Origin of the sequence: Onishia taeanensis, assembly GCF_013349955.1 — a bacterium.
GTDB lineage: Bacteria > Pseudomonadota > Gammaproteobacteria > Pseudomonadales > Halomonadaceae > Onishia > Onishia taeanensis_B.
This window is the reverse complement of sequence record NZ_JABVXC010000014.1, coordinates 63,472-118,428: the sequence shown is the minus strand read 5'-3', so window position 1 is coordinate 118,428 and position 54,957 is coordinate 63,472. Positions and strand designations below refer to the sequence as shown.

General features: G+C 64.1%; 56 protein-coding genes and 1 pseudogene (1 of these 57 only partly in view). 20 read left to right on the top strand and 37 right to left on the bottom strand.

Translation table 11 applies throughout. The features are described 5' to 3' along the window. Positions 1–26 carry the end of a methyl-accepting chemotaxis protein gene (locus tag HUS66_RS15240; RefSeq protein ID WP_175072026.1) on the top strand. 2,074 nt of this gene lie to the left of the window's left edge, so 26 of the gene's 2,100 nt are visible here — the last part of the coding sequence; the start codon falls outside the window, past its left edge; the stop codon is at positions 24–26. Positions 27–98: 72 nt separating this feature from the next. Here HUS66_RS15240 and HUS66_RS15235 read toward each other — a convergent pair whose 3' ends face one another. Then, positions 99–1,025 (bottom strand): LysR family transcriptional regulator, encoded by a 927-nt coding sequence (locus HUS66_RS15235; protein ID WP_175072024.1) that lies wholly within the window; start codon positions 1,023–1,025, stop codon positions 99–101. Between the two features lie 159 nt (positions 1,026–1,184). Here HUS66_RS15235 and HUS66_RS15230 point away from each other — a divergent pair, with 159 nt between their 5' ends. Next, positions 1,185–1,961, top strand: coding sequence for a ferredoxin--NADP reductase (locus HUS66_RS15230; RefSeq protein ID WP_112055988.1), 777 nt, complete (start codon positions 1,185–1,187; stop codon positions 1,959–1,961). Positions 1,962–2,121: 160 nt separating this feature from the next. Here HUS66_RS15230 and glnK read toward each other — a convergent pair whose 3' ends face one another. From glnK to HUS66_RS15215, 3 genes are all read right to left on the bottom strand, one after another. Further along, a complete protein-coding gene (gene glnK / locus HUS66_RS15225) occupies positions 2,122–2,460 on the bottom strand; it encodes a P-II family nitrogen regulator (protein ID WP_092526629.1) in 339 nt (112 codons plus the stop codon). A 168-nt stretch (positions 2,461–2,628) separates the two neighbouring features. Beyond that, on the bottom strand, positions 2,629–3,879 hold the full coding sequence (locus HUS66_RS15220) for an ammonium transporter (protein ID WP_175072022.1): 1,251 nt from the start codon (positions 3,877–3,879) through the stop codon (positions 2,629–2,631). 111 nt (positions 3,880–3,990) lie between these two features. Further along, on the bottom strand, positions 3,991–4,329 hold the full coding sequence (locus tag HUS66_RS15215) for a P-II family nitrogen regulator (protein ID WP_092526622.1): 339 nt from the start codon (positions 4,327–4,329) through the stop codon (positions 3,991–3,993). 348 nt (positions 4,330–4,677) lie between these two features. Here HUS66_RS15215 and HUS66_RS15210 point away from each other — a divergent pair, with 348 nt between their 5' ends. Both HUS66_RS15210 and HUS66_RS15205 read left to right on the top strand, forming a co-directional pair. Continuing rightward, on the top strand, positions 4,678–5,073 hold the full coding sequence (locus tag HUS66_RS15210) for an accessory factor UbiK family protein (RefSeq protein WP_175072020.1): 396 nt from the start codon (positions 4,678–4,680) through the stop codon (positions 5,071–5,073). Between the two features lie 89 nt (positions 5,074–5,162). After that, positions 5,163–6,671, top strand: a complete 1,509-nt coding sequence (locus HUS66_RS15205; protein ID WP_175072018.1) for a YifB family Mg chelatase-like AAA ATPase — start codon at positions 5,163–5,165, stop codon at positions 6,669–6,671. 60 nt (positions 6,672–6,731) lie between these two features. On the opposite strand, the gene HUS66_RS15200 is transcribed toward HUS66_RS15205, so the two are convergent. The 3 genes from HUS66_RS15200 to HUS66_RS15190 form a co-directional block, all read right to left on the bottom strand. Next, positions 6,732–7,829 carry an aminotransferase class I/II-fold pyridoxal phosphate-dependent enzyme gene (locus tag HUS66_RS15200; RefSeq protein WP_175072016.1) on the bottom strand — a complete coding sequence of 366 codons (1,098 nt, stop codon included), beginning with the start codon at positions 7,827–7,829 and terminating at the stop codon, positions 6,732–6,734. 121 nt (positions 7,830–7,950) lie between these two features. Then, entirely contained in the window at positions 7,951–8,487 is a 537-nt protein-coding gene (locus HUS66_RS15195; protein WP_175072015.1) for a hypothetical protein, read from the bottom strand. Further along, on the bottom strand, positions 8,484–9,470 hold the full coding sequence (locus HUS66_RS15190; protein WP_175072013.1) for an alpha/beta hydrolase: 987 nt from the start codon (positions 9,468–9,470) through the stop codon (positions 8,484–8,486). Before HUS66_RS15190 ends, HUS66_RS15195 begins: the two co-directional genes overlap by 4 nt. A gap of 231 nt (positions 9,471–9,701) precedes the next feature. On the opposite strand from HUS66_RS15190, the gene HUS66_RS15185 reads away from it, so the two are divergent. Together HUS66_RS15185 and HUS66_RS15180 are read left to right on the top strand one after the other, a co-directional pair. Then, on the top strand, positions 9,702–11,894 hold the full coding sequence (locus HUS66_RS15185; protein ID WP_175072011.1) for a malate synthase G: 2,193 nt from the start codon (positions 9,702–9,704) through the stop codon (positions 11,892–11,894). Positions 11,895–12,075: 181 nt separating this feature from the next. After that, positions 12,076–12,489 carry a PaaI family thioesterase gene (locus HUS66_RS15180; RefSeq protein WP_175072009.1) on the top strand — a complete coding sequence of 138 codons (414 nt, stop codon included), beginning with the start codon at positions 12,076–12,078 and terminating at the stop codon, positions 12,487–12,489. A 24-nt stretch (positions 12,490–12,513) separates the two neighbouring features. On the opposite strand, the gene HUS66_RS15175 is transcribed toward HUS66_RS15180, so the two are convergent. Then, positions 12,514–12,885, bottom strand: coding sequence for a DUF423 domain-containing protein (locus HUS66_RS15175; protein ID WP_175072008.1), 372 nt, complete (start codon positions 12,883–12,885; stop codon positions 12,514–12,516). Positions 12,886–13,031: 146 nt separating this feature from the next. On the opposite strand from HUS66_RS15175, the gene thiS reads away from it, so the two are divergent. From thiS to trmB, 3 genes are read left to right on the top strand one after another with little or no spacing between them, the layout of a single operon-like run. Further along, positions 13,032–13,232: a sulfur carrier protein ThiS gene (gene thiS, locus HUS66_RS15170; RefSeq protein WP_175072006.1), complete on the top strand. Its 201-nt coding sequence runs from the start codon at positions 13,032–13,034 to the stop codon at positions 13,230–13,232. Between the two features lie 42 nt (positions 13,233–13,274). After that, positions 13,275–14,072, top strand: coding sequence for a thiazole synthase (locus tag HUS66_RS15165; protein WP_175072004.1), 798 nt, complete (start codon positions 13,275–13,277; stop codon positions 14,070–14,072). A 60-nt stretch (positions 14,073–14,132) separates the two neighbouring features. After that, the gene (gene trmB, locus HUS66_RS15160) at positions 14,133–14,954 is read left to right on the top strand and encodes a tRNA (guanosine(46)-N7)-methyltransferase TrmB (RefSeq protein WP_175072002.1); all 822 of its coding nucleotides are present in this window, start codon (positions 14,133–14,135) and stop codon (positions 14,952–14,954) included. Here trmB and HUS66_RS15155 read toward each other — a convergent pair. Then, positions 14,852–16,048 carry a DMT family transporter gene (locus HUS66_RS15155; protein WP_254628855.1) on the bottom strand — a complete coding sequence of 399 codons (1,197 nt, stop codon included), beginning with the start codon at positions 16,046–16,048 and terminating at the stop codon, positions 14,852–14,854. The genes trmB and HUS66_RS15155 overlap by 103 nt on opposite strands. A 121-nt stretch (positions 16,049–16,169) precedes the next feature. Between HUS66_RS15155 and HUS66_RS15150 the strand changes: the two genes are divergently transcribed. The 3 genes from HUS66_RS15150 (at position 16,170) to HUS66_RS18035 (ending at position 18,427) form a co-directional block, all read left to right on the top strand. After that, positions 16,170–17,078 carry a LysR substrate-binding domain-containing protein gene (locus HUS66_RS15150; RefSeq protein WP_175071998.1) on the top strand — a complete coding sequence of 303 codons (909 nt, stop codon included), beginning with the start codon at positions 16,170–16,172 and terminating at the stop codon, positions 17,076–17,078. Between the two features lie 348 nt (positions 17,079–17,426). Continuing rightward, entirely contained in the window at positions 17,427–17,849 is a 423-nt protein-coding gene (locus HUS66_RS18040; protein WP_340162767.1) for a hypothetical protein, read from the top strand. Then, entirely contained in the window at positions 17,846–18,427 is a 582-nt protein-coding gene (locus HUS66_RS18035; protein WP_340162766.1) for an NAD(P)-dependent oxidoreductase, read from the top strand. The genes HUS66_RS18040 and HUS66_RS18035 overlap by 4 nt, the downstream gene beginning before the upstream one ends. 33 nt (positions 18,428–18,460) lie before the next feature. Here the strand turns inward: HUS66_RS18035 and HUS66_RS15140 are convergent, their stop codons facing one another. Further along, positions 18,461–19,378, bottom strand: coding sequence for an AEC family transporter (locus tag HUS66_RS15140; RefSeq protein ID WP_175071996.1), 918 nt, complete (start codon positions 19,376–19,378; stop codon positions 18,461–18,463). Positions 19,379–19,491: 113 nt separating this feature from the next. Here HUS66_RS15140 and HUS66_RS15135 point away from each other — a divergent pair, with 113 nt between their 5' ends. Continuing rightward, positions 19,492–20,001 carry a hypothetical protein gene (locus HUS66_RS15135; RefSeq protein ID WP_175071994.1) on the top strand — a complete coding sequence of 170 codons (510 nt, stop codon included), beginning with the start codon at positions 19,492–19,494 and terminating at the stop codon, positions 19,999–20,001. A gap of 84 nt (positions 20,002–20,085) precedes the next feature. On the opposite strand, the gene HUS66_RS15130 is transcribed toward HUS66_RS15135, so the two are convergent. From HUS66_RS15130 to HUS66_RS15100, 7 genes are all read right to left on the bottom strand, one after another. Continuing rightward, positions 20,086–21,249 carry a prolyl oligopeptidase family serine peptidase gene (locus HUS66_RS15130; RefSeq protein WP_175071992.1) on the bottom strand — a complete coding sequence of 388 codons (1,164 nt, stop codon included), beginning with the start codon at positions 21,247–21,249 and terminating at the stop codon, positions 20,086–20,088. A 7-nt stretch (positions 21,250–21,256) separates the two neighbouring features. Beyond that, positions 21,257–21,967, bottom strand: a complete 711-nt coding sequence (locus tag HUS66_RS15125; protein ID WP_175071989.1) for an FKBP-type peptidyl-prolyl cis-trans isomerase — start codon at positions 21,965–21,967, stop codon at positions 21,257–21,259. Between the two features lie 174 nt (positions 21,968–22,141). Further along, entirely contained in the window at positions 22,142–22,582 is a 441-nt protein-coding gene (locus HUS66_RS15120; protein ID WP_175071988.1) for a universal stress protein, read from the bottom strand. Between the two features lie 22 nt (positions 22,583–22,604). Then, positions 22,605–23,891 (bottom strand): TRAP transporter large permease, encoded by a 1,287-nt coding sequence (locus HUS66_RS15115; RefSeq protein ID WP_175071986.1) that lies wholly within the window; start codon positions 23,889–23,891, stop codon positions 22,605–22,607. A 27-nt stretch (positions 23,892–23,918) separates the two neighbouring features. After that, complete coding sequence (locus HUS66_RS15110; RefSeq protein ID WP_175071984.1) at positions 23,919–24,494, bottom strand: TRAP transporter small permease; 576 nt, start codon at positions 24,492–24,494, stop codon at positions 23,919–23,921. A 168-nt stretch (positions 24,495–24,662) separates the two neighbouring features. Then, positions 24,663–25,679 carry a TRAP transporter substrate-binding protein DctP gene (dctP, locus tag HUS66_RS15105; protein ID WP_175071982.1) on the bottom strand — a complete coding sequence of 339 codons (1,017 nt, stop codon included), beginning with the start codon at positions 25,677–25,679 and terminating at the stop codon, positions 24,663–24,665. 106 nt (positions 25,680–25,785) lie between these two features. Further along, positions 25,786–26,361, bottom strand: a complete 576-nt coding sequence (locus HUS66_RS15100; protein ID WP_254628854.1) for a TIGR02444 family protein — start codon at positions 26,359–26,361, stop codon at positions 25,786–25,788. Between the two features lie 70 nt (positions 26,362–26,431). On the opposite strand from HUS66_RS15100, the gene HUS66_RS15095 reads away from it, so the two are divergent. Beyond that, positions 26,432–28,390: an ABC-F family ATP-binding cassette domain-containing protein gene (locus tag HUS66_RS15095; RefSeq protein WP_175071980.1), complete on the top strand. Its 1,959-nt coding sequence runs from the start codon at positions 26,432–26,434 to the stop codon at positions 28,388–28,390. Between the two features lie 31 nt (positions 28,391–28,421). Here HUS66_RS15095 and dtd read toward each other — a convergent pair whose 3' ends face one another. The 4 genes from dtd to thiD form a co-directional block, all read right to left on the bottom strand. Continuing rightward, complete coding sequence (dtd, locus tag HUS66_RS15090) at positions 28,422–28,859, bottom strand: D-aminoacyl-tRNA deacylase (RefSeq protein WP_175071977.1); 438 nt, start codon at positions 28,857–28,859, stop codon at positions 28,422–28,424. A gap of 50 nt (positions 28,860–28,909) precedes the next feature. Further along, positions 28,910–29,485, bottom strand: coding sequence for a chalcone isomerase family protein (locus tag HUS66_RS15085; protein WP_175071975.1), 576 nt, complete (start codon positions 29,483–29,485; stop codon positions 28,910–28,912). A gap of 90 nt (positions 29,486–29,575) precedes the next feature. Beyond that, positions 29,576–30,421 (bottom strand): universal stress protein, encoded by an 846-nt coding sequence (locus HUS66_RS15080; protein ID WP_175071973.1) that lies wholly within the window; start codon positions 30,419–30,421, stop codon positions 29,576–29,578. A gap of 242 nt (positions 30,422–30,663) precedes the next feature. Beyond that, positions 30,664–31,494 (bottom strand): bifunctional hydroxymethylpyrimidine kinase/phosphomethylpyrimidine kinase, encoded by an 831-nt coding sequence (gene thiD, locus HUS66_RS15075; protein WP_175071971.1) that lies wholly within the window; start codon positions 31,492–31,494, stop codon positions 30,664–30,666. Positions 31,495–31,557: 63 nt separating this feature from the next. On the opposite strand from thiD, the gene HUS66_RS15070 reads away from it, so the two are divergent. Further along, positions 31,558–31,992 carry a YqaA family protein gene (locus HUS66_RS15070; RefSeq protein WP_175071969.1) on the top strand — a complete coding sequence of 145 codons (435 nt, stop codon included), beginning with the start codon at positions 31,558–31,560 and terminating at the stop codon, positions 31,990–31,992. Positions 31,993–32,081: 89 nt separating this feature from the next. On the opposite strand, the gene HUS66_RS15065 is transcribed toward HUS66_RS15070, so the two are convergent. The 6 genes from HUS66_RS15065 to HUS66_RS15040 form a co-directional block, all read right to left on the bottom strand. After that, a complete protein-coding gene (locus HUS66_RS15065) occupies positions 32,082–33,188 on the bottom strand; it encodes a TRAP transporter substrate-binding protein (protein WP_175071967.1) in 1,107 nt (368 codons plus the stop codon). Between the two features lie 166 nt (positions 33,189–33,354). Next, positions 33,355–34,758 (bottom strand): TRAP transporter large permease, encoded by a 1,404-nt coding sequence (locus HUS66_RS15060; RefSeq protein WP_175071965.1) that lies wholly within the window; start codon positions 34,756–34,758, stop codon positions 33,355–33,357. Continuing rightward, complete coding sequence (locus HUS66_RS15055; protein ID WP_175071963.1) at positions 34,758–35,312, bottom strand: TRAP transporter small permease subunit; 555 nt, start codon at positions 35,310–35,312, stop codon at positions 34,758–34,760. Before HUS66_RS15055 ends, HUS66_RS15060 begins: the two co-directional genes overlap by 1 nt. 159 nt (positions 35,313–35,471) lie before the next feature. Further along, the gene (locus HUS66_RS15050) at positions 35,472–36,275 is read right to left on the bottom strand and encodes an endonuclease/exonuclease/phosphatase family protein (RefSeq protein ID WP_282847498.1); all 804 of its coding nucleotides are present in this window, start codon (positions 36,273–36,275) and stop codon (positions 35,472–35,474) included. A gap of 49 nt (positions 36,276–36,324) precedes the next feature. Further along, complete coding sequence (locus HUS66_RS15045; protein ID WP_175071959.1) at positions 36,325–36,963, bottom strand: thiol:disulfide interchange protein DsbA/DsbL; 639 nt, start codon at positions 36,961–36,963, stop codon at positions 36,325–36,327. Positions 36,964–37,263: 300 nt separating this feature from the next. Continuing rightward, positions 37,264–37,884: a c-type cytochrome gene (locus HUS66_RS15040; protein ID WP_175071956.1), complete on the bottom strand. Its 621-nt coding sequence runs from the start codon at positions 37,882–37,884 to the stop codon at positions 37,264–37,266. Positions 37,885–38,120: 236 nt separating this feature from the next. Here HUS66_RS15040 and yihA point away from each other — a divergent pair, with 236 nt between their 5' ends. After that, a complete protein-coding gene (yihA, locus tag HUS66_RS15035) occupies positions 38,121–38,738 on the top strand; it encodes a ribosome biogenesis GTP-binding protein YihA/YsxC (protein ID WP_175071954.1) in 618 nt (205 codons plus the stop codon). Between the two features lie 50 nt (positions 38,739–38,788). On the opposite strand, the gene HUS66_RS15030 is transcribed toward yihA, so the two are convergent. The 8 genes and pseudogenes from HUS66_RS15030 to argH all read right to left on the bottom strand — a co-directional run bounded on the left by HUS66_RS15030 (position 38,789) and on the right by argH (position 45,634). Then, complete coding sequence (locus tag HUS66_RS15030) at positions 38,789–39,199, bottom strand: hypothetical protein (RefSeq protein ID WP_175071952.1); 411 nt, start codon at positions 39,197–39,199, stop codon at positions 38,789–38,791. Positions 39,200–39,413: 214 nt separating this feature from the next. Then, entirely contained in the window at positions 39,414–40,169 is a 756-nt protein-coding gene (locus tag HUS66_RS15025; protein ID WP_175071950.1) for an HAD family hydrolase, read from the bottom strand. After that, positions 40,166–41,083 (bottom strand): tyrosine recombinase XerC, encoded by a 918-nt coding sequence (locus tag HUS66_RS15020; RefSeq protein WP_175071947.1) that lies wholly within the window; start codon positions 41,081–41,083, stop codon positions 40,166–40,168. The genes HUS66_RS15025 and HUS66_RS15020 overlap by 4 nt, the downstream gene beginning before the upstream one ends. After that, positions 41,076–41,813 (bottom strand): DUF484 family protein, encoded by a 738-nt coding sequence (locus HUS66_RS15015; RefSeq protein WP_175071945.1) that lies wholly within the window; start codon positions 41,811–41,813, stop codon positions 41,076–41,078. The genes HUS66_RS15020 and HUS66_RS15015 overlap by 8 nt, the downstream gene beginning before the upstream one ends. Before the next feature lie 69 nt (positions 41,814–41,882). After that, positions 41,883–42,716: a diaminopimelate epimerase gene (dapF, locus tag HUS66_RS15010; protein WP_175071943.1), complete on the bottom strand. Its 834-nt coding sequence runs from the start codon at positions 42,714–42,716 to the stop codon at positions 41,883–41,885. Next, positions 42,716–43,990: a diaminopimelate decarboxylase gene (gene lysA, locus HUS66_RS15005; protein ID WP_175071941.1), complete on the bottom strand. Its 1,275-nt coding sequence runs from the start codon at positions 43,988–43,990 to the stop codon at positions 42,716–42,718. The genes dapF and lysA overlap by 1 nt, the downstream gene beginning before the upstream one ends. A gap of 122 nt (positions 43,991–44,112) precedes the next feature. After that, a pseudogene (gene lptM / locus HUS66_RS18145) lies at positions 44,113–44,229 on the bottom strand (LPS translocon maturation chaperone LptM); the annotation flags it as partial. Between the two features lies 1 nt (position 44,230). Beyond that, on the bottom strand, positions 44,231–45,634 hold the full coding sequence (argH, locus tag HUS66_RS14995) for an argininosuccinate lyase (RefSeq protein ID WP_175071937.1): 1,404 nt from the start codon (positions 45,632–45,634) through the stop codon (positions 44,231–44,233). Between the two features lie 225 nt (positions 45,635–45,859). Between argH and hemC the strand changes: the two genes are divergently transcribed. Genes hemC through HUS66_RS14975 form a run of 4 tightly spaced genes read left to right on the top strand, consistent with a single transcriptional unit; the run spans position 45,860 to position 50,531 of the window. Further along, complete coding sequence (gene hemC / locus HUS66_RS14990) at positions 45,860–46,801, top strand: hydroxymethylbilane synthase (RefSeq protein ID WP_175071935.1); 942 nt, start codon at positions 45,860–45,862, stop codon at positions 46,799–46,801. A gap of 2 nt (positions 46,802–46,803) precedes the next feature. Next, positions 46,804–47,637: a uroporphyrinogen-III synthase gene (locus HUS66_RS14985; RefSeq protein ID WP_175071933.1), complete on the top strand. Its 834-nt coding sequence runs from the start codon at positions 46,804–46,806 to the stop codon at positions 47,635–47,637. A 6-nt stretch (positions 47,638–47,643) separates the two neighbouring features. After that, a complete protein-coding gene (locus tag HUS66_RS14980) occupies positions 47,644–49,311 on the top strand; it encodes a uroporphyrinogen-III C-methyltransferase (RefSeq protein WP_175071931.1) in 1,668 nt (555 codons plus the stop codon). Then, positions 49,308–50,531, top strand: a complete 1,224-nt coding sequence (locus HUS66_RS14975) for a heme biosynthesis HemY N-terminal domain-containing protein (RefSeq protein WP_175071929.1) — start codon at positions 49,308–49,310, stop codon at positions 50,529–50,531. Before HUS66_RS14980 ends, HUS66_RS14975 begins: the two co-directional genes overlap by 4 nt. A 349-nt stretch (positions 50,532–50,880) precedes the next feature. Here HUS66_RS14975 and ybiO read toward each other — a convergent pair whose 3' ends face one another. Both ybiO and HUS66_RS14965 read right to left on the bottom strand, forming a co-directional pair. After that, a complete protein-coding gene (gene ybiO / locus HUS66_RS14970; protein ID WP_175071927.1) occupies positions 50,881–53,235 on the bottom strand; it encodes a mechanosensitive channel protein in 2,355 nt (784 codons plus the stop codon). 662 nt (positions 53,236–53,897) lie between these two features. Further along, on the bottom strand, positions 53,898–54,449 hold the full coding sequence (locus tag HUS66_RS14965; protein ID WP_175071925.1) for an ATP-dependent zinc protease family protein: 552 nt from the start codon (positions 54,447–54,449) through the stop codon (positions 53,898–53,900). Positions 54,450–54,957 lie beyond the last annotated feature (508 nt).

Sequence of the window (54,957 nt, the reverse complement as noted above, 5' to 3'; positions counted from 1 at the left end):
CCCTGGCCTCTCCTCAAGAAGCCTGAGACTGAGCCCGAGGCTTGGCATGCGCTGGCCTCGGCTCTTTACAGGATGACCGGTTAAGAGCTGTGTAAACGTTAGGGCGTGAGCGGCAGGGGAATCTCATCGCTGCGCTGGATGCCGGCAGTCATCTGTCGGCACAGCTTGAGGTACTCGCGGATGCCGGTGGTCAGGTACTTGTGGCGGTGCCAAATGAAGGAGAACTGACGCCGCAGGTCGAGCTCCGGGGTGGAAAGTTCCACCAGGCTGCCCCGCCTGAAGGCATCGCGTAGCGCCAGGCGCGAGACGCAGCCGATGCCGAGCCCGGACTCCACCGCCCGCTTGATGCCCTCAGTATGCTCGAGTTCCAGCAGGATGTTGAAGCGCCCGCGACGATGGCGGGCGGCGTGCTCCAGCGTCAGGCGAGTGCCCGAGCCCCGCTCGCGCATGATCCAGTCCTCGCGCAGCAGTCGGTCCATGTCCAGCGCATCGCTTCCCGCCAGGGGGTGATGGGGCGCACAGAACACCACCAGCTCATCCTCCACCCAGGGCTGTATCACCAGCGCCTCGTGCTGGCAGTCGCCTTCGATCAGTCCCAGATCCAGCTCATGGTGCGCCACCCGCTCGATGATACTGCGGGTGTTGCCCACCTGCAGGCGCACCCGGCTGTCCGGGTGCGCCTTGAGGAAGTCGCTGATCAGAAGCGTGGCCAGGTAGTTGCCGATGGTAAGCGTAGCGCCGACATCCAGTGAGCCAATGCCGCGCTGGCCGCGCAGCAGCTCCTCGATCTCCTCGCCCCGGTCGAGCAGCGCCACCGCTTTGGGTAGCAGCTGAAAGCCCAGGGCGTTGAGCTTCAGGCGCTTGCCGACCCGGTCGAGCAGCTGGCAGTCGAACTGGCGTTCGAGCTCTGAAAGCGCGGTGCTGGCGGCCGATTGGGATAGTGCCAGCTCCCGCGCGGCCCGGGAGACGCTCTCGTGCTGGGCGACGGCGACGAAGACTTCTAGCTGGCGCAGGGTATAGCGCATGGTCACACTCCGCTGGGGGTATATCGGCATTATAGATAAGTGTTATCCATACAAACCATTTAACAGATAGGTTGCCGATGCTTAGACTTCACTCATTGATCTTTACGGCGGTGTTATTCGTTTTTGGAATACTCGCCTCGAACCCTTAAGGAGTCGGTCGTGAGCAAGTTTGCCCTGGAAGAAGTCTTGAGCGTCCACCACTGGAACGACACCCTGTTCAGCTTCAAGACCACCCGCGAGCGTAGCCTGCGCTTCAAGAATGGCCAGTTCGTGATGATCGGCCTCGAGGTCGAGGGTAAACCGCTGATGCGCGCCTATTCGATCGCCAGCCCCAACTACGAGGACCATCTCGAGTTCTTCAGCATCAAGGTGCCCGACGGTCCCTTGACCTCGCGTCTGCAGCATCTTGAGGTCGGCGACCAGATCATGGTCAGCCGCAAGCCCACTGGCACCCTGGTCACCGACGACCTGCTGCCGGGCCGCAACCTCTACCTGCTGTCCACCGGCACAGGCCTTGCGCCCTTCATGAGCCTGATCCAAGACCCGGAAGTGTACGAGCGCTTCGAAAAGATCGTGCTGATCCACGGCGTGCGCACCGTCAGCGAGCTGGCCTATGCCGACTTCATCACCAAGGAGCTGCCTGCACACGAGTATCTGGGCGAAGAGATTGCCGAGAAGCTGGTCTACTACCCGACGGTGACCCGTGAGGAGTTCCACACCCAGGGCCGCCTGACCGACCACATCCGCAGCGGCAAGCTCGCCGAGGATACCGGCCTGCCGCCGCTCGACCCCAAGCAGGACCGCGCCATGATCTGCGGCAGTCCGGCGATGCTGGACGAGTCCAGCGCCCTGCTCGACGATCTCGGCTTCAAGATTTCGCCACGGCTGGGCGAGCCCGGCGACTACGTGATCGAGCGTGCCTTCGTCGAGAAATAAACTGTAGCCCGGACTTCGCCGGGAGCTTTAAGCCATAAGCTTGAAGCTGGAAGTAAAACCGCCCCCAGGCGCATGCGCCTGGGGGCGGTGCTGTTTATGCTGGCTTCGAGCTTCGAGCTTCGAGCTTCGAGCTTCGAGCTTCGAGCTTCGAGCTTCGAGCTTAAACCGCGTCCTTGTCGGTCTCGCCGGTACGGATACGAATGACTTGCTCCAGCGGCGAGATGAAGATCTTGCCATCGCCTATCTTGCCGGTGTTGGCTACCTGGGTGATGGAATCGATCACCTGCTCGGCCATGGCGTCGTCCACGGCCACTTCGAGTTTCACCTTAGGCAGGAAGTCGACCACGTATTCAGCGCCACGGTACAGCTCGGTGTGGCCCTTCTGGCGGCCGAAGCCCTTGACCTCGGTGACGGTAATGCCCTGCACGCCGATCTCGGAAAGCGCTTCCCGTACGTCGTCGAGCTTGAACGGCTTGATGATGGCGGTCACCAGCTTCATGGTCATTCTCCTTGTATTCGTTGGTACGGGGGCGTCGTGACCCCCGTGCGGGGTGCGACGCGGCATATCCCGCGGACATGCCCTCAAGCATACACCGCACCGAGCGGGAATAAAAAAGGCCCCCGTTAGGGGGCCAGGGGAGCACGCCAGCTCACTCGGTGTGTCGCCTCACTTCTTGGCGACGGAAAACTCGGGGTAGGCTTCCAGGCCACACTCGGCCAGATCGACGCCTTCGTATTCTTCTTCTTCGCTGACTCGTACGCCCATGATGGCCTTGAGGATCAGCCACACCACCAGGCTTGCCACGAAGACCCAGGCGAAGATGCCGGCGATACCAATGATCTGAGCACCGAAGGAGGCACCGTCGTTGGACAGCGGCACGGCCAGGACGCCCCAGATGCCGACCACACCGTGCACCGAAATGGCGCCAACCGGGTCATCGAGCTTCAGTTTGTCGAGGCTGACGATGGATACCACCACGATCAGGCCGCCGATGGCGCCGATGAAGGCGGAGCCCAGGGCAGAGGGCGACAGCGGGTCGGCAGTGATGGCCACCAGGCCAGCGAGGGCGCCGTTCAGTGCCATGGTCAGGTCGGCCTTGCGGAACCACAGCTTGGCCAGGATCAGTGCCGCGATCACACCGCCAGCCGCCGCGGCGTTGGTGTTGACGAACACCTGAGCCACGTTGTTGGCGGAAGTGGCGTCGGACAGTTTCAGTTCCGAGCCGCCGTTGAAGCCAAACCAGCCCATCCACAGGATGAAGGTACCCAGGGTCGCCAGCGGCATGTTGGCGCCGGGGATAGCATAGATAGAGCCATCCTTGCCGTACTTGCCTTTACGGGGACCCAGCACGATCACACCCGCGAGTGCTGCAGCCGCACCGGCCAGGTGCACGATGCCGGAGCCGGCGTAGTCGGAGTAACCGACCTCGGCCAGCCAGCCGCCACCCCAGGTCCAGTAGCCGGACACCGGATAGATGAAGCCAGTCATGACCACGGCAAAGGCCAGGAAGGCCCACAGCTTCATGCGCTCGGCGACGGCACCCGAGACGATGGACATGGCGGTCGCCACGAACACCACCTGGAAGAAGAAGTCGGAACGCATGGAGTAGTAGGGCGCGTCGTCACCGCCTGCGGTGATCGCGTCCAGGCTGTTTTCGCTGCCGATCAGAAAGCCCAGGTTCGGCAGGAAACCACCCGCACTGCTGGAATACATAATGTAGTAGCCAATCACCAGATACATGGTGCAGGCGATCGCGAACAGAACGATGTTCTTGGTCAGGATTTCGGCGGTGTTCTTGGAACGGACCAGGCCGGCTTCAAGCATCGCGAAGCCAGCGGCCATCCACATCACCAGCACGCCGCAGATGAGGAAGTAGAAGGTATCGAGCGCGTAAGTCAGCTCTGAAAGTTCGATCATAGGGTACTCTCCTGGGCCAGCGCTGCTTTGTGTCGTTATGACGCTGACGGTGGTACTCGCGTTATAGGGTTAGGGGGTTATGTAAAGGGCCCTGCGTTGGGGCGCTGCGGATCAGACCGCGTCGGCACCACGCTCGCCGGTACGGATGCGAATCACATCCTCCAGTGGGGTGACGAACAGCTTGCCATCGCCGATCTTGCCGCTATTGGCAGCGTTGCGAATGGCTTCGAGAACGCTTTCCAGCCGTGAGTCATCGACGGCGATCTCGACCTTGACCTTGGGGAGGAAGTCGACGACGTACTCGGCGCCGCGATAGAGCTCGGTATGGCCCTTCTGGCGGCCGAAGCCCTTGACCTCGGTCACCGTGATGCCCTGGACGCCGTTGTCGGCCAGCGCCTCGCGGACATCGTCGAGCTTGAACGGCTTGATGATGGCAGTGATGAGTTTCATTCCGTGTCTCCCACTGAAAGGGGTTGTCGTTGGCGTGCTTTCGCTTGCTTGGTGGTTCGTAATCAAGGCCTTGCGTATAGCGTGCCACTCCCTGTTTAGTTCATATAAATCATATATCTATGATGTTCTTTTGAGGCGGAGGGAATGTGGTTTCGCAATGCAGCATGCGTTTGTGCACTAATTTGGTGCCAATGCATCCCGGCGGTGCGCCTGGCGGGTGCATTGAACGTTCACCGAGGCTGTGCACCAAGAGGACGAGATGCTGGGGGGCGTAGAGGGCATGCGTGATCGCCGTGCCTTGCGTATCCTGTAACCAGCCATCGACATTGACCGACAGGAGTGCGACCCATGGTGACGAATGATCGTATTAGCCGTCTGGCCCAGCAGCTCGGCGAGCGCCTGCAGGGCGCCTCCCACGCCCCCGAGGAACTGCAGCGCAGCGTTCAACAGGTGGTGCGCAGCGCCTTCGAGCGCATGGAGCTGGTGACCCGCGAGGACTTCGACATCCTGATGGATGTACTGCAGCGCACCCGCTCACGGGTCGAATCGCTGGAGAAACAGGTAGCGGCGCTGGAGGCCGCCATCGAGCGCGATTCCTCGGCGCCTACCGAAACGCCGCTGGCAGCCGAAGCCGCAGAAGTTGCCCCTGAAGCGCTGGATGAGTCGCCTAGCGGCGAAGAATCTTCCAGTGACGACAAGGCCGCTAAGCCGTCCGCCGACAAGAAGTCCTCGGACCAGCACTGAGTCCGCATTGTCATGACAGCGTCAGCGACAGGTAACCATGTCTTGCGCTAGTGTCTGGTAAAAGACACTGAGCTACGCAAGGAACGCGTATGACACTGGCGATCATCTCGAGCCGGGCGAGCCTCGGCCTCGAGGCCCCGGAAGTGCTGGTTGAAGTGCATCTGGCCAACGGCTTGCCGGGCCTGACTCTGGTCGGCCTGCCGGAGACGGCGGTCAAGGAAAGCCGCGAACGGGTGCGCAGCGCCCTGGTCAATTCCCAGCTCGAGTTTCCCACCACGCGACGCATTACCCTCAATCTGGCGCCTGCCGACCTGCCCAAGGAAGGCGGGCGCTTCGATCTACCGATCGCACTGGGCATCCTGGTAGCCTCCGGCCAGCTCCCCGCCGAATCCCTCACCGACCTGGAATGCTTAGGCGAGCTGGCGCTCGACGGCCGCTTGCGGCCGGTGCCCGGGGTGCTGCCCGTCGCGCTTGCCACGCGGGCGCGTGGCCGCAAGCTGATCGTTCCCCGCGCCAATGCCGACGAGGCAGCGCTGGTGAGCGGTCTCGAGGTATTGCCCGCCGACCATCTGCTCGAAGTCGTCGCGCATCTGGTGAAGCAAACGCCACTGACGCCCCATCGCCTATCGAGTCCACTGCCGCCTGCCGCGGTCAGTGCCGATCTCTCCGAGGTCCGCGGTCAGCATCAGGCGCGCCGAGCCCTCGAGGTGGCGGCTGCCGGCGGGCACAACCTGATGTTTGCGGGACCACCCGGCACCGGCAAGACCATGCTGGCCAGCCGCCTGCCTGGCATTCTGCCTGCGCTTTCCGAGGACGAGGCACTCGAGGTGGCGGCGATTCGCTCGGTGTGCGGGCTTGGCCTGCGCGACAACTGGGGGCAGCGGCCCTTTCGCGCGCCACATCACACGGCGAGCGCCGTGGCGCTGGTGGGCGGTGGTTCGAAACCGCGTCCCGGTGAAATCTCACTTGCCCATCACGGGGTGCTGTTTCTGGATGAACTGCCGGAGTTTTCCCGCCATGTGCTCGAAGTGATGCGCGAGCCCATGGAGTCTGGGCAGATCCATATCGCCAGGGCCAGCCAACAGCGCAGCTACCCGGCCGGATTCCAACTGGTCGCGGCCATGAATCCTTGTCCCTGCGGCTATCTCGGCGACCCGCGGCGGGCCTGCCACTGCACCGCTGCACAGATTCAGCGCTATCAGGGGCGGTTGTCCGGGCCGCTGCTCGATCGTATCGACCTGCAAGTCGAGGTGCCGGCGCTGGCGCCTGAACAACTGACCTCGAGTGAGCCCGGCGAGGACTCGGCCACGGTGCGGGCGCGGGTGATCGCCGCCCGGGCCCGACAGGCCGAGCGCGGTGCCCTCAATACTCATTTGCCGGGGCGCGAACTGGAAGCTGCCTGTGCCCTGGAAGCCGCCGACCGCGCCTGGCTTGCCAGCGTGCTCGAGCGGCTATCGCTCTCGGCGCGTGCCTATCACCGGGTGCTGCGGGTGGCGCTGACGCTTGCCGATCTTGCCGGCGAACCGCGCCCCGGACGAGCCGAGTTGATGGAGGCCATCGGCTTTCGCCAGCTCGACCGGCTGTTGAAGCGGGGCTAAAAAGAGCGGCAGCCAGCGCCACTTCAGGTGGCGGGATCGACTCGGCCGCTGGCAGACGTCTCAGCCGCTGGTCAGCGCCTCTTCCAGCGCGGCCAGACGGCCGGGTGCCAGGGCGTCCTCGACGGCGCTGATACGCAGGATATGGCCAAGTGCCGGGTGGGGCGGTCGGTGGATCAGGCTGCCGGCGGCGAGCAAGTCGCCATGTATCCGGGCGGCGAGCTCGGCATCGGGCAGGCGCACGGCGATGAAGTTGGTGGCGCTGGGCAGTACCTCGGCGCCGAGCTCGCGCAGGTGCGCGGCCAGGCGCTCGCGGCGCGCGATCACGGCGTCGATATGCTCGCGCGTCTCGTCCGGGTGGTCGAGCAGGGTCTCGGCGGCGGCCTCGGCAAGCGACGACACCGCATAGTGGATGCGGACCTTCATCAGCATCTCGAGGGTCTCGGCTTCGGCCAGGGCGTAGCCAATCCGCAGTCCGGCCAGACCGTGGGCCTTGGAGAAGGTACGCACGCGGATCACCCCAGGCAGCACGGCGTGGCGTGCCGCATCAGCGCGGAAGTCGTGATAGGCCTCGTCGAGCAGCAGGGTGCAGCCCTCAGGCAACGCATCGCACAGCGCGGCGATGGCGTCATCGTCGTGCAGGTGTCCACCGGGATTGTCGGGATTGGCCAGATACACCAGCCGTGCGTCTTCGCGGGTGGCGGCATCGGCCAGGGCGTCCAAATCAGGGGCGAGCAGGCCGGGCGCTTCCCGATAGTGGGTCTCGATGATGCGGCAGCCCTGGCCGGCGGCGAAGTAGCCGAAGGTGGGGTAGCTGCCGGCGCTGGTCACCACCGTGGTGCCGGCGGGCGCCACGGCGCGCAGCGCAAGCGCCAGCAGGCTGTCGGCGCCGGCATCGACCAGCAGGTTGTCCAGCTCGACATCGAGCGCTTCAGCGAGTCGTGTGCGCACGCCCATGGCGCCTGCGTCGCCGTAGCCGCGGGCCAGCTCGCACAGCGCCGTGCCGAAGCGGGCCTCGAGCGCCCGGTGCGGCATGTCCAGGCCCTCGTTGGAGCCCAGGCGGTGGGGGATCTCACGGCCCAGGCGGCGCTCCAGCGCCTTGATCCCCGGGAAGGGGTTGGCGGGGCCGTCGCGGTAGAGGTGGTCGGCGAAGCGGGGCATGCGGGCTCTCCTTTCAGGCGGTGTGACGATTGTGGCGCCAGAGGAGGAGCGACTCAACTGTGCAGGCCAGGGCAGTGAGGCTGGCTTCGCTAGTCCGTTTGAGCGTGTGAAAGCTCAAGGGCTAGAGCGCGGTGGTGTCGAAGGCGCCGCTTACCATCCGCTGCCAGCGGAGCTCGTCATCACCTGGGTGGCGCAGCGCCAGGGTCAGCCGGTAGGGCAGCAGGTCACGGTCCGAGAGGGTCAGCCTGGGGCCATCGGGTTCGAGTCGGCTTTCCAGCAGCCAGAGATTGGCGTTATCGCTTTCGCGTGTGCTTTCGGGCGCGGTCATGCTCGGCATCCAGTCGAGTACCTGCGGGCCCTGGGGGGCGGCCAACAGGGCGCGCGACAGGCTCTCGCCAAAACGCGCCGGGGTAATGCCGAGGCTGGCGTCGACCTCAGGCTCGCCCAGCAGCAGCACGATATCCTGCTCTGCACTGGAATCGGCCTGCGACCAGGCCGGCTGGGCCAGGACCAGTGCGGCGGCACGATCGCTAAGCCCCAGTAGCGCCTGTCGCAGAGTCGGAGGCCCCTCGGGCGTGCTGGCGCAGCCGCTTACCAGCCAGAGTATGGCCAGCATCGTCAGGCAAGCTTTCTGGGTGGGGCCGGTGAGGTAGCTCATACCGAGGGTTCCTGGGTCATGGCGGGGCGCGTCTCGAACTGACCCAGAAAGGTTTCTAGCTCGGCGAACATGCTTTGACGGATTTCCTCGGCTTCATTGACCAGATGATGACGCGCTTCGGGGTGGCGGTGGACGACGGCGCGAGGAAACTTGCCGCGCAGCACCTCGAGGTTCCACTGCCAGTCGACGGTCAGGTCCTGCTCGCCCTGCAGGATCAGCACGGGCAGCTCGCTGGGGGGCAGCGCCAGCAGGCGCGGCATCCAGCGGCGCATGGCGTTGATCCAGCTTACCGGCAGGCGATCGGGTTGCAGGGGATCGCTCTCCTTGAGGAAGGTGGTGAAGTCGCTGTCGGTGGAGTTGGGGTTGAAGCGCCTGGGCAGGCTGCGCAGGAAAGGGCCGGCAAGTAGGTGCAGCCAGCTCGACTGCGACCAGCCGAAGGGCCGGACCAGCGGCGCCAGCAGGGCAAGCCCTGCCCAGTGACTATCGGGCCCCTGGCGCAGGGCGTCGGTGGCAAGAATCGCCGCGCCGGTGCTCTGGCCGATGCCGATCCAGGGCTTGGGCGCCAGGCCGCGATGGGAGAGGTGGTCCTGCAATGCTCGCAAGCATAGCCCGTAGTCGTCGAAATCCTCGATGGTGGCCCGAGGGCCGCTGGACAGGCCATGGCCGGGCAGGTCCCACATCACGACGCGCCAGCCGCGCTCGAGCAGCAGGGCCAGCAGGTGGCGATAGAGGCCTAGATGGTCGAAGTAGCCATGCACCACGAAGGCCGTGCCCTTGGGTTCGGCGGGGCTCCATACCTGGGCCCAGAGGCGAAAGTTTCCGGCCTCGATAAAGCCCACATGCAGGCCGACCTGGTCGGCGAGCAGCGGCGACAGCTGGTAATGCTCGAGATATCGGCCGAGGGTCCCGGCATGGGGTGGTCCACCGGGCGCACCAGTGCGTTCCATCGGCCCAAGCGCCTGCAGTGATGCGAAGTCGGTCATCAATCTCTCCCTAGTGCTCACATGCTAGCGCTAGCGGGGGGCACAAGCCATATTTGTAAACGACGGTTCTCATCATTTGGTCGAGGAATTGACGACGGCCGACGAAATATGGGATAGCATCAGCTCGAGAATATTCTGGAATTAATTTCCACAAACTGCCCTGCGTGCCAACGAGAGGGCACTCGCTGTGGCGAGTCTGGCCGGTTGGTCAGCGTGCATCAGGAGATCCCCATGGTTGAACGAGTTACCCGCCACCGCCTTCAGGTGGCTCGCGAGCTGGATAGCTTCCTCACCGATCAGGCCCTGCCGGGCACCGGCATCGATGCCGAGGCCTTCTGGGCCGGCGTTGATGCCCTCTTTGCTGATTTGACACCGCGCAACCGGGAATTGCTCGCCGAGCGCGAGCGCCTGCAGCAGAAGCTGGATGCCTGGCATCGGGAACACCCCGGCCCGGTGAGTGACATGCCAGCCTACCGCGCCTTCCTTGAGGAGATCGGCTATCTGGTCGACGCGCCGAAGACCGTCAGCGCCACTACCGCCAATACCGACCGCGAGATCGCCGTTCAGGCCGGTCCGCAGCTGGTGGTGCCGGTCAGCAACGCCCGCTATGCCCTGAACGCGGCCAATGCACGCTGGGGCAGCCTGTACGACGCGCTCTACGGTACCGATGCGATCAGCGAAGACGATGGTGCCGAGAAGGGTACCAGCTACAACCCCAAGCGTGGCGCCAAGGTGGTGGCTTACGCACGTGGCGTGCTCGACCGTGCCGTGCCGCTGGCCACCGGTTCGCATCGCGATGCCGTCGGCTATTCGCTGCGCGATGGTCATCTGCTGGTGCGTCTCGAGGGCGGCCGTGAGACCGGGCTCAAGGATCCCGGCAAGTTGATCGGTTATCAGGGCGAGGCGAGTGCGCCAACCGCCATCCTGATGGCCAATCATGGTTTGCACCTGGAACTGCAGTTCGACAGCAGCCACCCGATCGGCAAGACCGACCCGGCCGGGGTCAAGGACCTGGTGGTCGAGGCTGCCCTGAGCACCATCATGGACTGCGAAGACTCCGTGGCTGCGGTGGATGCCGAGGACAAGGTCGGTGTCTATCGCAACTGGCTGGGACTGATGCGTGGCGATCTCGAAGAACAGATCGAAAAGGGCGGCAAGACCGTCACTCGTCGCCTCAACGCCGATCGCGACTATCTGACGCCTGACGGCTCCACGCTGAGCCTGCATGGCCGCTCGCTGATGCTGGTACGCAACGTCGGCCACCTGATGACCACGCCGGCAATTCTTGACGCCGATGGTAACGAGGTGCCGGAAGGCATACTCGACGCCGTGGTCACCGGCCTGCTGGCGCTGCACGACCTGAAGAAGGCCGACGGAGCGCCGCGCAACTCGCGTCGCGGCTCGGTCTACATCGTCAAGCCGAAGATGCACGGCCCGGACGAGGTGGCTTTCGCAAGCGAGCTGTTCTCCCGCGTCGAGGACCTGCTGGGCATGCAGCGGGACACCCTGAAAATGGGCATCATGGACGAGGAGCGCCGCACCTCGGCCAACCTCAAGGCCTGCATCCACGAAGCCGCGTCACGGGTCGCCTTCATCAATACCGGCTTCCTGGATCGCACCGGCGACGAGATGCACACGGCCATGGAAGCCGGGCCGATGATTCGCAAGGGTGACATGAAAGGCAGCAAGTGGATCGGCGCCTACGAGCACAACAATGTGCAGATCGGTCTGGCCTGCGGGTTGCGTGGCCGGGCTCAGATCGGCAAGGGCATGTGGGCGATGCCGGACCGCATGGCTGCCATGCTCGAGCAGAAGGTCGGTCACCCCAAGGCCGGCGCCAACACCGCCTGGGTACCGTCGCCCACCGCCGCGGTGCTGCACGCCCTGCACTATCACCAGATCGACGTGAACGCTGTCCAGCGTGAGCTGGAAGACAAGGGTGAAGCCGATCTTCTCGATGATCTGCTGACCGTGCCGGTGGCCGAGACGCCTGACTGGTCCGACGAGGACATTCAGCAGGAGCTCGATAATAACTGTCAGGGCATCCTCGGCTACGTGGTGCGCTGGGTCGAGCACGGTACCGGCTGTTCCAAGGTGCCGGATATCCACAACGTCGGCCTGATGGAGGACCGCGCCACCCTGCGGATTTCCAGCCAGCATATCGCCAACTGGCTGCACCACGGCGTGGTGAGTCCGGACCGCGTTCAGGAGACTCTCGAGCGCATGGCGCGAGTCGTCGACGAGCAGAATGCCGGCGACCCGGACTACACGGCGATGAGCGCCGACTTCGCTGCCTCCAGCGCCTTCCAGGCCGCTTGTGACCTGGTGTTCAAGGGCCGGGTACAGCCGGCGGGCTATACCGAGCCGCTGTTGCACCACTGGCGGGCAGTGCACAAGGCGGGCCGAGCTACGCCCGGAGCTTGAAGTCATAAGCTGGAAGTCGGAAGAAAAGTCAAAAGCGAAAACCGGTTATTGGGTTTTGTGGTGGTGGTTGGATCTTGGCTTCCAGCTTCCAGCTTCCAGCTCTCTGGGCTATCTTGACGGCGGCGCCATTGTTCCCGTCGATGCTGCGCCACCCGTCGAACAGCCATACAGGGAGAGCCCGATGACCGTGATGTCCGCCGCCGCCATCGAAGAATTTCTCGACGAGGCCTTTCCCCATCGCCAGGGCACCATCGAGGGCGTCGATGAGATGCGCGCCACCATGAGCCTCGCCATCGAGGACGAGCATCTGCGTCCCGGCGCCAGCGTGTCCGGGCCGAGCATCATGGGGCTCGCCGATGTCTGTCTGTATGTGGCGATTCTGGCCCAGATCGGTCCCGAAGCGATGGCCGTGACTACCGACTTCAACTGCCACTTCCTGCGCCGTGCCCGGGGCGATCGCGACCTGATCGCCAACGCGCGAATCGTCAAGCTGGGCCGGCGCCTGGCAGTCGGCGAAGTGGAGCTCTACTCCGCCGGCGACGAGCAGCCGGTAGCCATCGTCACCTCGACCTATTCACTGCCCGACGGCGACTGAGTCTTGAACGCCCCGTCGCTAAGCCTAAGCCCGCCAGGCGCTGACGCCCAGCGTCAGCCAGCCGAGGATCAGCAAGAAGCCGCCAAACGGGGTGATCAAACCGAGCAGCGTCACGCCGCTGAGTGCCAGCGCATACAGTGAGCCCGAAAACAGCAGGATGCCCAGCGCCCACAGCCGGATCACCGTCAGTTGCCCGGGGCGAGGCAGGCTTGACCGCCAGGCCAGCACGCCGAGTATCGCCAGGGTGTGCCAGGCCTGGTAGCGAACGCCGGTTTCGAAGGCTGCCAGCAGCTTGGGGGCCAGGGTGTCGCCCAGGGCATGGGCGCCGAAGGCCCCGGCCATTACCGTCAGCGCGCCGCTGCCGGCGGCCGTCATCCACCATCGCCTGTCTTGCATGCTGCTCTCCTGTTCGACTTGCTTATTCAGCTTGGGGTCATGGGGCCGCGCGGTTGCAGTTGGCGCCGATGCCGGGATTACCGTACCCGGAGCGCCGCGAACAGGCTACAATATGGGCCCTTTAACCAGCCTGTTGAGAGGATGCCATGCAGATCCAGCTCAATGGTGATGCCAAGCAATTGGCGAGCGAGACCACCGTCGGCGAGTTGATCCTGGCCCTGGACTTGGCCGGTCGCCGGATCGCCGTCGAGGTCAACGAGGAGATCGTGCCCCGCAGCCAGCATGCGGCGACCCGGCTCGGCGAGGGCGATCGCGTCGAAATCGTGCATGCCATCGGCGGCGGCTAGCCGGCGCTTTCACCGCCTGCCAGTCACATTCGAGGAGACCAGATGTCTGAACGTATCGAAGATCAACCGCTGACGATTGCCGGTCGCGAGTTCGGCTCCCGCCTGCTGGTCGGCACCGGCAAGTACCGCGACTTCGACGAAGCGTCCCGGGCGATTGCGGCCAGCGCCGCCGAGATCGTCACCTTCGCGGTGCGTCGCACCAACTTGGGGCAGGACGCCGATGCAACCAATCTGCTCGATGTGATCCCGCCGAGCCGCTATACCCTGCTGCCCAACACCGCCGGCTGCTACACGGCGCGCGATGCGGTGCGTACCTGCAAGCTCGCCCGCGAGCTGCTCGATGGCCACAATCTGGTCAAGCTCGAAGTGCTCGGCGATGACGGCACCCTCTACCCCAACGTGGTCGAGACCCTGAAGGCCGCCGAGGAACTGTTGGCCGACGGTTTCGACGTCATGGTTTATACCAGCGACGACCCCATCGTCGCCCGCGAACTCGAACGCATGGGCTGTGCGGCGATCATGCCGCTGGGCTCGCTGATCGGTTCCGGCCACGGCATCCAGAACCCGCACAATCTGCGCCTGATCGTTGAGCAGAGCCTGGTGCCGGTGCTGGTGGATGCCGGCATCGGCACCGCCTCGGACGCGGCCCTGGCCATGGAGCTTGGCTGCGACGCCGTGCTGATGAATTCGGCGATCGCCCATGCCCGTGATCCCGAGCGTATGGCCAATGCCATGCGTCAGGCTGTGGAAGCGGGTCGCGAGGCCTTTCTGGCCGGTCGCATGCCACGCCGACAGAGCGCCGAGCCGTCCTCGCCCTTCGCCGGGCGCATCAACGGCTGACCACCACCGTTGACTGACGACCGCCTTACTTATGACTAACGGATACCCGACCGCCGCCGTATGAACGACGACCGCACCCCGACGCCCGACACTGCAGCCGCCCAGGCGGATGATGCCGACCCTGTCGCCGATAACGCTGCTCGTGCAACCCAAGATGCTTCTGTGCAAGAGCCGGCAACGCAAGACGAGTCCGCGCCCCTGCATCGCCGCGGCATCAAGAGCTACGTGCTGCGAGCCGGGCGCATGACCCAGGCCCAGACTCGCGGCCTCGAAGAGGTCTGGCCGCGCCTCGGCCTGACGCTGGATGATGGCCCACAGGACCCGGCGACCCTGTTCGGGCGCCAGGCACCACTGGTGGTGGAGATCGGCTTTGGCATGGGCGGCTCCCTGATCGAGCAGGCCGAGCGCCACCCCGAGACGGACTTCATCGGTATCGAGGTTCACGCCCCGGGCGTGGGCAAGCTGCTGGATGAGGCCGACAAGCGTGGGCTCACCAACCTGCGGGTCTACCGCGAGGATGCTCTGCGGGTACTCGACGAGTGCCTGCCCGAAGCGAGCCTGGATCGCCTGCAGCTATTCTTCCCCGACCCCTGGCCGAAGAAGAAGCACCACAAGCGCCGCATCGTCCAGCCGGCCTTCGTCGAGCTGGTGCGCGGTTGCCTGAAGCCCGGCGGGACCCTGCATATGGCCACCGACTGGGAAGCCTATGCCGAGTGGATGGCGGAGGTGATGGCGCAAGCGCCCGGCTATCGCAACACCGCCCCCGCCGAGAGTGCGCCCTATGTGCCGCGACCCGACTTCCGGCCGTTGACCAAGTTCGAGGCCCGCGGCGAACGGCTTGGCCACGGCGTCTGGGACCTGATCTTCGCTCGCGAGGCCTGAGCCTCGCCCACTGGCTGGGCCTTGATTTGAGGGAGCTGAGGGATCTCTTGGCGAGCGCGTTCGCCATCGAGGTCGCCACCACCCTGGGCCCTCCAGTGGGAGGTCTCCATGCCGGCTTGATAGGGCGTCTGGTTCGCCGCCCGATCCAATGTGCGTGGGGCTTTGCCTGGGCGTGAGCCCAACGCCATCAGCACGCCCACGGTGGCCACCGCCATGCCCAGCCAGCCAAGCTGCCCTGGCAGCTCATCGAAGAGCACGGCGGTGAAGCCAAGGGTCACGGCCGGGGTCAGATAGATCAGTGTCGATAGCCGCGCCACCCCCAGGCGTCCTAGCCCCGCCACGAAGAAACCGTAGCCGCCGAAGGTGGCGAGCCCTACCAGCCACGCCATGACGGTGAGCGTCTCGGCATCCATCGTCGGCGGCGTCATTGGGCTGCCAGCGGCCAGCGCCGCGGCGAAGAACACCAGCGTTGCGGCCATGAGCTGGGCGGTCAGACGCGCCATCAGCGGCAGCTTCACTTTTGGCGTCGAGGTCATGACGCTGCCAAGCGTTACCGCCGCGACTGCCAGCACTGGCAGGGCATAGGCCCAGGCCGGAGCTCCGCCGACCCCTTGCACGTCATCCATCACACATAGCCCGGCGCCCAAAGTGGCCACGCCCATGCCGATCCAGCGGCCGCGACCGTTGACTTCCCCCAGCCACAGGCCGGCCAGGCCGGCGGCGGCCAGCGGTTGCAGTGCACCCACCAGCGAAGCCACGCCGGCACTGACACCCTGTTGGACGGCCACCAGCATGGCCAGCAGATAAAGCCCCACGGTCAGGCTGCCAATCGCCGCTTCCCGCCCAAGTGGGTACCAAGCCAGCTGCTTGCGCAGGCCCTGCGGTCCCACCTGTGCGGCCCAGATCAGGGCGGCGATCAGCGTCGCCAGAGCGAAGCGCCAGGCGTAGAGGGAAAGCACCGGGGAGTCGACGGCAACCGCGAGGCGGCTGCCAACGAAGCCACTGCTCCAGCAGAGTACGAAGCCCGCTGCAATGGACAGTGTCCCGAGTGGTAGACGGTGGGGGAATCCAGGTGTCGATGAGTGCAGTTGCATGATGTCTCCTTGCGCATCATCACATCCCAGGTGTTCAGCGGTCGTCGGCGATGATGGCGCGGCCATTCTCGGGCGACTAGGGTGTTAAGAGAATCGATTAAATTTGTAGTGAGCCTTCAATATGTCTGAAGTCATGACCAGCGCCCTGGATCTTGAGTCGCTGCGCAGTTTCATGGCCGTCGCACAGCTTGGCACCCTGGCGGCAGCTGCCGAGCAGCGGCATCGCACGGTCAGTGCGATTAGTATGCAAATCAAGCGCTTGGAAGAGCGTCTGGCAACACGGCTGCTGATCCGTAGTGCCCGGGGCATGACGCTGACGCCCGCCGGCGAGTCGCTGATGCGTGAGGCCCGCGCCCTGCTGTCTCAGCATGATCGGCTGCTGGCACGTTTTACCGGCCGAGGGCTTTCCGGCAGGGTGCGCTTCGGTATGCCGGAAGACTTTGCCCGCGAGCTGGTGGGCCAGATACTGCCCGAGTTCATGGCCCAACATCCGGACGTACTGCTCGAGGCGGTGACGGCAACCAGTGGTGAGCTGGCTAGACGGCTCGAGCGTGGCGAGCTGACCCTGGCACTGCTGCTCGATCGCTCGCATCGTTTCGAAGGCGGCCAGCCGCTGTGGCGAACGTCACCGGTCTGGGCTGCGGCGCGGGAGTACGTACTCGATCCGGCCCAGCCTCTGCCCTTGGGCCTGCATCCGGTGGATTGTCCGTACCGGGCGATCGGGGTCGAGGCGCTGGAGGCCGAGGAGCGTGCCTGGTACGCAGTTTTCACCAGCACCAGCGTTCATGCGCTGGAGACAGCGGTAGAGGCGGGGCTATCGATCAGCGTGCTCGACCGGGAGCGGCTGACGCCGGCGATGCGCGAGCTGGGGCCGGCGGATGGCCTGCCGGCGCTGACCGGAGGCGAGGCGCAGCTACATCTAGGCAAACGGATGTCGGCGGCCTCGAAGCCCGCGGTGGATGCCCTGGCCGCCCTGCTGCACGAGCGGCTTTATCAGCGCGGCCTGTGGCGGGAACGGGGCGCTCGCTGAGGTATCGAGAAAAGGCGTGGCGGTCTAGGCCGGATGAAACGGTCGGGTTTGACGGAGGACAAGGCGAGCCACATCAGTTCCCGGCACAATGCCCTTATTGTCTTGAAAGACAGGCAAAAAAAGCCGCCCGGGAGGGCGGCATTAAGACCGTGACTAGCTTGATGAGGAGAAACCATGGCAGGGAACCTGACATTCTCTGCATGGTCAGTGGCACTTGGCGAGCGCCACACGTGAAATATAAGCATTCTCATTTGAGTGGTCAAGCGAAACGAGAATATTTTTCAAAAAGGGCCTTGCCGCCAGGTCTTGTGCCAAGGTTCTTATCCGCTTCTTCACCAGGAGGTGTCCGTGCCCCGCGTTGCCGTGTTCAGTGCTCAGCCCTACGACCGTCGTTTCTTCACCGAGGCGTGCGCCGGTCGCGATATCGACCTTCAGTTTCACGAGGTGACCCTGACGCCGGAAAGTGCGGTGTTGGCTCAGGGCGCCGACGGGGTCTGCGCCTTCGTCAACGACCGGCTGGATGCCGAGGTGCTGGAAGCGCTGGCGGCGTTCGGCGTGCGTTTCATTGCCATGCGCTGCGCCGGTTTCAACAACGTGGACCTGGCGGCCGCCGAGCGTCTGGGCCTCGCGGTGGCGCGGGTACCGGCCTATTCACCGGAAGCCGTGGCCGAGCATGCCTTGGCGCTGTTGCTGACGCTCAACCGTCGCACCCACCGCGCCTTCAATCGGGTGCGCGAGGGCAACTTCATGCTCGAGGGCTGCTGGGCATGACGCTTGCCGGCAAGACGGTAGGCCTGATTGGTACCGGACGCATTGGCCTTGCCACGGCGCGTATCTTCCGCGGCTTCGGCTGTCGGCTGCTGGGCGAGGACCGTTATCCGAACGAGACCTTCCAGGCGCTGGATGGGGAGTACGTGTCTCGGGAGCGGCTATTGGCGGAAAGCGATGTGATCAGCCTGCATTGCCCGCTCAATGATGACACCCGCTATCTGATCGATGAGCAGGCGCTTTCCCGGCTCAAGCCTGGGGCGATGTTGATCAATACCTCCCGGGGTGGGCTGGTCGATACCCGGGCCGCGATCGCAGCGCTCAAGACGCGGCGTCTAGGGGGCCTGGCCATTGACGTCTACGAGCAGGAAACGTCGCTGTTCTTTCGTGACCACTCCGGCGACATCATCGATGACGATGTTTTCCAGCGCCTGACCACCTTCCCCAATGTGCTGATCACCGGCCATCAGGGTTTCTTCACTGCCGAGGCGCTCACCGAGATCGCCGAAGTGACGCTTGCCAATATCGATGCCCTGAGCCGCGGTTTGCCCTGTGCCAACCGAGTGACCCAGGAAGGATAAAACGGCGACTCGGGGCAGGGCGAGCATGGCTGGCTAGCCAATCACCAGGCCCAGCCACAGCGGCAGGGTCAGCATGGCGAGCAGGGTCTGGGCGGTGATCAGCGCCGCCATCAATTCGGCATCGCCACCCAGCTGGCGGGCGAGTATATAGGCCGAGGTGGCCGTGGGCAGTGCGGCGAACAGCAGCGCCACGTCGCGACTGATGGGGGGCAGGCTCAGCAGCAGGGCGAGGCTCAGCACCAGCGCCGGCATCAGTGCGAGCTTGATGGCCGTGGCGGCCCAGACGCCGGCCGAGAGCCGCAGCAGTACCTGAGGGCGCAGGGCGACCCCCACTGCCACCAGGCCGAGCGGCAGGGCGGCCCGGCCCAGCAGGCTGACCGCCGCTTCGCTCCAGCCTGGCAGCCCGATGCCGCTAAGGTTGAGCGCGATGCCCGCCAGGCAGGCAAGTATCAGCGGATTGCGCGCCAGGGCGGCGAAGCTCTTGCCCAGACTAGAGGGCCCGAGCGTGCCGGCGGCAACGAAGGCGGCAACGCACAGCACATTGACCACCGGCACCATCAGCGCCACCGCCACGGCGGCCACCGTGGCGCCGGCGTTGCCGTGCAGGGCGGCAGCCCCGGCCACGCCGACATAGGTGTTGAAGCGCAGTGCCCCCTGGAAGGCGGAAGTAAAGGCCGGCTGGCTCAGCGACAGCCAGCCTCGGCCCAGCCATAGCAGCAGCGCGAAGACGAGCATCGCCCCCAGCAGCACAAGCGCAAGGCGCACCACCGGCACCGAATCGACCTCAGCGGTGGCCAGGGTCGCCACCAGCATGGCGGGGAACAGCAGGTGATAGATGACGCCCTCGAGGCGCGTCCAGAAGTCGCCGCCGGGCCATCGTGCAACGCCCAGCAGCGCGCCCGTCAGAATCAGCAGGAATAACGGTCCGAGTGCCTGTTCGACGCTGGTCATGGCGTCTCCTCATCCTTGTGGCCGCCCTGCGACATTCCCGCTCAGGGCATCAACGGCAAATGCTGATAAGCTTACTCTTTTAGACATGCCTTGGGAGTGCTGCTTTCGCCGCCATGAACTCTTCCCCTCATGCTCAGGACGATGATGCGCCGCGTTCACCCCTGCTTAACCTGCTGATCATGGTCACGCTGGCCACCGTGGTGGTGGCCTGTTGGTATCTGCTGGACTACTACCTGCGAGACAGCCAGAGCGACGTGACCTGGTATCCACCGTCGGGCGCCTGCGATCTGCACGAAGGGCCTTGCGAAGCCAATCTTGGCCTTGGTGGGCGGCTGGTATTTGGCGTCGGCAACGACCTGGTTCCGATGAAGACCCTACCGCTTACCGTGGCCCTGGAAGGCCTCGACGCCAAGGCGGTTACCGTGGAATTCGTGGGACGCAACATGCCCATGGGGCTGCATCGCTTCCCGCTGAAAAAGGTCGGGCCGGGCACCTTCGTGGGAGAAGGACAGATCGGCTTTTGTACCGAGAAGGTGATGCCCTGGCGCGCCCAGGTGGTGGTCGAGAGCGATAAGGCGCGCCGCGGCAGCTGGTTCGATTTCGAGGTGGCCAGGCGACACTGACGGCATAACAGGCAAGGCATGGGCGCTTGAGTGATGTGATATTGCGTCGCTGACCGATTGGCAGCAGCAGGCGAGGGAGAAAGCTCAGCTGTCGGGTGCGGCGCTAGCGGGCTTGCCGAGAAGTTGCCGAACGATTTTTACCAACCCCGTCAATTGCTTGCCGGCCCGGCTATCGTGCTGGGGTTGCGGCTGCCAGAGACTTTCTGCATAGCCCCACCAGTCCCAGCAGCCCAGCGGGTTGGCCAGGCTGGCGCTCGCCTGAGGGTAGAGCACTACCAGGTCATGATGACTGGCCCAGTGGTTGAGGCCGGTATCGCGCACGAAGGCCTTGCCAATCTCGGCGGCATTCATGCTGCAGCCGTGCAGGGCAACGACGAGGCGGCAGGTCTTACCGGTTTCGCAGGCTTGCGGCACATAGAGATAGCCCTGTTCGGCCAGATCGTCATCGAAGGCTGTTTGGTCGAAGGTCAACAACCGCCCGGTTGATGGCGTGGGCGGGGCTGCTTCTTTACTATCTTCGCTCGTCTCACTATTTGCACCTTCTGCACCTTCTGCACCTTCTGCACCTTCTGCACCTTCTGCACCTTCTGCACCTTCTGCACCTTCCTGGCCTATCTCGGCATACAGCCAGCCAAGCGCCTCGCCGGCCCCGTCGAGGCCGCAGTCCAGCAAGTAGGGCGCGCCACCTTCCCGACAGTCGACGAGCTCGGCCGAATCAGCCAGGACGCTGCTGTCCACCGGCCAGCCGTGTCCGGCGCCGTCCTGGTACACCACCTTGAGCTGCGATTCGGGAGCGGCCAGCCAGTCGCGGTACTGCTCGGCGAGCATCTCGCCCAGAGCGGGCTCCACGGTGGTGTCGGCGCTGCCATGCCAGAGGTAAACCCGCTGATCGGCAAGCGCCTCGGCTTCGCCGACCAATCCCTGAGTGCGGTAGTCCGACAGGCGCGCTTGCAACGCATCGCGCTCAGGTAGGCCGCGGAGAATCGACATGCACTGGCCCAGGGCACGACTCAGCTCGCCCTGAGCACAGCCCCATGGGCCAGCGGCAAACACGGCGAGGCCCTGGAAAAGCTCGGGGTAGGCGACGGCAAGTTGGGTGGCCATGTAGCCACCGGAGGAGACGCCCATCACACTGATGGTGCTGGGGTCGAGGATCAGATCAGGAAGCGCGGGCGGGGTATCGTCAGACGCCAGCGCTGGGCCCGCCAGGCCCAGCGCCAGAACGGCAGTGAAGCATGCCGTCTTCATCCTGACATCAGGAGTCGTCGGCTTGGTCCGCATCCGGATTGAGGTCAAGCAGCTCGACCTTGAAGGTCAGCATTTCGTTGGGACCGATGGGGCCCTGGCCACTGCTGCCATAGGCGAGATCAGCGGGGATGTAGACCATCCAGGTATCGCCAACGCTCATCATCTTCAGGGCTTCTTGCCATCCCGGGATGACCTGACCGACCTGGAAGCTGACCGGTTCACCGCGCTCATAAGAGCTGTCGAAAACGGTGCCGTCGAGCAACTTGCCTTCGTAGTGCACCTTGACGGTGTCACCGGCACTCGGGGTGGCGCCGTCACCGGCTTCCAGCACCTTGTACTGCAGGCCGGAGTCAGTCGTAGTGACCCCTTCTTTATCCGCGTTTTCGGCGAGGAATTTCTGGCCGGCTTCGAGGTTGGCGTTAGCCTCGGCCTTGGCGGTTTCCTGACGCTTGGCCATGGCCTGCTGCTGGAACTGCTGCAGAGACTTTGCCATTGCCTCTTCGCTCATGGCGAGATCATCGCCAGCGTAGACATCTTCGAGGGCCTGAGTGAAGGACTCGAGGTCGAGATCCTCAACGTCTTGGACCAGGCTCTGACCCAGGGTCACACCCAGGCTATAGCCGAGCTTGGCTTCGTCGGTCTCGGGGGCAGCCAGCGCATAGGGCGCTGCTGCGGTCAGCAGAGCGCCAATCGTGGCGGCTTTAACCAATGTCTTCATGAAGGGTCCTTGCAATCTTTTTGGGATGGATACGCAACCCCTCGGACTCTAGCAAGCCTGATCGGGTTCCGCATCCAGTCGAATTGTCATGCAGTCGCGATCGTATCACCCGATCAGACCACCCGCGCATCCCGTCCGCTATGCCGCTTTCTCAATCACCCTCTAAACCACTCTTTAAACCACGAGGGTCGGGCAGTGGGCCTGACTGGCCACCCGCTGGGAAACGCTGCCGAGGAAGGAGGCGCTCTTTTCGCCCCCGGCGCCTTGGGAGCCAATCACGATCAGGTCGACCTGACGCTTCTTGGCGAAGCGCACGATGGTACTGGATGGGCGGCCGCCCTTGACGAAGGCGCGCACTTCGGTAGCTCCCATCTTGAGCGCCCGATTCTTGGCATCCACCGCGATCTCGGAGGCATATTCCTTGAGCGCATCGTCAGGCAGGTCCAATTTGGCCGGGCGCACCATCGACAGCGATGCCTCGATCAGACTGTGGTGCTTGAACACGCTCAGGACGTAGAGCTCGGCGTCGGTAAGCTTGGCCAACTCTACCGCTCTGAACAGTGCCTCGAGGGCGCCCCTCGAGCCGTCTACGGGGACTAGAATTTTCTTGAACATGGCGTCATTCCCTCCGTCAGGGTCAATCGGCGAAGGCAATATCGCGCAGGAACAGGGCGATCTGCGGGAACATGATCAGCAGAGCCGCCGCCAGGATCAGAATCAGGATGAACGGGGGCGTCCCCTTAATGACATCCAGATAAGGCCGTTTGAAGATGGCGATGGCCGTGAAAATGTCGCAGCCGAAGGGCGGCGTCGCCGAGCCGATGGCCACCTGCAGCGTGATCAGGATGCCTACCAGCACCGGGTCGAGGCCCGTGCTTTCGATTGCCGGGGCGAAGATCGGCGTCAGCACCAGAATCACCACGATGGGGTCGACGAACATGCAGGCCACGAAAAAGGCTACGCAGATGGCGATCAACACCCCGGTTGGACCGGCCTCGTTGATGCCGACCGACTCAAGGATCGCCTGCGGAATCTGCGCAAAGGAGATGATCCATGAGAAGCCGTTGCCGACGCCGACCAGAATGAACACCACCGCGGTGATCAGGCCGGTAGACTTGGCGATGGTGTAGATGTCGTACATCTTCAGCGAGCGGAAGATCACGAATTCCAGCAGGATGGCGTAGAGCACGCAGGCCGCCGCCGCTTCTGTGGGGCTGAAAATACCGCCATAGATGCCGCCGACGATGATCACCGGGAAGCCGAGTGGCCAAAGCGCCTGCTGAACGGCCGTCATGCGTTCGCGCCAGGTGGCGCGTGGCTCGGTGGGCACGCCCTTGATGACCGCGTAGAGCACGCAATACATCGAGAACATCAGCAGAATCAAGAGCCCTGGGCCGATACCGGCGATGAACAGCTCACCGATCGAGGTGCCCGAGATGACGCCGTAAATGATCATGCCGATGCTCGGTGGGATCAAGAAGGCAATGTCACTGGCATTGATGATCAGCGCCAGGGTAAAGGAGTCCGAGTACCCGGCCTTGAGCATCTTGGGACGCAGCGGCGAACCAACCGCCACTACCGTAGCCTGGGTCGAGCCCGAGACAGCGCCGAACAGGGTACAAGAGGCAGCGGTGCTAACCGCCAGTCCACCTTTGATATGGCCGATGAAGGACATGACCATGGCGATCAGCCGGTTCGCCGACTGTCCCCGGGTCATGATGTCGGCGGCCAGGATGAACATCGGCACGGCAATCAGCGAAGCCGGACGGATTCCCGCCAGCATCTGCTGGATGAAGGTTTCCATCTGCCCGAAACCGTTGAACATCATGAAGAAACCGATGACGGCCGCGGTAATCAGCGGAATCATCATCGGGAAGCCCAGCAATAGCAGGGCTATCATGGTCGATACCATTATTGTCGTCATCGCGCGCTCCTGCGAGTTAGCCCTGTGTCAGACTTCCGTTTCCGTATCTTTATAACCGTCCACCACCGAGGTCGAGAGGTAGACGTCTCGCGTGCGGAAGTTCTTGATGCCGGTCAGGAGATACTGGATGCCGGTAATCAGAAAGCCGATCGGGACCCAGATATAGATAATGAAGATCGGAAAGCCAAGGGCGGGCAGGATGCGCCCCTTGCTGTACAGATCCACAATATAAAGTACCGAATAGTAGAGCAGGAAAAACATCACCAGCGATGTGAAGAACGAGATACCGATCATCAGCGCCTTGCGGCCACCCACGGGCAGGGCGTCATAGATCGCCGACATGCGGATATGCCGACCATGGCGCGCGGCATAACCGATGCCCGCGAAGGTGATCATGATGATCAGGATTCGATTGATTTCGCCGGAGAAGAAAATACTTTCACCGAACACGAAGCGACCAACGACGTTGGCCACGGTGTTGATTGCCATCAACAGCACGCCGATGGCCAGAATCACGGCCTCCAAACGGCTGATGGCGGTATCGATCAGCCCCAGTACCCCGGGAAGCCCGGAGGTATAGGCTCTTTCTTCCTCGTCGGACATGCACACACTCCCTTGAACGGGTTCCCCGAATCTAGGCTCCCTCGCTGTCAGGCTACAAGAAACCCGACAACCAATGGCGGCCCGATCTCAACGCTGGGTGTACGTTGGGGAATCGGCAACGAAAAAGGGGGCAGCCGTGGCCGCCCCCTGGCGTAGTAGCGAGAGCCGTTACTCTCCGGTCACGGCTTTCAGGTCGGCATTGAACTGATCCAGCAGTTTCTTACCGCTGTCGCCGGTCATGTCGATGAAGGCTTTCTCGACTTGCGGAGCACGCTCCTTGAAGGCCTGCATTTCTTCCTCGGTGAGGCGGGTCACGGTCACGTCATCGGAGGCTGCCTGAATCTTCTCGAGAGATTCCTCGGCGAGGCCCTGGATGTGCTCCATGGTCTTGGCGTAGGCCGCATCGGTAGCGTCCTGCACCAGTGCCTTGTCTTCCTCGGATAGGCCCTCGTAGAAGTCCTGGTTGGCCATCATGGCGGTCGTGAACCAGCCGTGACGGGTGAAGGTCAGGTTCGGGGAAACCTCATACAGGCCGCCGGACTCGATCCAGAAGATCGGGTTTTCCTGGCCGTCGATGATGCCGGTTTGCAGCGCGCCATAGACTTCGCCCCAGGGCAGCGGGGTCGGCGTGGCGCCGAAGGCGTTGTAGGTTTCCGACAGCAGCGGGTTGGTCATCACGCGGATCTTCTTGTTGTCGAAGTCCGCCGGCGTGTGAATCGGCTCGTTGGCGGTGACCACCATCTCGCCTTCCGGGTACATTTGTAGAAGCTCGAGACCCTGCTCGGCATAGAGCTTGGGGAACATCTCGTTGATGGCCTTGCTCTCGTCGAAGAACTCGAGCACGTCCTGCATGTCGGTCGGCATCAGATATGGGATGAAGAAGATCTGTGCTTCGGGGATCAGTGAGCCGGTGAAACCGGGCGACTGATTGACGAATTGCAGGATGCCGTTCTGCGTCTGCTCCATGATGTCGTCGGATTCGCCGAGTTCACCGAAGCGATAGATTTGCAGGGTGTTATCGGAGTTGGCCTCGATGTAATCCTTGAAGGCTACGGCGAAAACGTCCTGAACGTCGCCCTCATATTCCTCATGCGCATAGCGCCAGTTGTCGGCGAAGGACGCCGTGGACAGCCCCATCATCAGAGCACCCACACTGGCAGTGGTCAGCAGTTTTTGCACCTTCATTATTGTCATCCCCTTAGCCACATTGGGCATTGGATTGGCCGCGAGACTCGACCGCAAACTTTTACCCGTAAAACGGCGAATTTAATAAGGTCTTTCTACTCAAACACTAGTCCGACGGACTTGGGGGGTCAAGACGCGCCTGCAGGATATGCAGGGCACGGAGATCAGAAAATGTCGGCGTTGCCAGCCAGATACTCAGGCGTCTGGCCAGATGAGGATCCTCATTGCCCAGGGGACGAATGCCTTGCCCTGTGCTGGCCAGTGCTTGCAGTCGTGTCAGCGCCTCGCGCTCGGCGAGCAGTTCGGCATGCTTGATCGTTTCCCGCAGCTCGGCGATGGCCGGGTTGGCGAGTGCTTGCTCCTTGAGCGCCCGGCGCTGGCGCCTCAAGGGAGCAGTGATCTGCTCTTGCCAGGCGCTCACCTCGGCCCAGAGCGGATGGGCGGCGTCGGCGAGCGCTTCCTCGGGCGTTAGGCCATGAGTGTCGAGCCAGCAGGCCCACAGCAGGGCGTTGACGTCCAGGCCCGCGCCGTCCTGAAGGCGCAGACAGGCGGCCTCGATACCGGGGCGGGCGTAGAAGGTCAGCGCGAAGTCCCATAGCGAGCGCCGCCAGGCTGGCGGTGTCTGATCATCGCCAATTGGGCCCCGCAAGTGTCGGCGCAATTCGGTAGAATCCATGTTCATCGTGTCGTCGCCGCCTGAGGGGGTTGACCGGAGGGTGGGGCGCGAACTTTTTGATACTCCGGAGTCAGGCATGATTGCACTGCGTCAACTCAGTCTGCAACGCGGGACCCAGACGCTGGTCGAGGATGCCGACCTGACCCTGCACGACGGCCACAAGGCCGGCATCGTGGGCGCCAACGGCGCCGGCAAGTCGAGCCTGTTCAAGCTGCTGCTCGGCGAGTTGGCCCCCGACAAGGGGCAGCTCGAGATGTCCGGCGGTCAGCGCATCGCCCACATGGATCAGGAAATCGAGGCACTGGACGGGGCCATCGTCGATTACGTGTTGGATGGCGATCAGGAACTGCGTGCCACCGAGCAGGCCCTGGCCGCCGCTCAGGCAAATGGCGATAGCCACCGCGAGGCTGAACTGCATGGCGCCATCGAGGCGCTGGATGGCTACAGCGCTCGGGCGCGGGCCTCGCAGCTACTGGTCGGCCTGGGGTTCGATCAGGGCGATCTCGAGCGTCCGCTGTCGGACTTTTCGGGTGGCTGGCGGATGCGCGTGAATCTGGCGCGCACCCTGTTCATGCCCTCTGACCTGCTGCTGCTCGATGAGCCGACCAACCACCTGGACCTCGATGCCCTGTTGTGGCTCGAACAGTGGCTCAGCCGCTACCCCGGCACGCTGCTGCTGATTTCTCACGACCGGGACTTCCTGGATGCGGTCTGCGATCACATCGTGCACTTCTACCAGCAGCGACTGACCCTGTATCGCGGCAACTACTCGACCTTCGAGCGCACCCGCGCCGAAAAGCTCGCCCAGCAGCAGGCCGAGGCCGCCAAGCTGCAGGCCCGGCGCGCGGAGATCGAGCGCTTCGTGGCGCGTTTTCGTGCCCAGGCCACCAAGGCTCGTCAGGCGCAGAGCCGCCTGAAGATGCTCGAGCGCATGGGCACCGTCGCCCAGGCGCATGTGGATTCGCCCTTTCACTTCACGCTGCCCTCGGCCGACAAGACCTCGCATCCGCTGCTGGTGCTCGATGAGGCCAGGCTCGGCTATGCGAGCGAGGAGGGTGAGCGGGTCCAGCTCGATGACGTCAAGCTGACCCTGCTGCCCGGGCAGCGCATCGGCTTGCTGGGCCCCAACGGCGCCGGCAAGTCGACCCTGATCAAGTCGCTGACCGGCGAGCTTGCGCCCCTGGCGGGCAAGCGGGTCGCCGGCGAGCACCTGGCCATTGGCTACTTCGCCCAGCATCAGCTCGAAGGGCTTGATCTGGGGGCCACGCCCTTCCTGCACGTGCAGCGGCTTTCGCCGACCGCCAGCGACCAAGCGATTCGCAACTTTCTCGGCGGTTTCGGTTTTCGCGGCGATGATATCTTCGCCCAGGTCGGCAGCTTCTCCGGGGGGGAGAAAGCGCGCCTGGCGCTGTCGCTGGTGGCCTGGCAGAAGCCTAACCTGCTGTTGCTCGATGAGCCCACCAACCACCTGGATCTCGAGATGCGCGAAGCGCTGACCGAGGCCTTGGCAGGCTTCGAGGGCACGGTGATCATCGTGTCTCACGATCGTCACCTGCTGCGGGCCACCGTGGATGAGTTCTGGCGCGTCGCCGATCATCGCGTGACGCCCTTCGATGGCGATCTCGAGGACTATCGCGCCTGGCTCAAGCAGCGTCTCGAAGCGTCGCGCCGAGAGGCCCGGGCCGACAAGGCCGAGGATAGCGCCGCCAGGGCGGCCTCGAGCGGCGTGCAGAAGGATGACCGCAAGGCCCAGCGTCGCGCCGCGGCGGAACTGCGTGAGAAGCTGCGCCCGCTCAAGCGCGAGTGCGACAAGGCCGAAAAGGAGCTCAACCAGGTCGTCGAGGCGCTCACTGCACTGGAGGCAGAGCTCGCCGATGCCGAGCTCTATACCGATCCGGCGCGCAAGGATGAGCTGGCCAAGAAGCTGGCTCGCCAGGCCGAGCTGACCAGCCGTCAGGAGCGCCTGGAAGAGCGCTGGATGGAAGCCGCAGAGGTCATGGAAGCCGAAGAGCAGGCGCTGCTGGCCGAGGACTGAATAGGCGAGGAGCCGCCTGCTGTCGTTGGCCTCAGCTTTCCAGCAGGAAGGTCACCGGGCCGTCGTTGGTGAACTCGACCTGCATGTCGGCGCCGAACTCTCCGCAGGCGACATTCGACCAGCGGGCACGGGCCGCATCGACCAGGTACTGATAAAGGCGCTTGCCCTCGGCGGGAGGTGCGGCGCTGGAGAAGCTGGGCCGCAGGCCCTTGCGGGTATCGGCGGCCAGGGTGAACTGGGACACCAGCAGCAGGCCGCCCTCGACCTGCTGAAGGTTGAGGTTCATCTTGTCATCGGCGTCACCGAAGACCCGGTAGTGCAGCAGCTTGTGCAGCAGCTTGTCGGCCCGCGCTTCGTCGTCGTCGCGCTCGACGCCGACCAGCACCGCAAGGCCCTGGCCGATGCTACCGGTCTCTCGTCCCGCCACGCTGACACGGGCGTGGCTGACGCGCTGAATCAAGGCTCTCATGGCGGCTTCCCCTGGCTGAATGAAAGGGGCCAGCCTAGCATGGAGGCGTCTCAGCGCCCCAGCAGGGCGTCGCGGAAGTCATCTCCCAGCGGTTTGTCGCCGAGCCAGATGCCGAACAGGGCGTTGGCCAGGGTCAGATCGTTAGCCGCGAAGACTCTTTCGCCGTTGAGCGCCAGACTCAGGGTCTTGCCGTCCCAGCTCAGCATATAGCGGTCTCCCGGGTCGACGTCGCGATACTGGCGACTGAAGGCCTCGACTCGCTGGCGAATCTGCTGGTAGGCATCGTCGCTCATGCTGTCGCGCAGGGTGTCCTCGGTGGCCTTGGCGAAGTCCTCGGCCGTGATGGCGTGGAAGTACTCGAGCTCCAGGCGCCTCGGCACGTCTGACTGAGGTGCCGGTTCGGGCTCGTCGCTGGCCTGGTAGTAGGCGCCGGCGTAGGCATCCCACATCAGGTAGCGAAACATGCCGCTGCCGATCAGCCGGTAGGACTGCCCCTGCTGCTCGATCCGGGTAGGAAAGGTTGCCCCTTCTACTTCGACCTGATCCTGAGCGAGAGCGCTCGGGGCGATAAACACGGTCAGGAGCCAGGCGATCAGCGGAATGAGTCGCGTCAGGGGCAGGTGCATGCATCTTTCTCCGGCAGCGTAGGGATACAAAGAGGAAAACTCATCGGGCCTCATTAAGGACACGTTGGCCGGAGAAAGGTTCGCCAAGCGTTACCAGGCGCGACAGACCATGACATCGCAGTGGGTTTCTGCCAGCAGTCGCTCGCTGAGATGGCCCCGGGCTTGCCAGTCGCCGCGGCTGCCCAGCGCCAACAGATCAGGGGCGCGGCGGCGCAGGCGGTTCATCAGCACCGTTTCGGGGTTGCCCTGTTCGAGTTCCAGCTCCAATTCCGGCACGTCGTCGAGGGTGGCCATCAGGGTCTCGACCTCGGCCTGCAGCTGGCGGCGCAACTGGCGCACGCGGGTATCGCGCCACTGGGCATAGTTCGGCGTCGAGCCAAGCTCTCGCTCGCCGGGCAACTCCCAGGCATGCAGCAGGGTCAGGTGCGCGGCGGGAAAGCGCCTGAGGGTCTCGCGCAGCGCGTTGCGACAGGTCAGCGAAAAGTCCACCGGCACCAGGATATCGCGCCAGGTCTGGGTCGGTGGATGGCTGATTGAGACCACCGGGCAAGGCGCTCCTCGCAGTACGCGCGCCAGAGTGGTGCCGGCGACCAGGTCAGGCTGGCCCCGCTTGCGATGGGCGCCCATCACGATCATCTCGACCTCGCGCTCGTGCGCTTCGCGAATGATCTCGGCATAGGGCGCGCCGGTCACCGTCTGGATCAGACATTCCGGCGCTGGGAGCGCATAATCCTCGCGGATGTCGGTGAGCATGCGCTCCATGTCGGCGATCACTGCCTGCTCAAGGTCATGCAGGGCCGTATGTGGCAGGTAGGGATCGAGGACGTGAAGGACATCGAGTCTGGCACCGGTCTCCAGCGCCAGGCGGATGGCCCGGCCGAAGGCGGCACGGTTCTCGGCGGACAGGTCACAGGCGAACAGCAGGGTGCGGGTCATGGTTTCCCTCCCTCTCGTCTCGCGCATCAGCCGGCGCGGAGCAGGCAGCTTACAGCATGGTGGCAGTTGCCGATGCCTGCAAGGTGGATCATGACGGCGGCATCCTGTCAGGCCAGGTCAAGCCTCACACCGGCCATTTACGCTAGTCTCTTATGCCAGCCCCTTACACAGGAGGCTTTCGGAGGCTTTCGCATCACCCTCTCGCAGCAGCCTCAATCAGTATTCGTCGCCTCGTCCTGGCCTTACCACCAGGCATGGAAGTGATGTACCGGTCCGCGGCCCTTGCCGACCTGCAGGCGGTGACTGGCTTCCAGTGCGGCATGCAGCCAGCGCTTGGCGTCGTCGATGGCTTCCACGATGTCAGCCTGGGAGGCATCGACCGGCAGGCGCGATAGCTTGGCCGCAATCGCCGAGGACAACGCACAGCCGGTGCCGTGCAGGTTGTCGGTGGCCACCCGCGGAGCTGGCAGCCAGGCGCTATCGGTGGGCGTGGCCAGCAGGTCCGGGCAGGCGGCACCGGCGAGATGGCCCCCCTTGAGCAGCACATAGGGTGCCTTGAGCGCCTGCAGGCCGGGCAGCATCGTCTCCATGGCGTCGGGAGTCGTGGGCACCTCGCCACCCAGCAGAACTGCAGCCTCGGGCAAGTTGGGGGTGATCACGTCGGCCAGTGGCACCAGCACCTCGCGCACCGCCCGGATGCCCTCGGCATCGACCAGGATATCGCCGCTCTTGGCCACCATGACCGGGTCGAGCACGATCCAGCGGGGGCGTCGCTTGAGCAGGGCATCGTGTATCGTTTCGGCCACCTCGCGACTGGCCACCATGCCGATCTTGACCGCATCGATGCGGACGTCATCGAGCAGGTTGTCGAGCTGCTGACGGATGACATCGGCAGGCACCGGGTGAACCATCGCCACGCCGCGGGTATTCTGGGCGATCACCGCGGTGATGACATTGGTGGCGTAGGTGCCGAGCGCCGAGAGCGTCTTGATATCGCCCTGCAGGCCGGCGCCACCCGAGGGATCGGAGCCGGCGATGGTCAGGGTATGGGGAATGCGAGGAGAGAGGGACATCGTGGCATCGTCTCGTAGCCGGAAAACGCCGCTCAGCATACGCCAGTCGCGGCGGTTCCGGCCATGCTAAGCCTGTTTCTGGTGGCGCTTGCCAGTGCCACCCTGCTGCCTGGAGGCTCCGAGCTGTGGCTGGCGCGGCTGTGGTGCCAGGGCGAGCCAGCGCTGGCCCTGTGGAGTCTGGCCACCGCCGGCAATACCCTTGGCAGCTTGATCAACGTCGCCTTGGGGCGCTATGCCCGCCATTATCAACATCGGCGCTGGTTTCCCGTTTCTCCACCGGCATTGGCGCGAGCCGAAAGGGGCTACCGGCGCTTTGGGGAGGCAAGCTTGCTTTTGGCCTGGGCGCCGGTGATCGGCGATCCGCTGACGGTGCTGGCCGGTCTTTTCCGACTGCCCTGGTGGCGAGCCACGCTGTGGATACTGATCGCCAAGGGGGCACGCTATGCGCTGGTGCTGTGGCTCGCTGGGCGCTTCCTGGTGCCGCTTTGCGCCGGTTGAATGCCGATGCCGGGAGTAAAGCCAAGGCTCATAAGCAGAGGACAAAAAAGGGCCACCCGAAGATGGCCCTTGTCTGAGTGGCGTGCGCCTTACTCGGTGGTGTCGCCCTCGGGGTTGCGGGCGTTGTAGTAGGCCTGCTCGGAGATGGCGTGGTAGTTCACGACCTTCTCCTGGAAGCTGGTGTAGGAGTCGTAGATCTTCTTGGCCATCTCGCTGGACTCGCCAAGTTCTGCGACGACTTCGGCGGACAGTTCCTTGGCCCGGGCCAGCACGTCGTCCGGCAGGCGACGCAGCTCGACGTCATGCTCGTTGATCAGCGTTTCGAGCGCGTCGTTGTTGCGTGCGGTGTACTCGTCGAGCATATCGGCGTTGACGTCGCGGATCGCGGTCTTGAGGATCGCCTGCAGGTCGGCCGGAAGCGACGACATGGCCTCGTCATTGACGATCGCCTCGAACATCACAGTCGGCTCGTGCCAGCCCGGATAGTAGTAATAATCGGCCGCCTGATAGAGGCCAAAGGCCAGGTCGTTGTATGGACCGATCCACTCGGTGGCGTCGATGGCGCCGGACTGCAGCGACGTGAAGATCTCGCCGCCGGGCATGTTGACGATGGCCACGCCCATGCGGCTCATGACTTCGCCGCCGAGGCCCGGCATGCGCATCTTGAGGCCGTCCAGGTCGGCGGTGGAGTTGATCTCCTCGTTGAACCAGCCCCCCATTTGCACGCCGGACGCGCCGGCCACCATGACGTCGACCCCGAACGGCTCGTAGAGCTCGTTCCAGAGTTCCATGCCGCCGCCGTAGTGCAGCCAAGCGTTCATTTCCTGGGCATTCATGCCGAAGGGTACCGCCGCGAAGAACTGGGCTGCCGGGGCCTTGCCCTTCCAGTAGTAGGAAGCGGAGTGGCCGAGCTCGGCGGTGCCTTCGGCGACGGCGTCGAAGACTTCGAAGCCGGGCACCAGCTGGCCGGCGCCATAAACGTCGATGGTCAAGCGGCCGTCGGACATTTCATCGACCAGCTTGGCCAGGCGCTCCGGCCCTTGGCCGACACCCGGGAAGTTCTTCGGCCAGGAGGTGACCATCTTCCATTCGAAGGTTTCCTGAGCCTGAGCGGTGTTATCCACGCTGGAAACCAGGAACAGGCCGGAGGCAGCGCTGCTGATGGCCACGGCGGCGACGAGTGATTTAAGTTTCATGCGACTTCCTCTCGTTATTTTGCGCATTGTTGTACAGGTTGTTGTGCGGTTTGTGGTGCGAGAGGCCCGCCTAGCGGGCCGGCATGCGAGTTGGGCCAGTGGCCCGGGGCCGACACCGCGCGGGTGCCGGGAAAACTTCATGCTCTTTTTATGTCGTCAGCATCGGTCAAAATTGCGCTGGCAGCCAGGTAGCAAGTTCGGGGAAGAAGGCCAGGGCGATCAGCATGCCTAGCTGCAGGCCGATGAACGGGATGACCCCCCGGTAGATGGCTGAGGTCGGTACCGACTCCGGCGCTACGCCACGCAGGTAGAACAGCGCGAAGCCGAAGGGCGGTGTCAGGAACGAGGTCTGCAGATTGATGGCGATCATGATGCCCAGCCAGACCGGGTCGAGTCCCATGGCCAGCAGAATCGGCCCAACGATCGGCACCACCACGAAGGTGATCTCGATGAAGTCGAGGATGAAGCCGAGCAGGAAGATCACCACCATCACCACCAGGGTCGCTCCCACCACGCCGCCAGGCATGTTGTTGAAGACCTCGTGGATCAGCTCCTCGCCGCCAAAGGCGCGGAACACCAGTGAGAATAGCGCCGCCCCGATCAGGATCAGGAACACCATGGTGGTGACGTGGGCAGTGGAGCGCAGCGCTTCCTTGAGGGTGTTGAAGTCCAGCTGGCGATAGGCCAGGGCCAGCACCAAGGCACCGAAGGCACCCACCGCCGACGCCTCGGTGGGCGTGGCGAAGCCACCGAGGATCGAGCCCAGCACTGCGATGATCAGTACGATCGGCGGCACCAGGCCCTTGAGCAGCAGGGTGAACAAGCTGCCCTGATGACCGAGCTCTTCCATCAGCTCTTCGCGGTCGGCGGGCGGCGCTGCTTCAGGCTTGAGCCAGGCGATGAAGGCGACATAGGCGATGTAGAGCGCCACCAGGATCAGGCCGGGCACCAGAGCGCCCATGAACAGATCGCCGACCGAGACGGTCTTGGGGCTGAAGATGCCCATCGACAGCTGGGCCTGCTGATAGGCGGAAGACAGGACGTCACCCAGCAGTACCAGAGCGATCGAGGGGGGAATGATCTGGCCCAGGGTGCCGGTAGCGCAGATGGTGCCGGTAGCCAGCGGCATGCTATAGCCGCGCTTGAGCATGGTCGGCAGAGACAGCAGACCCATGGTTACCACGGTGGCACCGACAATGCCGGTCGAGGCCGCCAGCATCATGCCAACCAGGGTCACCGAGATGCCCAGGCCGCCGCGCAGCGAGCCGAACAGCAGCGCCATGGCATCGAGCAGGGTCTCGGCAACCTTCGACTTCTCGAGCAATACGCCCATCAGCACGAACAATGGCACCGCCAGCAGCGTCTGGTTGGTCATGATCCCATAGAGTCGGTTAGGAAAGGCCGACAGGAAGCCGGGGTCGAAGTGCGCATTGATGCCGAGCGCTTCGAGGCCCATGCCGAGGCCGGCAAAGGCAAGCGCGGTGCCGGCCAGCGACAGGGCGACCGGGAAACCGAACATCAGCACCACGCAGATGACGGCGAACAGGATCAGGGGCATGAATTCCAGCATTACAGCAGTTCCTCGGCGTCGTCATCGTGGGTCGGCGCCAGGCGCCCGGTGAAGATCATGGCGTTGCGTGCTATCTCGACGAGCCCCTGCAGAATCATCAGGCCAGCGAATGCAGGGATCAGCGTCTTGAGCAGGAAGACGCCGGGGATACCGCCGGATTCCGGCGAGCCTTCAAGGATCGCCCAGGATTTACCGACATAGCCAAGGCTGGTCAGGATCACGAAGACCATCACCGGCAGCAGCAGGAAAAGGGTGCCGAGAAGGTCGACCAGCGCCTTCTTGCGTGCTGTCATGCCGCGATAGAAGATATCCACCCGCACATGGCCGTCGTGCTTGAGGGTGTAGCCGGCGGCCAGCATGAAGACGCTGGCGTGCATGTACATCACCGATTCCTGCATCGGGATGCTATTGAAGTTGAAGGCGTAGCGCAGTACCACGATCAGGAACTGGATCAGCATCATGATCAGGATCAACCAGGCCAGGCTTTTGCCCAGCCATTCGGAGGCCTGGTCAAGCCTGGCAAAGATGCCCGGCAGAGTGGAAGAGGAGGGCATGGGCGTCTCGCTTTGGGTATCTAACGAAAGTCTACGCCGCTGGCTCGCCAGCGATGGCAAGCCGGGCGGGTGGTCACTACCACCATGGTCGATGAGTGTACGTGATTTGCCCAAGTGCTGTTATGCCAAGCACTTATCCATTGGTCGAAGTAATTGGTCTTACCTATTGCCCAGGGCGACGTGACATACCTCTGGCAAGGTGATGTCGACGGCGATCGGCAGGTGGTCGGAAAACAATTGATCGAGCACGCGCACTTCGCTGGCTGCGAGGGACCTGGAGAGCAGGATGTGATCCAGTGCCCGTCGCGGCTGCCAGGACGGATAGCTCAACGGGGGGAGCACCGGGTCGAGCGGCAAGGAGGCGCAGAACCGGTCGTGGGAGTGCAGCTGTTCGGGGGTGCAGTTCAGATCGCCCATCACCACTACATGATTAAGTGGACTGATGATCTCGCTCAGGTAATCCAGCTGTCGAGAGCGGGTGCGATAGCCCAGCGCCAGATGGGCAACGAACAGGTGCAGGGCGTCGGGGCCGTGGCCGAACCGGGCATGGATGGCGCCGCGCCCGGGTAGAGTGCCGGGCAGGCGATGCTCCACGAGGTGCGTGGGCGTGAGCCGCGACAGCAGGCCATTGCTGTGCTGGGCGACCCGGCCCAGATTGCGATTAAGCTGCTGATAGTGGTGGGGAAAGCCGGCCTTGCGGGCCAGGTACTCGACCTGGTTGACATGGCCGGACCGGAAGCTACCTCCGTCGACCTCCTGCAGGCCGACGAGGTCAAAGTCCCTTAGCACATCGCTCATCATCGCGAGACGGTCGAGACGACGAGGATGCGGCAGCAGGTGTTGCCAACTGCGGGTCAGGTAATGGTGATATGCAGAGGTCTGAATACCGACCTGCAGGTTGAAGGTCAGCAGACGCAGGCGATGGCCGTCGCGATGCAGCCGCTGGCCTTCGGGGCGGGGCACGGCGTGGCTCATGGCGAACCGACCCCACGATTGGAAGCGTTTGTTTCGCTCATGAGGCGTCGCTGCGTTCCTCGCGGACTTGTTTGATCAGTTCTCCGGCAATCTGCGGCATGTTCTCGAGGCTTCCTGCGCTTGACGGAGTGATCACGTAGTGGCCGTCGACGATCAGGGCCGGCACGCCCATTAACTGCATGGCGCGCATGCGGGCATGGGCCTGGTTGACCTGGCTTTTGACGCCGAAGGAGTTCAGCGCATCCAGCGCGTCTTGCTCGCTGACACCATAGTCGCTGAAGAAAGCGGCGATTTCTTCGGGGTCGGTCAGTTGCTTGCCTTGCTGGTGGATCGCATCGAAGAAATCCTCGTGAATCTCTTCCTGGATGCCCAACTGCTTGGCAGCATAGAAGGCCATGGCGTGGCGGTTCCAGGCACCCCCCATGGTGGCCGGCATGCGTTGGAAGGTGACGTCATCGGGCAGCTCTGACACCCAGGCGTTAAGCGGCTCCTCTAGCTTGTAGCAGTGCGGGCAGCCGTACCAGAACGCTTCGGTGACCGCGATCTGGCCGTCCTCGACGCGGGTCGGTACGGGTTCATCCAGCACCTCGTAGTGCTGACCGGCAACCGGCGGGGCCGCCATGGCCAGGGTGGACATGCCGAGGCCGATGAGGGCAACGCTTAGTGTCTTGAACATGTGACAGACTCTCCTTGAAAAGGCTTGTACGGATCGCGGAACCGTGAGGATATGCGCAAAGGTAACAGGAAATGCCGGTGGGGTGAGCCCCGGCCACAGGCTTTGAGCCCAGCCGGGCGGCAGGGTTCCATCAGCGGTGCTTGCTGGCACCAGGCCAACGACGTGGTAGGCATCAACGCAAAGGCTGCCCTCATCAGGTCTGCGCCGATATCAGGCCCTCACCCGGCCTCTCACCACGGACTCGTTCATTAAGTGTCAAGGCGCCGGAAGGCTACCTGAGCGCTTGTCTTAAAGCGGGCCTCAATGGAGGCCCAGCAGGTACTGGGAGACTGCCTGCATGTCATCATCGCTCATCTTGCCGGCAATGGTGCGCATGATGGCGTTGGGGTCGTTGGCCCGTTCGCCGGCCGCGAAGGCCTTAAGCGTGGAGACGGTATAGTCGGTCTTCTGGCCGGACAGCGCCGGGTAGGCCGCGGTGCCGATGCCTTGCCCGGTGGGGCTGTGGCAGGCGGTACAGGCCGGGATGCCCTTGGCCATGTCGCCGGCACGGTAGAGTTGCTGGCCGCGGGCGATGACCTCTTCCTCGGCATCGATCTGGCCGAGGTTCGAGGGTTTGCTGGCAAAGTAGGCGGCCACGTCGGCGGCATCCTGGTCGGAGAAGTTGTCGACCTGGCCGGCCATCTGCGCCACCACGCGATTGCCGTCGCGGATGTCCATGATCTGCTTGGCCAGGTAGGACGCCTGCTGCCCCGCGAGGTTAGGGAACATGCCCACGGCACTGATCCCTTCGGCGCCGTGACAGGCGGCGCAGCTTTGCGCCATTTCGCGACCCGCGGCTGGATCGCCCTTGAGTTCGGCCTGGGCCAAGCCGCTGACGCTCAGGGTGATGGCCAAGCTTGCCAGTGCCAGTAACTTTCTCATCGCAAGTCCACTCTGCCTAAACGTGTTGCCTGTCCGAAATTGACCGGTACACCCCCGGTAGGAACGCCTCATCATGAGCGCGCCTAACTGTCAGGTCGCGGTTCGCGGTCGGTGAGAGCGCGGTGGTACACTAGCCATCTTTATGACGCAGATATTAGAAACTGCAGTATAGCCAGTTCATCTAGCAACTTGAATTGCCCGTTCGTCGCCGTCAAGCCTCAGGATTCCCACCGACCATGCCGCGTCTCAATTATCAGACTGCCCGTTTCCTCACCAGCGCTCCGACGCTTGCCAAGTGCCCGCCGGACCTAGGCGTGGAGGTGGCCTTTGCCGGTCGCTCCAATGCCGGAAAATCCAGCGCCATCAATGCACTGACGCAGCAGAAAGCCCTAGCGCGGACCTCCAAGACGCCGGGCCGTACCCAACTGATCAATTTTTTCGGCCTCGCCAACGGTGACGAGTGCCGCCTGGTGGACCTTCCTGGCTATGGTTATGCCAAGGTGCCGGAGCAGGTCAAGCTCGAGTGGCAGCGGCACCTGGCGGAGTATCTGCAGGAACGTGAATCGCTGCGTGGCCTGGTATTGCTGATGGACGTGCGCCATCCGCTGACCGAGTTCGACGAGATGATGCTTGGCTGGGCCGACGACAAGGATATGGCGGTTCGTATCCTGCTGACCAAGGCCGACAAGCTGAAGCCAGGAGCGGCCAAGAACGCCCTGCATAATGTGCGCGGTCGGTTGCGGGAGTGGGAGGATCTGGTATCGGTCCAGCTGTTTTCTGCGCTCAAGCGTCAGGGCGTCGATGACGTGCATCGTCAGCTCGATGACTGGCTGCTGGGCGACGAGACAAGCTGAGAGGGCAGGGCTCGGCCTTTCCGAGGCGGTGATCAGGCAGGCTCAGACGCTTAGAAGACCCAGACCGGCGCTGCCTGGCGGTGGTGGTCGAGAAGACGCTGGCGAAGGGTGTCGAGACACTCCGCCGTGCAGCCGGAACCTTCCAGGCCGGCCACGTCGCGCTCGGAGCGCTGTGGCCAGGTGCGACGAGGCGCCTCGGCTGTTCCCGCCCAGGCCCTTGCCAACGGCACCGTATTGGCAGTGCCATTCACCGCGATAGCGGGCTCGATTTTTAGGGTTGGGGTGGCTTGTACGGCTTGCATCGGCACCGAGGCCTGGTTGTCAGCTAACATCACCTCGAACGATGCAGCGCTGAGCCCCCAGCCAAGCAGCATAGCCAGCGCCAGGGCGGGAGACAGGGCTTGGCAGCGTCCGGGAAAAAAGCCTGCCTTGGCCGGGGTGGCGCAGTCACGAGGGTGCATGGGCGGTGACTCCTGTACATATCCTGTACAGGAGTATGGGTCTGTGCCGCGTTTTGTACAAGAGTTTCCGGCTGCTCGTCCTACTCCACGCCCACGACGTTTGCCTGGCCTTGCGTCGCTTCTTCCCCACCTTCCTCGCCACGTCACTCAGCTAGTCGCTTGCGTTGCTATCTCTCGACCCATCAAAGAAGCCGCCGGTACGACGCCGGCTGCGTCAGCGGCCACCTTCCACGAGGCTTTCCAGCAGCGCGGGCAGCTCCCGGACATGGCCTAGCCGGTGCACACCCGGCAGATACGACGGTAGCCCCTCGTCACGCTTGTCGATCCACGCCACGCGCATCCCCAGGCGCTGGGCTGGCAGCACGTCTTCGGCCCAGGAATCTCCCACATGCATGGCCTGCGAGGGTGTCGCCCTCAAGCGTGACAGGGCCGCCAGGAAGGGGCGAGCGTCGGGTTTGGGCGCATGCATCTCGCCAGCGGCAATGCGCACCGGAAAGTGATGTGCCAGCGGCAACCTGGTCAGATCGACGTTGCCGTTGGTGACGGCGGCCAGGCGAAAGTCCGCGCCGAGGTTAGTGAGCAGCGATTCGACTTCGGGGTAGGGCGTCAGGCGGTGGCGCAGGGTCATGAACTCGTCCATGGCGGCGGTGGCCCAGCGCCGTGATTCCTCGTTGGACAGCCCATACTCGGTCAGCAGTTCATAGAGACTCTGTTCGCGAATCCAGGTGAAGTCGCCACGTCGCAGCGGGTGACGTGCCGCCAGTTCGCCGCGGCGTTGCTGGTAGGCGGTGAGCGGGAAACGCTCGCCGAAACGGCCCAGGGTGTCGAGGCGAGGAGCGTGCCAAGTGGTCAGGGCCTCGTCGAGCCAGGCGTAGTGGCCAGTTTCAGTGTGGGCCATGACCTGGCCGTTATCCCAGAGGGTGTCGTCGAGGTCGAAGGTCAGGGCCGTCAGCGGTCGGGCCGGTGTCATGGTGTCCCCTCGTCGGACGGCGGGCGGCGTCGCGCCCTTGGGTGGGCGGCATCGTAGCTGGCGGCCAGGTGCTGCCAGTCGAGCCGGGTGTATACCTGGGTCGTCGACAGGTGGGCATGACCAAGCAGCTCCTGGACAGCGCGCAGGTCCTGACTCGATTCCAGCAGGTGGCTGGCGAAGGAGTGTCGCAATCGGTGTGGGTGCAGATGCTCGGCAAGGCCGCGCTCCCGGGCAAGGGACGCCAGGCGAAGCTGAACGGCGCGGTGGCCGAGCCGGGCGCCGCGCTGACCGACAAACAGCGCCGGCTCATCGACCTTTGCCCACTGGCCGCGGGCCTGGACCCAGGTGTCCAGCGCCGTAGTGGCGCGGCGGCCGACCGGCACTTGGCGAGGCTTGCCGCCCTTGCCGATTACTCGCACTCGCGTCGACTCAATATCGCCCAGATTGAGCGCTGCCAGTTCGGCCAGGCGCAGGCCGCTGGAGTAGAAGAGCTCCAGCATGGCCTGGTCGCGGCGTGCCAGCGGGCTATCGTCATGAGGGGTGTTCAGGAAGCGCGCCAGCTGGTCGACGTCGACGGGGCGCGGCAAGTGCTGGGGCTGACGCGGCGAGGGCGTTAGCGAGACCGGGTTATGGGCAAGTACGCCCTCGTGCACCAGGGTGTCGGCGAACCGTGACAGGGCTGCGCGGCGCCGGGCCAGGCTCCGCGGTGCCAGCCCGCGACTGCGTTCCTGGCCCAGGAAGCGCCGCACCAGGGCGGCGTCCAGCTGCGACCAGGAGGTAAGCGATGCCTGCTCGGCGTAGGCGCGAAAGCGGGCCAAGTCGCGCCGATAGGCGTCGACGGTGGCCGGGCTGGCGTGGCGTGCCAAGGTCTCGAGGAAGGCCGACAGCGGCGCCTCGAGGGTGGGCTCAGGCATGGCGGGGCGCATCATGGGGTGGCGGGGCATGGCGGACCAGCAGTCGCGATACCACCTCGCCCAGGTATTCGGTGAACAGGGTGTCGAGGCTGGCGCGGAAGTGGTCCGGGTCGGGGCTCGCCAGTACCAGGTAGCCCAGCGGCTCGCCAAGGGTCAGGCGGGTCAGGGCGCAGGAGCCTGCCTTCTCGGGCACCTTGGTGTGGGGCAGCAGGCGTTTCCAGTCGGTGACCGACAGCCGCGCGCAGCGGCTGGCTCTACCGTCGAGCAGGGCGGATAAGCGCGTCTCGGCAGCGGCGTCGAGCACCTGGCGCGGGGCCTGGGGCGGGGTGGTCTCACCATCGCTGAGGCTTGACGGGCACCAGAGCGCCACGCTCGGCGTTTGAAAGCGCTCGCTGAGCTCCCGCGCCAGGGCCTGGCCCAGGTCGTCGTTGCTCTCGGTCTCGAGCAGTGCCAGCACCAGCTCCCGGATGCGCCGGTACTGAGCCTCGTTATGGCGCGCCGATTCGAGCAGCGTCTCGAGACGCCATTCGGCGGTTTCGGCGCGGCCGCGTAGGTCGTGGACCAGGCGCTCGAGCAGCGAGGTGGCGCCGCGGGTCTCTGGATGCGGGACCTTTAGCTGCTGCAACAGGCCCTCTCGCCCTTCGAAGAAGTCAGGGTGGCGCGCCAGCCAGTGAGCGACCATCTCCGGGTCCAGGGTCTGGCGCGGTTCGGGGATCTTGGCACCGGCCATGGGGCACTCCTTCTGTCGTCTCGTTTCGCCTTGCTCGTCTTGCCAGCCCATCGGAATGGCGGCGCGGGATCAGCTTAGCGCGACCCGACCATCGAAGACACGCACAACCGGTCCGGTCATCAGCAAAGGCGCATCCTGGTTCGGCCAGGCGATGGTCAGGTCGCCGCCGGTCAGGTGCACGGTGACCGGACTTTCGAGCAGGCCCTGACGGATGCCGCAGGCCACCGCCGCGCAGGCGCCGGTGCCGCAGGCCAGGGTCTCACCGCTGCCGCGCTCGAAGACGCGAAGGCGGATCTCGTTAGGCGACATCACCTGCATGAAGCCGACGTTGACCCGGCGCGGGAAGCGCGGATGCGCTTCGATAGCGGGGCCCAAGCGAGCCACTGGTGCGGTCTTGACGTCCTCGACCGTGAGTACCGCATGGGGGTTGCCCAGAGACGCCACGCCGATCTCGAGCGTCTCGCCGTCGACCTCCAGGCGATGGCGCAGGCGGTCCTCATCGGCCTCGAAGGGCAGGCTTTGCGGCGCAAAGCGTGGCACGCCCATGTCGACGCTGACCCGGCCGTCGTCCTCGACCTTGAGGGTCAGCGGGCCGCCGCGGGTCTCGACGTGGATCTCATGCTTGTGGGTCAGGCGCTGATCGCGCACGAAGCGGGCAAAGCAGCGCGCCCCGTTGCCACAGTTCTCCACTTCGCTGCCGTCGGCGTTGAAGATCCGGTAGCGAAAGTCCATGTCCGGGTCCAGCGGGGGCTCGACGACCAGCAACTGGTCGAAACCGATACCGAAGTGTCGGTCGGCCAGTTCGCGAATCTGCTCGTCGCGCAGCCGGGCTCGCTGGGTGATCAGGTCGACGACCATGAAGTCGTTGCCGAGCCCGTGCATCTTGGTGAAGTGCAGGAGCATCAGCATGCCTCCGGGCCATCGGGAAGCAGCGTTTCGCCGCTCCATAGCTCTTCGATGTGCTCGCGGCGGCGCACCAGGTGCAGCGTCTCGCCATCGACCATCACCTCGGCAGGCCGCGGCCGGCTGTTGTAGTTCGAGGCCATCACGAAGCCGTAGGCGCCGGCCGAGCGTACCGCCAGCAGATCGCCTGGGGCGATCGCCAGTTCGCGCTCCTTGCCGAGGAAGTCGCCGGTCTCGCAGACCGGGCCGACCACATCAAAGGTGGCACTTTCGCGGGGCAGGCGGGTGTCGACCGGCAGAATCGCCTGCCAGGCCTGGTAGAGCGCCGGACGAATCAGGTCGTTCATGGCCGCGTCGACGATGGCAAAGTTCTTGGTTTCGCCGGGCTTCAGGAACTCGACACGGGTCAGCATCACCCCGGCGTTGGCGGCGATCGAGCGGCCCGGTTCGAACAGCAGGGTCAGCGAGCGGCCACCGTGACTCGCCAGGCGCTCGAGCAGCGCGGTGGCATAGGCGAAGGGCTCGGGCGGCCGTTCGCCCTGGTAGGGCACACCCAGGCCGCCGCCGAGATCCAGATGCTCGACCTTAATGCCGCGTTCCTCGAGACGCTCGAGCAGCGCCAGCAAGCGATCGAGGGCATCGAGGAAGGGCGAGAGCTCGGTGAGCTGTGAGCCAATATGACAGTCGATGCCGACTACCTCGAGATGGGGCAGGGCGGCGGCGTGCTCGTAGGCGGCCAGGGCATCGTCTACCGGGATGCCGAACTTGTTGTCCTTGAGGCCAGTGGAAATGTAGGGATGAGTGCGAGCGTCGACATCGGGATTGACTCGCAGCGACACCGGCGCCACCTTGCCGAGCCGCTCGGCGACGGTGTTGAGACGCTCGAGCTCGGGCAGCGATTCGACGTTGAAGCACTTGATGCCGAGTTCCAGTGCCCGGGCCATCTCGCCTTCCTGCTTGGCAACGCCGGAGAACACCACCTTGGCGGGGTCACCGCCGGCGGCCATTACCCGCTCCAGCTCCCCCTGAGACACGATGTCGAAGCCGGCGCCGAGGCGGGCCAGTACATTGAGCACGGCGAGATTGGAGTTGGCCTTGACCGCGTAGCAGATCAGATGCGGATGGCTGCCCAACGCCTCGTCGTAGGCACGAAAATGCCGCTCCAGGGTAGCCCGGGAATAGACGTAGCAGGGCGTGCCGAAGCGCTCGGCGACCGACGCCAGGGGCACGTCTTCGGCGTGCAGCACGCCGTTACGGTAGTCGAAATGATCCATGCTCAGCTCTCGTCTTCGGGTGCGTCGGGGGCCGTATCGGCCGGCGTGCTCTCGCCGGTCTGGTCGTTGGTATCGCCGTTCGCTGTCTTGCCCGGTTGCTCACTCGCTGCCTTACTCACGACGGCGGCGTTGTCGCCTTGGCTGTCGGCAGGCATATACAGCGGTCCTTTCTGGCCGCAGCCGGCGAGCAGCAGGGCCGCCAGGACGATCATCGGCAGGGTGCGCGTCACAACTTTCATCTCAGCCCTCGCGGTACAGGGAGGACAGGGCGTCGCGGGCACGCTGGGCGGCGGCGCGGACCTGATCCGGGGCGGTGCCGCCGATATGGTCGCGGGCCGCCACCGAGCCTTCCAGGGTCAGCACCTCGAAGACATCCTCGCCGATGATGTTGGAGAACTGCTGGAGCTCGTCGAGGGTCATCTCGGACAGATCCTTGCCTTCCTTCAGGCCGAAGGCGACCGAGTGGCCGACGATCTCGTGGGCGTCGCGGAAGGCCACGCCCTTGCGCACCAGGTAGTCGGCGAGGTCGGTGGCGGTGGAGAACCCCTTGCGCGCCGCTTCATACATGCTGTCGGCCTTGGCCTCGATGGCCGGCACCATGTCAGCGAAGGCCTTGAGGCAGCCCTTGACGGTATCGAGGGTGTCGAATAGCGGCTCCTTGTCTTCCTGATTGTCCTTGTTGTAGGCCAAGGGCTGCGACTTCATCAGCGTCAGCAGGCTCATCAGGTGACCGAAGACGCGTCCGCTCTTGCCACGCACCAGCTCGGGAACGTCCGGGTTTTTCTTCTGCGGCATGATCGAGGAGCCGGTGCAGAAGCGGTCGGGTAGGTCGATGAAGTCGAACTGGGCGCTGGTCCACAGCACCAGTTCCTCGCTCATGCGCGACATGTGCATCAGCAATAGGCTGGCAAAGGAGGTGAATTCGATGGCGAAGTCGCGATCGCTCACCGAGTCCAGGCTGTTCTCGCTGGGCCGCTCGAAGCCGAGCAGCTCGGCAGTGATGTGACGGTCGATAGGGAAGGTGGTGCCCGCCAGCGCTGCGGCGCCCAGCGGCATCACGTTGACGCGGCGGCGGCAGTCGAGCAGGCGTTCGTGATCGCGGGTCAGCATTTCCTGCCAGGCCAGCAGATGGTGGCCGAAGGTCACCGGCTGGGCGGTCTGCAGGTGCGTGAAGCCGGGCATGATGGTGTCGGCTTCGCTGGCGGCCAGTTCGATCAGCCCCTCACGCAGGCGGCCAAGCTCGGCGCTGACCGCATCGATCTCGTCGCGCAGATAGAGACGAATGTCGGTGGCGATCTGGTCGTTGCGCGAGCGCCCGGTGTGCAGCTTCTTGCCGGTGATGCCGATCTTGTCGGTCAGCCGCGCCTCGAGATTCATATGCACGTCTTCGAGCTTCACCGACCAGGCGAAGCGGCCTTCGGCAATTTCCTGCTCGATTTCACCGAGGCCCTGGATGATGGCATCGCGCTCGTCGGTGGTCAGCACGCCGACCCGCTCGAGCATGGTGGCGTGGGCGATGGAGCCGCGAATATCGTGGTGATAGAGGCGCTGGTCGAAATCCACCGAGGCAGTGAAACGCTCGACGAAAGCATCGGTGGGCTCGCTGAAGCGACCGCCCCAGGACTGATTGGTAGACGTCGTCATCGGACTGGCAATCCCGCTGTGAAGTAGCATGAGAGTATGACTCCGGAGTGTACCAGAGTCGGTGAGGCTGGCCACGCTGCCCGCCGGGGCGCCGTAGGTGGGCCGAGAGAATTTTTCCTGCCCCGGCGGGTGCTTTATGATGATGTCATGACCGACGCGGGCGTCTCGCCCCGCTAGCGTCTCGAGCGCCGCCCGAGACGCGTCTCGCCCCGATTGGAGATCACTGTGCCTGCCAAGCCAACTTTACGCATCGCCACCCGCAAGAGCCTTCTCGCCCTATGGCAAGCCGAGCATGTGCGCGACCGCCTGATGGCGCTGTATCCCGATCTCGAGGTCGAGCTGGTGGCCATGTCCACTCGCGGTGACAAGATCCTCGACACGCCGCTGGCCAAGGTCGGCGGCAAGGGGTTGTTCGTCAAGGAACTCGAGGATGCCATGCTCGATGGCCGCGCCGACATCGCCGTGCACTCGATGAAGGACGTGCCGATGCACTTCCCGGAAGGGCTGGGACTATCGGTGATTCTCGAGGGGGCCGAACCCACCGACGCCTTCGTCTCCAACCAGTATTCCTCGCTTGATGAGCTGCCCGAGGGCGCTCGAGTCGGTACCTCGAGCCTGCGGCGTGGCCTGCAGGTGCGCGAGGCGCGCCCGGATATCGAGGTGCTGAGCCTGCGCGGCAACGTCCAGACTCGCCTGCGCAAGCTCGACGACGGTGAATTCGACGCCATCATTCTCGCCACCTCCGGCCTCAAGCGCCTGGGACTCGAGGACCGCATCGCTCAGGACATGCCCCCCGAGATCAGCCTGCCGGCTTGCGGCCAGGGCGCTCTGGGCATCGAGTGTCGCAATGATGACGCCGACCTGGTGCGCCTGCTGGCCGCCCTCGATGACCCTGATACCGCGGCACGGGTGCGCGCCGAGCGGGCCATGAACACCCGCCTAGAGGGCGGTTGCCAGGTGCCGATCGGCGGCCATGCGGTCTTCGAGGACGGCGGTCGCACCCTCTGGTTGCGTGCCCTGGTGGGCAACCCCGAAGGCACCGAGGTGCTGCGCGCCGAGGGGCGTGGCTCGGTCGAAGAGCCCGAGGCGCTGGGCATCCGTGTCGCCGAGGACCTGCTCGAACAGGGCGCCGGCGAGATTCTCGCCCGAGTCTACGGCGACGTTTGAGCATGGCGGCGCCGCGGGTACTGGTCACCCGACCTGGTGAGCGGGCACGGCAACTGGTCGCCTCTCTCGCGGCGACCGGTGCTGCCCCCGAGCTACTCAAGGTGATGCGTCTGGAAGCGCTGCCCGAAACGCCGGAGCAGCGCAGCCACTGGCTGAATATCGATGAGTTCCGGCGTGTGGTAGTGGTCAGCCCCTCGGCGGCCGAGTGCCTGGCTGAAGCACTCGATCGCTACTGGCCACAGCTGCCGATCGGTGTGGATTTTTATGCGGTAGGTGCCGCCACCGCCGCTATCCTGCATGAACGGTTAGGCGTTCGTGTTCATGTGCCAAGCGCTGGTCAGGGCTTGAACAGGCACGACGCTGGCGAAACGCACCAGGCGCAAGGGGATACCAGCGAGGCGTTGCTGGCGTTGCCTTCGCTGCAGGTGCTTAATGAGCAGAAGGTGCTGGTGGTGGCCGGCGAGGGTGGTCGTCCTCTGCTGGCCGATACCCTGGCGGCGCGTGGCGCCCGCCTGACCCGTCTGGCGGTCTATCGGCGCGTGCTTCTCACGCCAGAAGCGAGCATGCAGCAACGGTTGGCCACCGGCGACTACGCCGCGCTAGTGGTGAGTAGCGGCGAAATCCTCGAACATCTGGCAGGATGGTGCCAACCGGCAGCGTTGAACCAACCGCTAATCGTTTCCAGTCAGCGCTTGGCTACACTGGCAGGCAGCCTGGGTTTCGCGAATTGTCGCGTCGCCGCAGGCGCCACGCCAGTCGCTCTGGCGGCTGAAGTCGCCAGGGCCTGCCACCTGGACGGTGCCGATGTCGATCATGACGATCTTGAAAAGGGCTAGCGACAGATGAGCAAGCAATCACACGATCAGGACGAACCGCAGCAGGCGCCGGGCACTTCCGCCTCGGCCGCCGCTGCTCAGAATGACACCTCATCGTCGGGCGCCACGTCGTCGACCGCCGATGCGTCGGATACCCGTTCAGCGGATGCGTCCGGCACGGGCGAGGCGAACAAGACCAGCACCCGCGGCCGCCCCAGGGGGCGTCGCGGCGGTAAGGGCCGCACCTCTAACACCCGCGATAGCGCGAGCGCCAGAGCCCAGGGCGACGACGCCTCGGCGCAGACGAACAGCAAGGGGGCGGAGAGTCAAAACGCCGACCGTCATAGCGCTGAAAGCCAAGGTTCTGAGAGTAAGGACTCTGAGAGCAAGGGCTCTGATAGCAAGGGTGCTGAGAGCAAGGCTTCTGTAAGCAAGAGCACTGGGACTCAGGCGTCCGGTGACCAGAACGCCGGCGCGAGTGCCAAGGCCTCGACTGGAGCATCAACGCCGAGTGCTCAGGCCACCAAGTCCTCGGCGTCGACGCCAGCATCATCTCAGACCACTTCGTCAAAGTCCTCAGCGTCAAAGTCCTCTGCATCCAAGCCCTCGACAGCGGATGGCGCCGGTGGCAGCGGCCAGGGCGGTTCAGCCACGGCGGCCTCGGGCGGTAATGGCGGCGGGCGCCAGACCACCGGTACCGTTGCCCTGGTGCTGGTGATCCTTTTGGCTGTGGGCGTGGTGGTCGCTGGCTGGTTCGGCTGGCAGCGCCTAGAGCAGCAGCAACAGCGCTTGGCGCAGGTCGATACCAACCGCGAGGCGGTGAGCGCTCTCGAGAGTCGCCTCAGTGAGGCCGAACAGGCCCGCGCCTCGGTAGATGAGGCCGTGGCGAGCGTCGAAAGTGAGTTTTCCGACTACCAAAGCCAGGTCAATGACACCTTGGATGGCGTGCTCGATGAGCTCAATAGCCAGCAGCAGACCGATGAGCGGGAGTGGCTGCATGCCGAAGTCGCCTACCTGCTGCGCCTGGCCAATCAGCGACTGCAGCTCGAGCGCGATGTGGGCGGCGCCATGGCGCTGCTCGAGACCGCCGACAAGCGTCTGAAAGAGGCCGACAACCCGGCGTTGCTGCCGGTGCGCCGAGCCGTTGCCGATGAACTTGCCAAGCTGGATGCGGTACCCGATGTCGATCGCACCGGCCTCTACCTGTCGCTCAATGCTCAACAGGAGCAACTGGCCAGCCTGCCCCTCAAGCAGGACGTGGCCGAGATCGCCGCCGAAGGCAGCATCGAGACCCCGCCCAGCGGCGACTGGCAGCAGCAACTGAAGCGCTTTGGCAGTGAGCTCAAGGACTTGGTCACGGTGCGCCGTCATGACCAGGCCCTGGAAGCCTTGATCACCCCCGAGCAGGAATCCTACCTGCGCCAGAACGTGCGTTTGGTGATTGAGCAGGCTCAGTTAGCGCTGCTCAAGGAAGAGCCAGAGCTGTATCGAGCCAGCCTGGATAAGGCCGTGACTCTGATCGAAGGCTATTACGACACCGACCGTGATAGCGTCCAGACGTCCATCGCGCGGCTCACCGACATGCGTGGCAAGACCATTCGCCCCGAGCTCCCGGACATCAGCGGCTCTCAGCAGGCCATGGCGCACTTCATCCAGACGCGTTTCGATGCCGGTGCCCAGGGAGGTGATGCATGAGAAAGCTGATCCTGCTGATCGTACTGGGGCTGGCCGTTGGCGCCCTGTTCGGACAGCTGATGCAGACCTTGCCCGGCTACTGGCTGGTACGGGTCGGCGATACCTCGGTGCAGACCTCGTTCTGGTTCGGCCTGGTGCTGCTGTTGGGCGCCTTCCTGGTGCTGCATTTCGTGCTGCGAATACTGATGCGTATGCGCCGCCCGGTCAGCCGCCTGAAACTGTGGAGTAGCCGCAACCGTAACCGCAACGCCATGCGCCGGACGGTGCGCGGCCTGGTGGCGCTGGCCGAAGGGCGCTGGAAGCGCGCCGAGAAATCGCTCGTCAAGGCGGCCGATGATTCCAGTACGCCGCTGGTCAACTATCTTTCCGCGGCCCTGGCGGCCCACTATCAGGGACGTTACGAGCAGGCCGATACCCTGCTCAAGCGCGCCCATCTGTCCACCGAGGGTGCCGACACGGCAGTGGGCATGGTGCAGGCCCAGCTGATGCTCGATCGCCAGCACTACGAGGAAGCGCTTGCGACCCTGACGCGCCTCGACAAGCAGTTGCCCGATCACCCGCAGATCCTCAAGCTGCTCAAGCAGGCGTATTTGAGCGTCAGCGATTGGGATGGCCTGCGCCGGCTGATGCCGCGCCTCGCGAGACACCAACTGATCGCCGAGGACGAACGCCAGGAGCTTGAGCAGCGTGCCTATCGTGAGTTGATCGTGCAGGCCTCGCGTAACCCCGACGACATCGAGCGAGTGCGTAACCTGTGGGCCGACATGCCCGATCACCTGCGTAGCAACATCGAGCTGGTGGGGCTTTACGCCGAGGCGCTGGTACGCGGCGGTGAGGAAGGGATCGCTGAGCGCCTGCTGCGCCATTCGCTGAAGGATCACTGGGACGCGCGGTTGGTGCTTCGCTACGGGCTTCTCAACGTCGATGCGTCGCGCCAGCTGGCCTACGCCGAGAAATGGCTGCAGGAGCGTCCCAACGACCCGGACCTGCTGCTGACGCTGGGTCGTCTGTCGCTGCGCAACGCCTACTGGGGCAAGGCGCAGGAATACTTCGTGTCCAGCCAGCGTCAACGCCCCAGCGGCGTCGTCTGTGCTGAGCTTGCCAGGCTGTTTGCCAACCTTGGCGAGCACAACAAGAGCCAGCTCTACTATCGCCAGAGTGTCGAGCTGCTCGACCGCTCGCTGCCCGCCTTGCCTCAGCCCAGCGATGCCAATCGCTGAGCCATTCTCCGTTTTGCTCTTCCGGGCGCCCTAGTGGCGCCCTTTTTTATGCCACTGCGTGGCATTCGGCTGCGATAGCGGCAGGACCGATCCCACCTCGAACCTAGCCGGCCAGACGGGGCCTGAACCAGCCAGGTCGATGCCGCTTGCCCATCAAGCCGCAGGTTCTGGACAGGGCAGCTTCCTGGGCCGGGGATGGTCAGCGCGAGGTAAGGGTCGCTGGCCGCCCCGTTGATGGCTCGCCCGGTGGCGTCAGCTATTGGCGGTGTGCCCGCTATCCAGAAGCCGGGCACAAAAAAGGGCCACCCGAGGATGGCCCATGATCGATCCTTGTCTATCCGAGTCAGGGTCAGGTCTCGTCGCTCTCACCGTCGTAATCGACCGCGGGAATCGAGCCTTTGCCTTGTTCCACCGGCTGCTCATCGTGGGACTCGTCGTCCTTGTCGCCACCGGAGCGGCGCTTAGCACGACTCTCCAGGACGCGAATGTTGCCGGCCGGCGCCGAGCCCTCTTTGTCCTCGCCGAAGTAGAGCGTGGTATGCGGGAAGGGAATCTCGATACCCGCCGCGTCGAAGTGCATCTTGACCAAGCGGTTGTAGGCACGGCCGGTGGCCCACTGGGTACCCGGTGTGGTCTTCAGGCGCACGCGGATATTTACCGAGCTGTCGGCCAGGGCGATGACGCCGGCGACTTCCAGGGGGGCGAGCAGGTTCTGCTTGTGGTCGTCGCTGGCGGCCAGTTCCTCGAAGGCATCCTGCAGGCACTCGATTGCCTCGTCGATGCTCTCGCGATAGGCGATGCCGTATTCGCCGACGTGGTAGGCGAATTCACGCATGTAGTTGGACACGGTATCGACGCTGGAAAAGGGCACGATGTGATAGGTGCCGGACAGGTCGCGGATACCCACCGAGCGGATGCTCAAGCGCTCTGCGGTGCCGGTGACGCCGCCAACGGTGACCACATCGCCGGTGTTCATGGCGTTTTCCACCTGGATGAATACCCCGGTGATGATGTCCTGTACCAGCTTCTGGGCACCGAAACCGATGGCCAGGCCCAGCACCCCGGCGCCCGCGATCAGCGGGCCGATATTGATGCCGATCTCGGACAGCGCAATCATCAGCGTCATGGCGATGATGGTGATGGCCAGGGCGTTACGGAACAGGCTCAGCAGCGTCTGTGCACGGGCCGTGGGCTCGCCGCTGCCGGTTTCCGGATTGAGGCGGTGCTCGATCAGGCTGGCGAGCCCGATCCAGATGGCCATGGCCACGGTCACGATCAGCAGTACGCTGATGACCTTGGCGACCAGGCCGCGGCCCAAGTCAGTGGCATACCAGCCGGCTAGGTCGAAGATGCCCCAGGCGCTGGCAGTGATCATGACCACGGTGATCAGGATCAGTGCCCGGATTACCCGCAGCAGGTTGGGTACATAGGCATTGAGACGTGTCTCGAGCAACGGCAGCTTGCGCTTGAGGTCATCCGGCAGGTGAATGCGCTTGCCGATGGTCTGGGTCAAGAAGCTGGAGATCAGCATGCCTGCGCCGACCACCGCGAGTGTCTGCAGGGTAGCGAGCATCACGAAGGGCAGTGCATCTTCCGGGCGGGTGAACGTCAGCACCAACACCATCAGGAAGTAGGCGATCGCCAGCAGGTGCCATACGCGGGCGAACAGCTTGAGCGAGACTCGGGTGGCACTCATGGTCGCCTTGGCGGCCTGGGCATTGATGCCATCACGCAGGCGCTGGCGGTTCTTGAGTACCACGCTTACCGCGTAAATGAAGGCGCCGATCATGACCAGGGCGCCCACACCCTCGCCGAGGGCCGGCGACAGGTAGTAGTTGAGTAGCGGTACCACCACCATCAGGCCGTAGCCGACCAGACCGATTAAGCGGGCGATCCAGCGGTTCCAGTAGCTTGCCTCTTCAGCCGCGATGGGCAGCAGGCGCAGTCCCTCGTAGCGAGAGGCGAATAGCATGCGCACCCCAGCCTTGAGCAGTTCGATGACCAGGAAGGCATTGAGGAACAGCGAGGCTCGGGTCGATAGTTCGCCGCTTTCACCGATAGCAAAGGTGGCCAGCAGGTTACCGCCTACATAGGCCAGAGCAATCACCAGCACGTCAACGGCGGCGGCAATCGCCACGGCCAGCACCAGGCGCAGCACTGGCGTCGTGCCTGGGCCCTGCTGGGACCAGCGGCCGACCGATGAGAAGGCTGGTCGTGCCAGGCGCCTGAGCGCGACGAACAGCACGAAGGTCGCGATGATCACCAGTCCAAGGTTCAGCGCCGCCGAGCTGAAGGCATCCATGTCGAAAGGCTGCCCTGTACCTGCACCCTGGAAAATGCCGCTGAGCGCTGCCACGAGCCCCTCGAGCTGACTGCCAATCTCGCTGGCAATCGTGCTGGTCAGCTCGGCCAACTGTCGTGGCAGTGAGGCTGCATTGGCCTCCTGGCCGCTGGGGGCCTGGTCGGCGGCGGTCTCGGCGCTTGAGTCGGCTGCTGCCTGGGCGTTCTCTTGAGCGTTACTAGCCATGCCGCGCAGCTGATCGATCAACTGGGTCCGAGTTGCCTCGTTCTCCAGCAGGTCAGCCAGCGTGGAATAGGCGGGGGTATCGGTGGGGGGGCTCTCTTGAGCCTGTGCCGGCAAGCCAAACAGCATCAGTGCCGTCAGCAGCCAGGCCATCAAGGGTAGCAGTCGCAATTTCAGCACACATGCCTCCGTGTAATGGTGTGAATGATGTGGGGCACTCGGCGGCGCGTTGCTTGGCATCAAAGCATGGGCTGAGGTGAGTCACAAGGCGTTGCCTGTCATGCCGGGGTCATGCAGTTAGGCTATAAACGTCGCCAGATCGGTCATCATCGCATGATAAACCTTTGTTATACAGAAATTGTACATTGTGCGATCGGTCGTGCACTATATACTACCAGAAGTCGCAGGCGCAGGAGGCGCGCGACGCATCACGCCATCAGGAGGAAAGCGGTATGTTGGAAGTTCGTCTGGAGCTGGAATGTTCGCTGTGCGGTGCCCAGCACTTTCGAATCCCCACCTGCGATGCAGATCGGCAAGTAGTGACCTGTGCCCGCTGTCATAGCGTCAAATGCCGGGCAGAGGATCTGGAGTGGCGTATGGCACAGGCCAGCGAGTTGCGCCGTAGATCTAGAGAGACCCTTCTGGCCAGTTGAGTATTTGAGCACCGGACGTCTGCTTGGCGCCTGGTGCTAGATTTTGGTGTCAGGCCTCTCAGTCAATGCCGCTCAAGAAGGGGCCTTTTCCCAACCGTCTTCGATAAGCCGTTTTTGGCAAGCAAGTAGTACCGTGAGCAGTACCTTCGACCACCCGCATGCGGGTGGTTTTTTTATAGCTGTGGGTCGTTACTTCTCGTCGGCGTAGGGCACCGTCTTGGAGTCCTCATCGCAGCCAGGGTCGCTGAGGAAGGTCTTGTCGACATCCAGCACGCCCAGGTGGCTAATGGTGCGACGACCCAGGAGTAGCGGATAGTTCATCTTGCTGCGGTTGCGCAGGCTGAAGTCTTCCTCGTAGCGGGTGTCGCCCAGACAGATGGTCATGATGACGGTTGGGCGATGCGAGGTGCCGCCGGCGCCACGCAGTACCAGATCGCGATTTACCGGCCGCTCAAGCGTTTTCTCGAACATCTCACCGGTTTCTTCATCCTCGAGTTCGAGGCGGAAGCGTACCCAGTCTTCCCCATCCTTCTCGAAGCGCTCAATGTCGCGGGCATCCAGCGACGAGGTCAGGGCGCCGCTGTCGAGCTTGGCCTTTACCTCGACGCCCCAGGGTTCGACGAGGGCTTTTTCGACCCAGCCGAAGACCGGCTGATCGGTGGTTTCCTGCGCAAGTGCCGGCGTCAGGGTGGTGGTGGCCAGCAGGGCGGCCAGGGATAGGTGGCGCATCAAGGCAAACATCGAGCCTCCTCGGCATGGTTTAGCGCAGTGAGAGTCAATTCAAGCGTGATGGTTCCACTGCCGACGACCTAGAGCAAGCCCCAGGGTGTGGAGAGCGCCGACACGTGGTTGTGCTGGGTGTCGGCGGAAACGAAAAAAGCCACCCGGTGTGGGTGGCTTCTCTCTGATGTTGGTGGAGACGGCGGGAATTGAACCCGGGGGTGTGGAGAGCGCCGACACGTGGTTGTGCTGGGTGTCGGCGGAAACGAAAAAAGCCACCCGGTGTGGGTGGCTTCTCTCTGATGTTGGTGGAGGCGGCGGGAATTGAACCCCGGGGGTGTGGTGAGCGCCGACACGTGGTTGTGCTGGGTGTCAGCGGAAACGAAAAAAGCCACCCGGTGTGGGTGGCTTCTCTCTGATGTTGGTGGAGACGGCGGGAATTGAATCCCGGAGGTGTGGAGAGCGCCGACACGTGGTTGTGCTGGGTGTCGGCGGAAACGAAAAAAGCCACCCGGTGTGGGTGGCTTCT

Coding starts and splice junctions, on each gene's coding strand:
- trmB (WP_175072002.1), top strand. CDS start 14,133: ATGAACGACGACCGCACCCCGACGCCCGACACTGCAGCCGCCCAGGCG.
- glnK (WP_092526629.1), bottom strand. CDS start 2,460: ATGAAGCTGGTGACCGCCATCATCAAGCCGTTCAAGCTCGACGACGTA.
- thiS (WP_175072006.1), top strand. CDS start 13,032: ATGCAGATCCAGCTCAATGGTGATGCCAAGCAATTGGCGAGCGAGACC.
- HUS66_RS15055 (WP_175071963.1), bottom strand. CDS start 35,312: ATGCCCTCCTCTTCCACTCTGCCGGGCATCTTTGCCAGGCTTGACCAG.
- HUS66_RS15125 (WP_175071989.1), bottom strand. CDS start 21,967: ATGAAGACATTGGTTAAAGCCGCCACGATTGGCGCTCTGCTGACCGCA.
- HUS66_RS14985 (WP_175071933.1), top strand. CDS start 46,804: ATGGCGGCGCCGCGGGTACTGGTCACCCGACCTGGTGAGCGGGCACGG.
- argH (WP_175071937.1), bottom strand. CDS start 45,634: ATGACGACGTCTACCAATCAGTCCTGGGGCGGTCGCTTCAGCGAGCCC.
- HUS66_RS15200 (WP_175072016.1), bottom strand. CDS start 7,829: ATGCCCCGCTTCGCCGACCACCTCTACCGCGACGGCCCCGCCAACCCC.
- HUS66_RS15175 (WP_175072008.1), bottom strand. CDS start 12,885: ATGCAAGACAGGCGATGGTGGATGACGGCCGCCGGCAGCGGCGCGCTG.
- HUS66_RS15025 (WP_175071950.1), bottom strand. CDS start 40,169: ATGACACCGGCCCGACCGCTGACGGCCCTGACCTTCGACCTCGACGAC.
- HUS66_RS15235 (WP_175072024.1), bottom strand. CDS start 1,025: ATGCGCTATACCCTGCGCCAGCTAGAAGTCTTCGTCGCCGTCGCCCAG.
- HUS66_RS15140 (WP_175071996.1), bottom strand. CDS start 19,378: ATGACCAGCGTCGAACAGGCACTCGGACCGTTATTCCTGCTGATTCTG.
- HUS66_RS15185 (WP_175072011.1), top strand. CDS start 9,702: ATGGTTGAACGAGTTACCCGCCACCGCCTTCAGGTGGCTCGCGAGCTG.
- HUS66_RS15040 (WP_175071956.1), bottom strand. CDS start 37,884: ATGAGAAAGTTACTGGCACTGGCAAGCTTGGCCATCACCCTGAGCGTC.
- dctP (WP_175071982.1), bottom strand. CDS start 25,679: ATGAAGGTGCAAAAACTGCTGACCACTGCCAGTGTGGGTGCTCTGATG.
- HUS66_RS15065 (WP_175071967.1), bottom strand. CDS start 33,188: ATGAAACTTAAATCACTCGTCGCCGCCGTGGCCATCAGCAGCGCTGCC.
- HUS66_RS15060 (WP_175071965.1), bottom strand. CDS start 34,758: ATGCTGGAATTCATGCCCCTGATCCTGTTCGCCGTCATCTGCGTGGTG.
- HUS66_RS15155 (WP_254628855.1), bottom strand. CDS start 16,048: ATGCAACTGCACTCATCGACACCTGGATTCCCCCACCGTCTACCACTC.
- yihA (WP_175071954.1), top strand. CDS start 38,121: ATGCCGCGTCTCAATTATCAGACTGCCCGTTTCCTCACCAGCGCTCCG.
- HUS66_RS15110 (WP_175071984.1), bottom strand. CDS start 24,494: ATGTCCGACGAGGAAGAAAGAGCCTATACCTCCGGGCTTCCCGGGGTA.
- HUS66_RS15195 (WP_175072015.1), bottom strand. CDS start 8,487: ATGAGCTACCTCACCGGCCCCACCCAGAAAGCTTGCCTGACGATGCTG.
- HUS66_RS15045 (WP_175071959.1), bottom strand. CDS start 36,963: ATGTTCAAGACACTAAGCGTTGCCCTCATCGGCCTCGGCATGTCCACC.
- dtd (WP_175071977.1), bottom strand. CDS start 28,859: ATGAGAGCCTTGATTCAGCGCGTCAGCCACGCCCGTGTCAGCGTGGCG.
- HUS66_RS15100 (WP_254628854.1), bottom strand. CDS start 26,361: ATGAACATGGATTCTACCGAATTGCGCCGACACTTGCGGGGCCCAATT.
- dapF (WP_175071943.1), bottom strand. CDS start 42,716: ATGCTCCTGCACTTCACCAAGATGCACGGGCTCGGCAACGACTTCATG.
- HUS66_RS15220 (WP_175072022.1), bottom strand. CDS start 3,879: ATGATCGAACTTTCAGAGCTGACTTACGCGCTCGATACCTTCTACTTC.
- HUS66_RS15095 (WP_175071980.1), top strand. CDS start 26,432: ATGATTGCACTGCGTCAACTCAGTCTGCAACGCGGGACCCAGACGCTG.
- HUS66_RS15085 (WP_175071975.1), bottom strand. CDS start 29,485: ATGCACCTGCCCCTGACGCGACTCATTCCGCTGATCGCCTGGCTCCTG.
- HUS66_RS15135 (WP_175071994.1), top strand. CDS start 19,492: ATGAACTCTTCCCCTCATGCTCAGGACGATGATGCGCCGCGTTCACCC.
- HUS66_RS15070 (WP_175071969.1), top strand. CDS start 31,558: ATGCTAAGCCTGTTTCTGGTGGCGCTTGCCAGTGCCACCCTGCTGCCT.
- HUS66_RS14975 (WP_175071929.1), top strand. CDS start 49,308: ATGAGAAAGCTGATCCTGCTGATCGTACTGGGGCTGGCCGTTGGCGCC.
- HUS66_RS15030 (WP_175071952.1), bottom strand. CDS start 39,199: ATGCACCCTCGTGACTGCGCCACCCCGGCCAAGGCAGGCTTTTTTCCC.
- lysA (WP_175071941.1), bottom strand. CDS start 43,990: ATGGATCATTTCGACTACCGTAACGGCGTGCTGCACGCCGAAGACGTG.
- HUS66_RS15215 (WP_092526622.1), bottom strand. CDS start 4,329: ATGAAACTCATCACTGCCATCATCAAGCCGTTCAAGCTCGACGATGTC.
- HUS66_RS15210 (WP_175072020.1), top strand. CDS start 4,678: ATGGTGACGAATGATCGTATTAGCCGTCTGGCCCAGCAGCTCGGCGAG.
- HUS66_RS15165 (WP_175072004.1), top strand. CDS start 13,275: ATGTCTGAACGTATCGAAGATCAACCGCTGACGATTGCCGGTCGCGAG.
- thiD (WP_175071971.1), bottom strand. CDS start 31,494: ATGTCCCTCTCTCCTCGCATTCCCCATACCCTGACCATCGCCGGCTCC.
- HUS66_RS15015 (WP_175071945.1), bottom strand. CDS start 41,813: ATGGCCGGTGCCAAGATCCCCGAACCGCGCCAGACCCTGGACCCGGAG.
- HUS66_RS15020 (WP_175071947.1), bottom strand. CDS start 41,083: ATGCCTGAGCCCACCCTCGAGGCGCCGCTGTCGGCCTTCCTCGAGACC.
- HUS66_RS15130 (WP_175071992.1), bottom strand. CDS start 21,249: ATGAAGACGGCATGCTTCACTGCCGTTCTGGCGCTGGGCCTGGCGGGC.
- HUS66_RS15205 (WP_175072018.1), top strand. CDS start 5,163: ATGACACTGGCGATCATCTCGAGCCGGGCGAGCCTCGGCCTCGAGGCC.
- HUS66_RS15180 (WP_175072009.1), top strand. CDS start 12,076: ATGACCGTGATGTCCGCCGCCGCCATCGAAGAATTTCTCGACGAGGCC.
- HUS66_RS15115 (WP_175071986.1), bottom strand. CDS start 23,891: ATGACGACAATAATGGTATCGACCATGATAGCCCTGCTATTGCTGGGC.
- HUS66_RS15120 (WP_175071988.1), bottom strand. CDS start 22,582: ATGTTCAAGAAAATTCTAGTCCCCGTAGACGGCTCGAGGGGCGCCCTC.
- HUS66_RS15080 (WP_175071973.1), bottom strand. CDS start 30,421: ATGACCCGCACCCTGCTGTTCGCCTGTGACCTGTCCGCCGAGAACCGT.
- HUS66_RS15190 (WP_175072013.1), bottom strand. CDS start 9,470: ATGACCGACTTCGCATCACTGCAGGCGCTTGGGCCGATGGAACGCACT.
- HUS66_RS14965 (WP_175071925.1), bottom strand. CDS start 54,449: ATGTTTGCCTTGATGCGCCACCTATCCCTGGCCGCCCTGCTGGCCACC.
- HUS66_RS18035 (WP_340162766.1), top strand. CDS start 17,846: ATGACGCTTGCCGGCAAGACGGTAGGCCTGATTGGTACCGGACGCATT.
- HUS66_RS14980 (WP_175071931.1), top strand. CDS start 47,644: ATGAGCAAGCAATCACACGATCAGGACGAACCGCAGCAGGCGCCGGGC.
- HUS66_RS15150 (WP_175071998.1), top strand. CDS start 16,170: ATGTCTGAAGTCATGACCAGCGCCCTGGATCTTGAGTCGCTGCGCAGT.